This is a genomic window from Avibacterium volantium (assembly GCF_049366555.1).
Classification (GTDB): Bacteria; Pseudomonadota; Gammaproteobacteria; order Enterobacterales; family Pasteurellaceae; genus Avibacterium; species Avibacterium volantium_A.
Map to the genome: position 1 here is coordinate 57,672 of NZ_JBMMGT010000004.1, position 48,994 is coordinate 106,665.

Consider the following 48,994-nt stretch of genomic DNA (forward strand, 5'->3'; position numbering starts at 1 on the left):
TCGTTGATGAAATTTTTAGTGGGCTAGATTATGCCAACTTCCCGAAAATCACTAATATTGAAAATCGAATGAAAGTGAGCGAAATGGTGTTGGTGAATGATGTAACACTCACCAGCACTTGTGAACATCATTTCGTTACCATTGATGGTAAGGTTTCAGTTGCGTATTATCCGAAAAAATGGGTGATCGGGTTATCAAAAATCAATCGCGTAGTGGCATTTTTTGCCCAACGCCCACAGGTGCAAGAGCGTTTAACAGAACAAATTTTGCTCGCGTTCCAAACAATTTTAGAAACAGAAGATGTAGCAGTTTACGTAAAAGCAACCCATTTTTGCGTGAAATGCCGTGGGATTAAGGATACAAATAGTTACACGGTAACCTCTGCTTTTGGAGGCGTGTTTCTTGGTGATCGTGAAACCAGAAAAGAGTTTTTAACACTAATCAATAAATAAATTAAATAATCTATTTTCTGAATAGATAGCCGTTATGCCAGCAATAAAAAAAGAAATCAAAAATCCACCGCACTTTCAAATAGTTACTTTGGATATTGTGCTAGCAGAAGTATGCCAGCGAGCAAGAGAGAAATCTTGCGTGGCATTGGATACGGAGTTTATTCGTACCCGAACCTTTTATCCTAAATTGGGGCTAATTCAGCTTTATGATGGTGAGCAGGTTAGTCTGATTGATCCGTTGGCGATTGATGATTTCTCTCCTTTTATTGATTTACTGGCTGATCAAAATGTGGTGAAAGTGTTGCACGCGTGCAAGGAAGATTTGGAGATTTTTCACCACTATTTCAAACAATTACCAACTCCGTTAATTGACACACAAGTGATGAGCCATTTTTTAGGCTTTGGTCGTTCAATGGGATTTGCCAGTTTGATTTATCATTATTTTGAGCTGGAATTAGACAAAGGCGCTTCACGTACTGATTGGCTAGCTCGTCCGTTGTCGGAAGTGCAGTTACGTTATGCCGCGGCAGATGTGTGGTATTTAATTCCTTTATATGAGGAAATGCAGCAACACTTGGCACAAACACCGTGGCAAAGTGCGGTGCAAAATGAGTGCGAATTTTTATTGGAAAAATGCCAGAAAACTAAATCATCCGATACAGCCTATTTAGATATTCCAAATAGCTGGAAACTGGATGAAAGGGAGTTGATGGCGTTAAAATTATTAGCCAAATGGCGTGTGGAAGAAGGAATAAAACGCGACATTGCCCTGAATTTTATTGTAAAAAGTGAGCATTTATGGCTTGTGGCAAAACATTTTCCTAAACATACTTCGGAGCTGCTTGATTTAGGCTTGTTACCAATGGAAGTGCGGGTGAATGGTAAAAAAATGTTGCAGCTTGTTGAAAAAGCAAAACGCACAGCAAAAGAAGAATATCCGTCACGAATTGTTCGTTTGGTTGATGATCCACGTTATCGTTCTGGGCTAAAAATTTTGCAGCAGAAATTAAAAGAAATTACCCCAGCAGAGCTGCCGATAGAAGTCATTTCGAGCAAACGAGGCTTAGAAAGTTTGATGAAATGGTGCTGGATAAAACAGCAAGATCCGAATGATTTACCCGATTTGTTACAGGGTTGGCGCAAAGAGTTTGGTGAACTTTTGCTCAAATCTTTACAAAGCTTTTAACTATATTGCTTGGCAATTTCTCATTATAGGGATTAGAATAGCGCATTCTCATTGAGAATTATCTTATAGTTTTTAGCTATATTATTTGTCTATTATTGAAAGGAAAATGCAATGAATAAAATCATTAAATTAGGTACAGCGGTTCTTTTTGCTCTTTTTGTTGCAGCGTGCAATAAAGCGGATCCCGCAGCAGATTATCAAAAATTAGTTGAGTGGAGCGTGGCAAATCAACAAAGCCAAGCAGCTTTCCAGCAAGAATATATGCAAAAATTGTCATCAGGCGATGAAACACAAATTGCTGAAGCAATGAATGCGCTAAGCGCAAGAAATGTAGAAGTGCAAAAAAGTTTGAATGCTTTAGATATTAAAAGCCCTGAAATCAAACAGTTAAAAGATAAAATGCAATCGGTATTAACCTTAACTTCAGAGCTTGCAAAAGATGGTTTAGCATTAATGAATAATGCAACACCTGAAGCCACTAAAGCGGTTCAAGAGAAAACAGAAAAAACCACTGCTGCAACTGCGGAGTTACAAAAACTTCAAGCTGAATTAGCAGAAAAATATGGTAAAAAAGCAGAGTAAAATCGCTTCATTATTTGTAAAGGCCGCCGTTAAGGCGGTTTTTTTATGCTTGAATTTATTGCAGCGAAGGGATTTGGCGAAATATCTTCTTAAAGAAGATAAATTTTAAAAGCAATGAGAAAAGGGATTTCCGTATTATTAGGTGTAGCAGAAATGTTTTTCTATGAAGCAAAAAAGTAAGAAATGCAAATTGATTAGAAAAATACTGAAAGTTGTTTATTTAATCAGTTAAAGCGAAATCATAATGAAAGATTTGCAATTCCCTGGGGCTTGGGGCATAATGGGGGTGTTCTGTTGCTAGATTTGGTGGCAGATGTTATGGAAACCTTCTCGGTTCCTCGCAACGAGGTCTGGTTTACCCGGTCAGGTTCGGAAGAAAGCAGCCAAAGTCAGATTTTTCGTGTGCCGAGAGCAAGCTGGGAAGGTTTCCGCCCAGCTTTTCTTTTCTCAATTTTTTCTCTTAAATCAATCTTTCACTTTTTCAATTCAACTAAATTCTTTCCACTAATTGTTTGAAAAAGCCGTTTTCTTTTACCATTAAGGTTTGATAATTGCCTTGTTCGATCAATTTGCCATCATCAATAATGCAAAGGTTATCAAATTGTTCAATCGCGGTAAGGCGGTGCGTTACCATAATTAAGGTTTTGTTTTGGCAATGGGCGAGAATTAAACGCAGAATTTGACGTTCTGTTTCGCGATCTAAACCTTCGGTAGGTTCATCAAGCAGTAAAATGGGCGCTTGATTTAGCAATACGCGCGCTAAACCTAAACGGCGCTGTTCACCGCCTGAAAGCGGGCGGCCGCCATCGCCAAGCCATTGATCTAAGCCCTGTTCTTGGTCTAGCAATTTGCCTAAACCCACTTGGTTTAGCACGTCAATCATTGCCTCATCAGAAATAGGTTGCTGATTTGCCAGCTGTAAATTATTACGCAAGGTATCGCTAAAAATATGCACGCGCTGGGTTAAAAAGCACATTTGGTTACGTAAACTTTTTTCGCTGTAACTTTCAATCGGTTGATTGGCAAGGAAAATTTTCCCTTGAGAAGGATCATAGTTGCGAACTAAAAGCTGTAACAGGGTGGATTTGCCACTGCCAGTTTTGCCTAGAATGGCAACTTTTTGTCCTTGTGGAATTTCAAGGTTGATGTTCTGTAGTGCAACATCTTGGCGTTCAGGATAAGTGAAACTCACTTGCTGAATGGAAAGATCAAGAGCGGTGTTTTTTTCGATAGTTTTTTGTCCGTTAAATTGCACGAGTGGCGTTTGTTCGGTGATTTCGGTAACCCGATCAGCAGAAGCAATCACTTGCCCAATATGCAAAAATGCCGAACCCAAAGGCATTAAAATCTCAAAGGCTGCCAGTGCAGCAAGGGCAAATAGGGCGATAATTGCAGGGCTGTATCGATCACTGCCAAAATCAGCATTGGCGGCAAACCATAAGGTGAGCGCGAGCAAAATGCCATTGGCAAAAAGCACAAGTGCGGTGGAAAATCCGCTTAAATTGGCTTCTTTTTGTTGAAAGTGTTGCCATTGTTGTTCTGTTTCGTCCAGTTTTTGTTTGAGCGGTTTTTCAGCATTAAACAGCAATAATTCTGCTTGAGATTGGATATATTCTACAAATCTCGTGCGGTAAGCCGCGCGCGCTTGGGTGAGTTTATGCCCGAACTTTTGCCCTAGATGATAAAAAATCGTTGGCACAATCAAGACAAGTGCGGTCAACATTGCACCAAAAAAGAGCGCCAGCGGAAGATTAAAAAAGCTCAAGCCTAGGGTGAGAAAGCCAATTACCAACAGCGCGGTGATAAAGGGCGCGAGCAGGCGAAGATAAAGGCTATCGAGCGTATCCACATCGGCCACTAAGCGGTTTAATAAATCACTGTTGCGATAGCGATTTAGCACGGCTGGGCTTAGTGGAATGATTTTTTGGAACACTTGCACACGCAATTTAGCAAGGATTCTAAAGGTGGCATCGTGAGTAACGATTTTTTCAAAATAACGGGCGACGGTGCGTCCAATCGCCAAGCCGCGCACGGTGGCTGAGGGATAGAAAAAATTAAATAACGTGCCAATGCCTGCCAAGGCGGTGGCGGCCAAGAACCAGCCTGAAACCGTTAATAAACCAATGCTGGCGGCAAGTCCTGTGATCATCAGGATTAAGCCTAAAAATAACACGAATTTGGCGTGCTTAAATAAACGTAAAAATGGTAAAAGTGTACGCATTAATTAATATCCTGTTTACGTTGTGCAAGAAGTTCTGCGAAAAATCCGTTATTTTGTAATTCGGCAAAATTGCCTTGTTGAACGATTTGTCCTTGTTGCATCACAAAAATGCAATCGCATTGTTTAAGATCTTCAATGCGGTGCGTGATCATCAAGGTGGTTTGTTCGCGGCTAATTTTTTGCAAGGCGGAAAGCACCAGATTTTCAGACTGTGCATCAAGGCTGGCGGTAGGTTCATCAAGGAGCAATAAATGGCGATGACGCAATAAAGCGCGGGCAATGGCTAAACGCTGTGCTTGCCCTACGGAAAGGCCAATGCCACCTTCTTTGATTTCGGCATCTAGCCCTAATTTATCCGTAAATACAGTAGCCTGTGCTTGTGCCAAGGCGCACTGAATTTCTTCATCGCTAGCTTGGACACCGCCTAAGAGTAGGTTTTCGCGAATCGTGCCTTGTAATAGCAAGGGATTTTGCCCCACCCAAGCAATTGCACTGCGCCATTGAGTTTTATTAATTTGATTGAGTTCAACGCCATTAATTTTCAGGCTACCTTGATAGTCTAAAAAGCCGAGTAGGGTATTGATTAATGAGGTTTTCCCTGCGCCACTTTGCCCGACTAACGCCGTATGACTTTTAGCTGGCAGATGAAAATTAAGGGGGTGGGTGAGCGGTTGGCCCTGTGGCGAGAGTACCACCAGATCTTGCGCGTGGATTTCAACTGTTTCATTTAACGTGAAATCTTGGCTTGCTTTCGCTTCATTTAAAATAGGCTGTTCTAAAAATTCAACAATAGCATCAGCCGCACCAATGGCTGCCGCACGATCGTGATAATAAGTACCAAGATCACGCAAAGGCTGATAAAACTCTGGGGCGAGAATTAAGCAGAAAAAGCCAATAAATAAGGTGATTGGCGTGCCATAAGCGCCGAAATCAAGCTCACCTAAATAGCTAAAACCAAAATAGACGGCCATTAGCGCAATGGAAATCGAGGTGAAAAATTCCAACACCGCAGAAGACAAAAACGCCATTTTCAGCACGTCCATTGTGGTTTCGCGGAAATCTTCCGTGGCTTGTTCAATATGTGCGGTTTGTTCTTCCGTTTTATTGAATAATCGTAAAGTTTCCAGCCCACGTAGACGATCTAAAAATTGGCCACTTAATTTTGCCAAGGTTTGCATATTTTTCTGACTGCTGTCTGCGGCGGCGATCCCAACTAAGATCATAAAAATTGGCACAAGGGGCGCGGTAACGAGCAAAATGAGTCCTGCCGCCCAATTGAGTGGAAAGACGGCAATTAAAATAATAAACGGAACGATCACCGAAAGGGCTTGTTGAGGTAAATAGCGTGCGTAGAAATTATGCAGATTTTCCACTTGTTCTAACATTATGCTTGCCCAACTGCCAGCGGGTTTTTGGTTAATCATTGCTGGGCCAACTTGATGTAATTTGGTGAAAATTTGTTGGCGAATAAAATGTCGTAATTTTTGACCGCACTTGAAACCAAGGCGCTCGCGCCAATACAAAATGATCGCACGCAAGCCAAAGCCGATTACTAAGGCGATAAAATAAGCGATTAAATTTTCCCTTGCGGTTTGCGCCATAATGAGCTGATGTAATAGGGTGGCGAGCAAGTAGGTTTGTGCAACTAAGATCAGAGATGAAAGGCTAGCCAATAAAATATTTAGGCTAAGTAACTTTTTTATGGGTTTTTGTTGGGCGCGTAGCCATTTTTGTAGGTGTCGTTGGCGAGCTTTATCCATAATTCTGCGTAAAAGGGTTAAGTTAGATAATAAGGAAAAAAGAAAAGCGGTGCATTACGGCAATAATGCACCGCTTAGGCTTATTCTTGGCTATCTAAGAAGCGTTCTGCATCTAAGGCTGCCATACAACCTGTGCCAGCAGAGGTAATGGCTTGGCGGTAATTGTGATCCATTACGTCACCTGCGGCAAAGACGCCCTCTACTGATGTGGCAGTGGCGTTGCCCTCTAAACCTGATTTCACCACGATGTAGCCATTATTGAGTTCAAGCTGACCAGCAAAAATCTCTGTATTTGGCGCGTGGCCGATTGCCACGAACATTCCGTCTAATTTGAGTTCTTCCGTTTCGCCTGTTTGGGTGTCTTTTAAACGAATGCCAGTTACGCCCATATTGTCGCCTAGCACTTCATCTAAAGTGCGGTGGGTATGTAGGATAATTTTTCCTTCTTCCACTTTTTTGTATAGACGATCCACTAAGATTTTTTCTGCGCGGAAGCTATCACGGCGATGCACTAAATGCACTTCAGAAGCAATATTGGCTAAGTAAAGGGCTTCTTCCACCGCGGTGTTTCCACCGCCAATCACCGCAACAGGTTTATTGCGATAGAAAAAGCCATCACAAGTGGCGCAAGCAGAAACGCCACGGCCTTTGAAAGCTTCTTCAGATGGCAAGCCGATGTAGCGTGCAGACGCCCCTGTGGCAATAATTAACGCATCGCAGCTAAAACTTTGAACATCACCATAAAGTTTGAATGGACGAGAGGAAAGATCCACGCGGTTAATGTGATCGAAAATAATCTCGGTATCGAATTTCTCCGCGTGTTGCAACATTCTTTGCATTAACTCAGGGCCTGTGGTATCAGCAAAATCCCCTGGCCAGTTTTCGATTTCTGTGGTGGTAGTGAGCTGTCCACCTTGTTGTAAGCCTGTAACGAGAACGGGGCTTAAGTTAGCGCGTGCTGCATAAATGGCAGCGGTGTAGCCCGCAGGGCCTGAACCTAAAATTAACAGTTTGCAATGTTTCATTTCTGACATAAAAATTCCTAGTTGATAAATCGTAAAAAATCTTCGTTATTATAGAGCCTTACGCCGTTAAATTCATTAATAGAGTAGTGAATAGAGCAATCGGCGGTATTTATTGGTAATAGGATCGTTATTGCCAATAGCAGCCAGAATAGATAAAAACTCTTGTTTCACTTCACCATTCAGCACGCCTAAATCTTGTTTTAATAAGCCGAATAATAATTCCAAGGCTTCTTCATTGCGGTGCGCTTGGTGTAACTGTAATGCCAGTTTTAAGGCAATTTCAGGGCTTGGATTGTTGGTGTATTCGGCTTGTAATTGCTGAATTTCTGGCGTGTCTGCCGCTTTAATTAATAATTCAATTTGCGCTTGCAATCCTTGCCAACGGCTATCGCGATCTTGCAATGGAATGCGGTTTAAAATTTCCTGCGCTGGTTCAACGCGTTTCATTGCAATATAGGTTTCTGCATAAAGCAGGGCAATATCGCTGTTTTTGTGATCGGAAAGCTCCCACGCATCTTTTAGCAGTGGCAAGGCTTGCTCATAGTTTTCATTCGCTAGAAAATCTAATGCTTGGGTAAATTTAATCTCTTCTTCTTTTGGCAAGATCAGGCTTAAATGTTGTTCAAGGGTGGCGTCATCTAATGCCCCTTGGAATGCATCAAGGGCTTGCCCATCTTTAAATAAATAGGTGGTTGGCAAGGCTTGAATACGAAACTGCGCCGCGACCATTTGTTCGGTTTCACAGTTAATTTTGCCTAATAAAAATTGCCCTTGGTATTTTTCTGCATAGCGTTCTAGCACGCTTACAAACGTATTAGATTCCTCGTGGCTTGGCGCATAAAACACTAAAGCAACAGGTTTTTGTTGGGTTTGTTGTAAGATCTCGGTGAGATTTTGTTCGGTAACATCAATAATATAAGCTGACATTTTCACTCCAGGTTTCAGGCTAATTTGAGTTACAAAAATTGCCATTGATTGTAACAAAAGTGCGGTGGTTTTTGGAAAAAAAACTTCCCAAAAAACCACCGCACTTAATGATTTAATAAAAATCTTGCTTAGAACAAAATACTTCCCACTAACGCAAAAGCGAATCCGGTAAAGCCGATGAGGGTTTCTAGCACTGTCCAAGTTTTTAATGTGGTTTTGGTGTCCATTTCTAGGAAACGGCTGACTAACCAGAAACCGCTGTCATTAACGTGAGAGAATACCGTTGCACCCGAGGCGATCGCGATCACGATAAAGCAAAGATCGAATTGGCTTAATCCAACCGTTGCCGCCACAGTTGGCGCAATTAAGGCTGATGTAGTGGTGAGTGCCACGGTGGCAGAACCTTGTGCTACACGCAATGCCATTGAAATAATGAAGGCCGCCACAATCACAGGCATTCCTGTATCAGCAAACATTGCGGAGAGCTCATTACCAATGCCGCTTGCACGCAATACGCCACCGAACATACCACCTGCACCCGTTACTAGGACGATAGAACAGATTGGCCCGAGTGCGTTATCACAGATTTTTTCGATTTGTTCATTACTGCGCTGATCTTTTAGTAATAAAATGGTTACGATTAAGGTAATCAATAATGCCACAGGGGTTTTGCCGAGTAAGCGTAGGCCTTGTACCCAAGCCTGTGAGCCATCAACCACGCCTGCGACAGAAAGGGTATTCAAGCCGGTATCACATAAAATTAGCACTAATGGCAATAATAAAATGGTTAACACTTTACCAAAACTTGGTGGATTTAATACTGCAGTTTCATTGATGGCATTTGCGTTTAAGAATGCTTTTGGTAAATCTACCATCACTTTTTTACCTAAGTATTGGCTAAATAAGTAGCTTGCGATGTACCAAGTTGGAATACCACAGACTAAACCAACGATGACTAATAAGCCAATGTTTGCACCTAATAAATCGCCTGAAGCAACAGGACCGGGATGTGGAGGCACAAAAGCGTGCATTACAGCAAATGCGCCTGCTGCTGGGAAGGCATAGCGCAATACTGAACCACCAAAGCGTTTTGCGACACTAAAGATAATTGGCAGCATCACGACTAATCCTGCATCAAAGAAAATTGGGAAGCCGAACAATAAAGAGGCTACCCCTAAAGCGAAAGGTGCATTTTTTTCGCCAAATTTATTGATGAGCGTATCAGCAAGCACTTTCGCGCCGCCAGTGATTTCAAGTAAGCGACCGATCATCGCACCTAAACCGACTAATAACGCCACAGACGCTAATGTGCCGCCGAAGCCTTTGGTTAAGGTTGGCAGAATTTCATTGAATGGCACGCCGGTGGCTAGCGCCGTGAGCAAGCTCACAATAATTAAGGCGACAAAGGCGTGAACTCTGAATTTCATAATTAATAAAAGCAACAGCAATACTGAAGCTATCAAAGTGAAAATCAACATATAAGATCCTTAGTATTTGATGATTAATTTCTTAGCCAACGACCAAGAACGGATTGCTAATTTACCCGTAACATTAAAATTAACTAGCAAGGTAAAATAGATAGGCATATTATTAGGGAAATTCTAACCAAAGTTCAAATTATTAGGGCGAAAATAGCGATTTTTGTTAAAAATTTGTGAGGATGATCACAAAATGAAATGTTACCAGTAACTAAAATCAGCAATTTTTTGTTATGGTTAGTGCAGTAGAAATAAAATTTAGCGGTAAGGAAAAGAAAATGGAAAAAACAAAAGGCAAAAGTTTTATCTTAATGGGCGTTTCTAGCACAGGAAAAACTTCGGTAGGTACGGAGGTTTGTCGCCGTTTAGGGTTAAAATTAATTGATGGGGACGATCTCCACCCGAGAGCTAATATCATTAAAATGGGCAATGGGCAGCCACTTAATGATGAAGATCGCGCCCCTTGGCTTGAGCGTATCCGTGATGCGGCATTCAGTCTAGAACAAAAAAGCGAACAAGGGATTATTGTTTGTTCTGCATTGAAGAAAAAATACCGCGATCAAATTCGCGATGGCAACGAAAGCGTGAAATTCCTGTTTTTAGAAGGTAGCTTTGATTTAGTGCTAGAGCGAATGAAAAATCGCAAAGGGCATTATATGAAAACAGAAATGCTCAAAAGCCAATTCGATACCTTAGAAACCCCACAAGCTGATGAGCCAGATGTTATTCATATTGATATTGATGGGACATTTGACGAGGTGGTAGAACGTTGTGTGGTGGCGTTAAAACCGTTTTTAAACTAGAACACAGAAAAATAGAAAGAAATTTGCTAATCAATAGGGGATTTCTCTTTTTTATCCTTCTATAAACCCTTTCATAAACCTGTTAAAATCTACAAAATTTTTTTGAGATAAGGACAGAGTGTGGCGTTAATTAGTTTAACTGACAGTTATCTTTCTTTTAGTGATCACCCCTTATTAGATCACACGGATTTATACATTGAAGCCGGCGAGCGTGTTTGCTTAGTAGGGCGTAATGGGGTAGGTAAATCTACCTTAATGAAAATTTTGGCGGGCGAAATGGTAATGGACGATGGTCGCCTGCAATTTGAGCGTGATCTGGTGATCTCTCGCCTTGAACAAGATCCCCCACGCAATGCGCAAGGCAATGTGTTTGACTATGTGGCGGAAGGCATTGCCCATTTGGCCGATTTATTGAAAGAATATCACCGCACTTCGGATTTGCTAGAGCAAGAATATAGCGAAAGCACGCTAAATCGTTTGGCGGAAATTCAAGCCCAACTTGAACACGCTGATGGTTGGCGGTTTGAAAATAAAATCCGTGAAACTCTAATGAAATTAGGGCTTGAGCCAAATATGCGGTTAGCGGATTTATCAGGCGGCTGGTTGCGTAAGGCGGCATTGGCGCGCGCTTTGGTGTGCGATCCAGACGTGTTGTTGCTTGATGAACCCACTAACCACCTTGATGTTGATGCCATTGAATGGCTAGAAAATTTCCTGCTGAGTTTTGCAGGTTCGATCATCTTTATTTCTCACGACCGTGCTTTTATCAGCAAAATGGCCACTCGTATCGTCGATCTTGATCGGGGCAAATTGGTGTCTTACCCCGGTGATTATGCGAAATATCTCATTGAAAAAGAAGAAAATTTGCGTGTGGAAGCCCTACAAAACGAGCTGTTCGATAAAAAATTAGCGCAAGAAGAAGTGTGGATTCGCCAAGGGATCAAAGCGCGGAGAACCCGTAATGAAGGGCGAGTGCGTGCCTTGAAAGCCTTGCGTGAAGAACGCCGTCAGCGTAGAGATGTGCAGGGTAGCGCCAAGTTGCAAGTGGATAATTCCACCCGTTCAGGCAAAATCGTCTTTGAAGTGGAAGATGTAAGCTATGAAATTGCAGGGAAAAAACTGATTTCGCATTTTTCAACCACCATTTTGCGTGGTGATAAAATTGCCTTAGTTGGGGCAAATGGGATCGGCAAAACCACCTTGATTAAATTGCTTTTAGGCGAAATTCAGCCTACGTCAGGGCGTATTAAATGCGGTACAAAATTAGAAATTGCTTATTTCGATCAATATCGTGCCGATCTCGATCCTGAAAAAAGCGTGATGGATAACGTGGCGGACGGTAAGCAGGATATTGAAGTCAATGGCGTGAAACGCCACGTTTTAGGCTATTTGCAAGATTTCTTATTTCCACCTAAGCGCGCAATGGTGCCAGTCAAAGCCCTTTCTGGCGGCGAGCGTAACCGCTTATTATTGGCAAAATTATTGCTCAAACCCAATAATTTGTTGATTTTGGACGAACCGACCAATGATCTTGATGTGGAAACCTTAGAATTATTGGAAGAATTGCTGGCAGATTATCAAGGCACGTTGCTGATTGTGAGCCACGATCGTCAATTTATTGATAACACGGCGACTGAATGCTATATCTTCGAAGGCAATGGCGTGATCAATAAATATGTGGGCGGTTTCCACGATGCGAAACAGCAACAAGCCAATGTGTTTGCTTTGAAAGAAGCGGAACAGGCCAAAGAGAAAAAGGCGAAAGAAAAACAAGCGGAAAGTGCGGTGGAAATCAACAAAGTTTCTCACAAACCGGTGAAAAATCGCCCGGTGAAACTTTCTTACAATGAGCAACGAGAGCTAGAGCAATTGCCACAAAAATTGGAAGATTTGGAAGAAAAAATCACCGCACTTCAAGCGGAAGTGTCTGATCCGAATTTCTTTCAGCAAGATCATCAATATACGGCGGACAAACTACAACAGCTTGCCGATGCGGAACAAGCGTTAGAACAAGCTTTTGCCCGTTGGGAAGAATTGGAAGAAAAGAAAAATATGGCAAGTTGATAACTTGCTATAAAGATAAGTGAGGTGGTTTTTTAGCAAATTTTATCCATAAAAAAACCGCCACATTAAAAACAAGTGGCGGAGAGGTCTTAAATAAGAAATTAGTTTGAAAAAGACAACTGCAATTTGCAGTGCACTAGCATTTACTAAGACTAGCGAGGCAGGAAATAGTTCACAAAAATTTTAAATTTTTTTACTTTTTTGCAAAAAAGTAGTGATTTGCTCTTCAATACCCTGTGCGTCTAGTTTTAAATCTGCCAAAATTTCTTGTTGTGTGCCTTGTGGAATGAAGAAATCTGGCAAGCCTAATTGTAAAAGTGCGGTGCTTTTTTGCTGAGAATTTAGCACTTCTGCCACGGCACTGCCAGCACCGCCTTGAATGGCGTTTTCTTCCAGTGTTACCAATAACGAATGGTTTTCTGCAAGTTGTAAAATTAATGCCTCATCAATGGGCTTGACAAATCGCATATCCACTAAGGTGGCATTTAAGTTTTCTGCGACCGTTTTCGCATTGGCTAACAAGGTACCAAAGTTTAAAATAGCAATATTTTTCCCTTGGCGCACGATTTTACCCTTGCCAAGTGGTAATATTGCTAATGGTTCAAGTTTAACACCAATAGCATTGCCACGCGGGTAACGCACTGCCGCAGGTTTACCACATTGGTATCCTGTGTAAAGCATTTGACGGCATTCATTTTCATCACTTGGCGTCATAATCACAAGATTTGGGATACAACGCATAAAGCTAATGTCGAATGCGCCTTGGTGAGTTTGGCCGTCTGCGCCAACAATACCAGCCCGGTCAATAGCAAATAATACAGGCAGATTTTGAATGGCAACATCGTGGATAACTTGATCATAGGCACGCTGTAAAAAAGTGGAATAAATGGCAACCACAGGCTTGAACCCCGCAATGGCTAATCCCGCAGCAAAGGTAACGGCGTGCTGTTCGGCAATGGCAACATCAAAATATTGTTGTGGAAAGCGGTTGGAAAATTCAACCATTCCTGAACCTTCACGCATCGCAGGGGTGATTCCGATTAATTTCGGATCTTGCTCTGCCATTTCACATAGCCAGTTACCAAAAATTTGTGAATATGTTGGGGTGGTGGATTTTGGTAATTTTCCGCTTGTGGGATCGAATTTCGGCACACCGTGGAAGCCGATTGGATCTTGTTCCGCAGGGGCGTAGCCTTTGCCTTTTTTGGTTTTAATATGCAAGAATTGCGGCCCTTTCAGACTGCTCATATTTTTCAACGTGCTAATTAACTCGTCCACATTATGACCATCAATTGGGCCGATATAGTTAAAGCCTAGCTCTTCAAACATTGTGCCAATCGGTGAAACGAAGCCTTTAACGTGTTCTTCTGTCTTTTTCACAAATTCTTTAATCGGTGGCACGCCAGAGAGAATTTTTTTGCCGCCCTCGCGCAAGGTGGAATAGAAAGAACCAGAAAACAAGCGGGCAAGATAGTTGTTCAGCGCGCCCACATTTTCTGAAATGGACATTTCGTTATCATTGAGAATTACCAACATATCGGTGTGCAATGCGCCAGCGTGATTGAGCGCTTCAAAGGCCATTCCCGCGGTAATTGCGCCATCGCCAATGACACAAACCGTTTTGCGCCCTGCGTTCTCTTTTTCTGCTGCTACGGCAATGCCAAGCCCAGCACTAATCGAAGTGGAAGAATGTCCCACACTTAGTACATCAAATTCACTTTCATCACGCCAAGGGAAAGGGTGAAGCCCGTCTTTTTGGCGAATGGTGGACATTTTATCACGGCGTCCAGTGAGAATTTTATGCGGATAGGCTTGATGCCCCACGTCCCAAATGAGCTGATCGAATGGCGTGTTGAACACATAATGCAAGGCAACGGTGAGTTCTACCGTGCCTAAACCAGAAGCCAAATGGCCGCTACTTTGACTAACACTTTCCAACAAATATCCGCGTAATTCATTACAAAGTTGGGGAAGTTGATCTTTATTTAAAAGACGCAAATCGTCCGGTGAATTAATCAGTGATAAAAGAGGATATTTTTCCATTGTTAATCAAATCCAAAAAAGGGTTAAATTTCGACCGCACTTTAATAATACAAGGCTTAGGCGGTGTCCAATATATTAATTTTTTCTTGTTACAATAAACTCGCTCAATGCCTTTAATGGCGAGCTATCAAAAGGTAATTTGGCCAAAGCATCAAGGGCTTGTTGATGAAGTTCTTGCGCTTTTTCTTTCGCCCCTTGCAAGCCGAGTAATTTCGGGTAAGTGCTTTTATCTGCAGCTAAATCCGCCCCCACGGTTTTACCAATCACATCGCTTTCGCCTTCAATATCTAAAATATCATCTTGCACTTGGAACGCCAGCCCAATGGCATCGGCATAGCGTTCAAACTGTTGGCAAAGTTGTTTGTCGGCAAAATGCGGTGAACAAAGAAAGCCCATTTTTAATGCACAGCGTAGCAACGCGCCCGTTTTGTTGCGATGAATTCTTTCTAATTCCGTTAGGCTGACTTGTTGATGCTCAGCTTGCAAATCAAGGCTTTGCCCTAAACACATTCCTTGCACACCAGAGGCTTTTGCCAATTCCGCCACCAAAGCAAGGCGTTGTTCGGCAGATAAATTTGGCGTTTGGCTCAGTAATTCAAACGCAAAGGCTTGTAACGCATCACCTGCCAGAATGGCGGTGGCTTCATCAAAGGCAATATGACAAGTTGGGTGTCCACGGCGCAATGCATCGTTATCCATTGCAGGCAAATCATCGTGAACTAAAGAATAAGCGTGAATTGCTTCAATGCCTGCGGCGGCATAATCCAAATGCACGAGTTCTGCCCCTAACATTCTGCCTGTGGCATAAACCAAAAACGGACGAACACGCTTTCCACCCAATAAAAGCGCATATTTCATCGCTTCCGCAAGGGGAGAGGGTTGCGTGTCAATTTGCTCAAATTGGTGCTTGAGAAATTGATTAATCCGCTGTTGAAATTGTTGTAAATCCTGTGCAAATTGGTACATAGCAGTGGCTTAGTTATTGGGTTGCTTATTCGTTGTTTTGATAGTCGCTTAATTCTGCTTTATCGCTTTTAGAAAGCAAAATTTGAATGCGCTGTTCCGCTTGTTGTAAACGCGCTTGACCTAATTGGGCTAGCTTAATTCCGCTTTCAAAATCCTTTAACGCCTGTTCTAAAGGCAATTCGCCACTTTCTAAACGAGCAACAATGCTTTCTAATTGAGTTAAGGTGGTTTCAAAATCTAAGCTGTTTTCGTCTGTGGTAGGTTTGCGTGCCATTGTTTTTCCTAAATTCAAGCTAAATAAATGCCACATTGTACTGTATTTTTATGGACTTGTTAAAGCCTATAGCAAGATTGTTGCGCAAAAAATCTCAGAAAAAAGCACCGCACTTTTGTTTCCTTTGCTCAGCCCCAAAACAGGCGAGAGCAGCGGACGAGAAAAATTGGGGATTTGTAAAAGATGTTGTACAATACCGCCCAATTTTTTTGCTTAAAACAGAAGTATTCCAATGAAATTTATTATTAAACTTTTCCCTGAAATTATGATTAAAAGTGAAAGCGTGCGTAAACGCTTTATTAAAATTTTGACAGGGAATATTCGCAATATTTTGAATAAATATGATGACACGGTGGCCGTGGTGAAGCACTGGGATTATATCGAAGTGCGGTCAAAAAATGCGGAAAATCGTGCCTTATTAATTGAATTATTAGGACGAATCCCCGGCATTCATCATTTTCTTGAAGTGGAAGAAAAACCGTTCAACAGCGTGCAAGATATTTTCCAGCAAACCTTGCAAGATGTAGCTCATCTCCTTGAAAACAAAACCTTTTGTGTGCGTGTAAAACGCAAAGGCAAGCACGATTTTTCTTCCCTTGATGTGGAACGCTATGTCGGCGGTGGCTTAAATCAACATATCGCCAGTGCGAAAGTGAAGCTCAGCAAACCTGATGTTACTGTTCGCATTGATATTGAAGACGACAAAATGATGCTGGTGAAAGCCCGTCATACAGGACTGGGCGGTTATCCTATTGGCACGCAAGAAGATGTGCTTTCGCTTATCTCGGGCGGCTTTGATTCGGGCGTATCCAGTTATATGCTGATTCGCCGTGGCTCGCGCGTGCATTATTGCTTCTTTAATCTGGGCGGTGCGGCACACGAAATCGGCGTAAAACAAATGGCGTATCATATTTGGAATCGCTTTAGTGGCTCGCATAAAGTACGTTTTGTGGCGATTAATTTTGAGCCTGTGGTGGCAGAGATTTTAGAGAAAATCGACAACGGCCAAATGGGTGTGGTGTTAAAGCGAATGATGGTGCGCGCTGCAAGCAAAGTGGCAGAACGTTTTGGCATTCAAGCCATTGTTACGGGCGAAGCGCTAGGTCAAGTTTCCAGCCAAACCCTCACCAATTTGCGCCTAATTGATGAGGCCGCCGATGCTCTTGTGTTACGTCCGCTTATCACCCACGATAAAGAACAAATTATCGCAATGGCAAAAGAAATTGGCACAGACGATATTGCGAAATCAATGCCGGAATTTTGTGGCGTGATTTCAAAAAATCCAACGGTTAAAGCGGTGCGAGAAAAAATTCTTAGCGAAGAAAATCATTTTGATTTCAGCGTATTAGAAAGTGCGGTGCAAAATGCGCAATATTTAGGTATTCGCCAAATTGCAGAACAAACGGAAAAAGAAGTGGTGGAAGTGGACACCATTTCCGTATTAGGCGAAAACGACATCGTAATCGACATTCGTAGCCCCGAAGAAACAGACGAAAACCCATTAGAACTGGCAGGGCAGGAAGTGCGTTTAATCCCATTCTATAAACTTTCTACTTTATTTCCAGAATTAGACCAAAGCAAAAATTACGTCCTTTACTGCGAACGCGGCGTAATGAGCAAACTCCAAGCCCTTTATTTAAAAGAAAATGGGTTTGGGAATGTGAGAGTATTTAGAAAATAGTTGTCAGTAGATAGGCGATAAATAAGAATGCACCATTGAAGAATGGTGCATTTTTATTTGGAAAACTTTGCGCTACTTCACATTTTTTTATATCCATTCTTGTGTTCAGGTTATATTTGGCTAGGATATAAATGTTAAATATATGTTAAAAATGAAAATAAGGAGGGTATTTATGTTAATAAAAGTAGGGATGTTTCAAACCTTAGCGCTTGCCGTAGTAGCAATTTATGTTGGGGAATTTATTCGTCAGCAATTTCCAATCTGGAAAAAATATTGTATTCCTTCTCCTGTTATTGGTGGTGTGATTTTTGCGTTACTAACAACGTTAAGCCACAGTCTAGATTTAATTTCCTTTCAGTTTGACTATAAAACGATTAATACATTTTTCTATAATGTGTTTTTTGCCGCAATGGGGTTTGCCGCAAGTTTTGCACTATTAAAGAAAGGGGGAAAATTAGTCCTTATTTTCAGTGCATTAGCCGCTGTATTGGCGATTTTGCAAAATGTTTTAGCTCTCGGTGTTGGAACATTGTTGGATATGAACCCATTAACTGCATTAATGGCAGGCTCTATTCCATTAACGGGTGGGCATGGTAATGCTGCTGCGTTCGCGCCGTTAGCAGAGCAGCAAGGTGCGGTTGGCGCAATGGAAGTTGCAATTGCCGCAGCAACCTTTGGTTTGGTGGCGGGCTGTATGCTTGGTGGGCCATTAGGCAGAGGTTTGATAAAAAAATACCATCTAGAACATCAAGTAGAAAATGGGCAGGTTATTGAGCGTGAAGATAATGGTATTCTTGCCAAAATTAGTTACCGCCGTTCAAGCCAAGCCGCATTTTTATTGCTTTTGGCTTGTGGTATTGGGCAAACGCTCTTTTACCTAATGCAAGTTGCCTTTCCTAAAGTGAACATTCCTATTCACGTAATGAGTATGTTGGGTGGGGTAGTTCTACGTTTAATTTTGGATACGAGAAAGCGCGACAACCAAGCCTTGTATGAAACCATTGGCATTATTGGGGAAATTTCCCTTGCCATTTTCGTTTCAGTGGTGATTATTACGATGCAATTATGGAAACTTGCCGATTTGGCGATACCATTAATTATTATCTTGGTTTTGCAAGTCTTATTGTGCTATGTATTTTGCGTTTTCATTACGTTTAGATTATGCGGTAAAAATTATGATTCAGCAGTGATAGCCACTGGACATTCCGGCTTTGGATTAGGGGCTGTTCCTGTTTCAATGGCAACAATGACTGCGGTTTGCGCCCGCTATCGCTATTCGAAGATCGCTTTCTTTGTTGTTCCGTTAATCGGTGGCTTTATTAGTAATATTAGCAATGCCTTAATTATTACTTTTTTCCTTAATATCGCCGCATAGAGGTGATTGGGTATGGTAACTTAAAATTTTTGATCTAGGATAAGTTGTTAGTGCGGTGGAAAAAATAGAAATTTTTCCACCGCACTTATTTTGGAGATAATCAAGAACGATTTAATTCAACCAGTTGTTTTTTGGTTAATGCAAAAACACCTAATCCCCCGTTTTTCAGTTCTAGCCACTGGAATGGGGCGTTAGGGAATTGTTCTATTAGGTGGATCATACTGTTTCCTACTTCGCAGACTAATACCCCATCATCGGCTAAATAATCCGGTGCAGCTTTTAAGATTCGTTTGGTTATTTCGAGTCCATCAACGCCAGAACCTAATGCCATTTCTGGCTCGTGGTGGTATTCTTCTGGCATATCGTCAAGGTCTTCTTTATCCACATAAGGAGGATTGGTCACGATAAGATCGTATTTATCTTGGGGAAGATTGTTAAATAGATCCGATTGAATTGGGAATACACGATCACTTAGGTTGTGGTGCATAATATTGATTTCTGCCACATCTAAAGCATCGGTAGAGAGATCAATGGCATCAACCTCGGCATTTGGGAATTGAGTCGCACAGGCAATTGCAATACAGCCACTGCCTGTACACATATCTAAAATTCGTTGTGGTGCTTTGGTGAGCAGTCCCGCAAAGCGGTCTTCAATTAAGGCACCAATGGGGGAGCGAGGCACGATCACTCGCTCATCGACATAAAACTCCAATCCACAAAACCACGCACGATTGGTTAAATATGCCACGGGAATGCGTTGTTCAATGCGTGCCAAAATGAGTTCCAATAAACTTGCTTTTTCGCTTTGTGTTAAACGGCTATCATAAAGCTCACTGGGTAAATCGGGCGGGAGTTGTAATGCGGTTAATACGAGTTGTTGCGCTTCGTCCCAAGCGTTGTCATAACCGTGTCCGTAATATAAATCAGAGCGATTAAAAGTGCTGTATGTCCAGCGCAAAAAATCTTTTAGGGTGTAAAGCGAATCAGGAACGTTGTCCGCGAGAATTTGCTGAATGAGTTCTTGGTTAAATGTGGTCATAGGTTGTTTCCAGTTTCAAGGATAAAATTGTGGCTATTTATAGCATAATATTATGTTATGATTAAACTTATTTTAAATTTACAGTAATAATAAATATGCTAAACGATGAAGATATGGCATTGTTTCGTGATGCGGTGCGAGGGGCTACGCCTTTAAAGCAAAATGAATTTGTGCCAGGTTATAGAAAAAATAAACAAAAACAAGAGCAGCGTGAACAACGTGAAAGGGAAGATACCTTGTTCTTTTTTTCTGACGAATATGAGCCTTTGTTGAATGAAGAGGGGGCGGTGAAATATTTGCGCGAGGGGGAGGATTCCTATCTGCTTAAGCAATTACGCCGTGGTGATTTTTCTCCAGAGCTATTTTTGGATTTGCACGGTTTAACCCGAGAGAAAGCGAAATTGGAGCTAGCGGCGCTAATTCAAGCTTGTGAAAAAGAGCATATCTATTGTGCAAGCATTATGACAGGCTATGGAACTTATACGTTGAAACGTCAAATCCCTCGTTGGCTTGTGCAGCACCCCCGTGTTCGAGCCTTACACCAAGCGCCAAAAGAATGGGGCGGGGAAGCAGCAATTTTAATTTTGCTTGAGGTGTAGCGTTCTTGTTGTAAGGACGCTGTTTTTTATTTTTCAAGATAATGTCTAAGATTATCCATTTGTTTTTCTGCTTCATTTATCCCTAATACATACATCGCCTGAATTTTTCGCGGATCTTTTTCAATACGTTTGATATGCAGATCTTGCGGTGGGCGAATGACGAAAATTTTTCCTTCCTGTTCTAGCTTAATAATTTTCTCGATTTGTTGATTATAGTCTTCCGCTCGTTGAATAAGCTTTTCGGCAAGGCGGGGATATTTGCGGTAGAACCAATTAATCAGCCATTTTGCTGACGGTTTTTTGCGATAATCTAAAGTGCGGGTCAAAATAACGATAATTTTTTCGTAACCTAAGTGTTGACAAAAATCCAATGGAATACTGTCGGCAATTCCGCCATCTAAATATTTTTTACCATTAATTTCAACATATTGCGAAACAAAAGGCATTGCGGAAGTGGCACGTAAGGTTTCCATCTGGGCAAAAGGATCGGTGATTTTTACATATTCTGCTTCCCCCGTTTCAATATTGGTGAGCGTGGTGTAGAAATCTGTATTGGCTTGTTTGAACGTTTCGTTATCAAAGGGATCAAGGGTGAACGGCACTTGATAAAAAGCGAAATCTTTATTCACAATATTGCCCGTGGTAAATAGGCTAGTAAAGCCGAGATAGCGCTTATCATTCAAGTATTTTAGGTTATAACGAATGACACGCCCTGCTTGTTTAGAAGGATAATTCACACCAAATAGCGCACCAGCCGACACGCTCACAATGCCGTCAATATGCACATTTTCTTTAAGAAATACATCAAGCACGCCAGCGGTGAACATTCCGCGCATTGCGCCACCTTCTAACACTAATCCAACTTTCATCATCACGCCCTTTGAAATTCAAAGGCTAGATGATAACACTTGGTTAGGGTTCATCAAGCAATAAATTTACTTTATAATGCCAGCCCATTAGATGAAATTAGGATAGAAAAATGAAAATTGCCCTAGGTGTTGAATATAACGGCAAGAATTATTTTGGTTGGCAACGGCAGGAGAGTGTTGCCAGCGTGCAAGAGCGGTTGGAAAAAGCCATTTCTTTTGTGGCGAATGAAGACTGTCAAATTTTCTGCGCTGGGCGGACGGATTCTGGCGTACACGCAACAGGGCAGGTGGTGCATTTTGAAACCAGTGCTATTCGTGCAGAAACGGCGTGGAGTTTTGGGGTAAATGCCAATTTGCCCGATGATATTGCAGTATCTTGGGCAAAGCAGGTTGATGAGGATTTTCACGCGCGCTTTAGCGCTACTGCGCGCCGTTACCGCTATGTAATTTATAACAATAAATTGCGCTCGGCGATTTTGCCAGAAGGGGTTACTCATTATCATCAGCCGTTAGATCACGCATTAATGCACCAAGCAGGGCAGGCGTTATTGGGGGAAAATGATTTTTCTTCTTTTCGTGCGGCACAATGTCAATCCAATACACCGTGGCGAAATGTGCATCATTTGAACGTGATTAGACAAGGAAAATACATTATTGTAGATATTAAAGCCAATGCCTTTGTTCATCATATGGTGCGAAATATTGTAGGCAGCTTAATGGAAGTGGGGGCAGGGCGTCAACCTGTGGAGTGGATAAGCTGGCTGCTCGCGCAAAAAGATCGTAAGTTGGCTGCGCCCACCGCCAAACCAGAAGGGCTTTATTTAGTGCAAGTGCATTATCCTGAACAATTTGCCATTCCGCAAAATGCACTTGGGCCACTTTATTTGTCCGATCAGTTATAGCGTTTAAAAGCTAGAATCTTAGTGCAAATTATGGTGTAATAAGCAGAATTTTTTATGAATAAGAAAGGGTTAAAATGAGCTGGATTGATCGAATTTTTAGTAAGAATACGGCATCAAACACACGCAAGGCCAACGTGCCAGAAGGCGTTTGGACAAAATGTACTTCTTGCGGACAAGTATTATATCGTGATGAATTAACGCGTAATTTAGAAGTTTGTCCAAAATGCGGACACCATATGCGTATTGATGCGCGTACACGTTTATTGGCTTTATTAGATAAAGAAAGTGCGGTGGAAATTGCCGCAGATCTTGAGCCAAAAGACATCTTAAAATTCAAAGACTTAAAAAAATATAAAGATCGTTTAACCGCAGCGCAAAAAGAAACGGGCGAAAAAGATGCGTTAATCGCAATGGCAGGTACATTATATGGAATGCCTGTGGTTGCTGCAGCGTCTAACTTTAGTTTTATGGGCGGTTCAATGGGCGCTGTAGTCGGGGCAAAATTTGTTAAAGCAGCGGAAAAAGCCATTGAAGACAATAGTCCTTTTGTCTGTTTTTCAGCCAGTGGTGGCGCGCGTATGCAAGAAGCATTGATTTCGTTAATGCAAATGGCAAAAACCAGTGCAGTTTTGGCAAGAATGCGTGAAAAAGGCATACCCTTTATTTCCGTGCTAACCGATCCAACCCTTGGTGGGGTTTCGGCAAGTTTTGCAATGCTTGGCGATATTAATATTGCTGAACCTAAAGCCTTAATTGGCTTTGCTGGCCCACGCGTGATTGAGCAAACCGTGCGTGAAAAACTGCCAGAAGGTTTCCAACGCAGCGAGTTCTTATTAGAAAAAGGGGCGATTGATATGATCGTAAAACGCGGTGATATGCGTGAAACCCTTGCGAGCTTGTTAAGCAAACTTTCTAATAAGCCTTCTCCTTTTGTGCAAGCTGAATTAGTAGAAAATCTCCCTGAGAATGAGTAATTTTAAATCTTCTTTAACAGCCACTTCGCCTTTGTCGCAGTGGCTTTCTTATTTGGAACAAAGCCATTTTAAAGCCATCGATTTAGGTCTTGAGCGCATTAAATCAGTGGCAGAACAGCTTGACTTGCTCAAGCCCGCGCCTTTTGTGATCACCGTTGGTGGGACAAATGGCAAAGGCACAACCTGTCGTTTGTTGGAACAAATCTTGCTCAATGCGGGTTATCGCGTGGGCGTGTATTCTTCGCCTCATTTAATTCGCTATAACGAACGTGTTCGCATTCAAAATCAAGAATTGCCCGATGCGCAACATAGTGCCTCTTTTGCCTTTATTGAGCAGAATAAAACCCAATCTTTGACCTATTTTGAATACAGCACCTTATCGGCGTTGTATTTGTTTAAACAGGCTAAGCTTGATGTGGTGATTTTGGAAGTGGGGCTAGGCGGCCGCTTAGATGCCACCAATATTGTGGATAGTGATATTGCGGTGATTACCAGCATTGATATTGATCACACGGATTTTCTTGGTGATACCCGCGAGCAAATTGCCTTTGAGAAAGCAGGGATTTTCCGAGCGAATAAACCTGCCATTATTGGTGAGCCTGATGTGCCGAATACAATGCTGGAACAAGCGCAAAAGCTGCATTGTCAGCTCAGTCGCCGTGGGGTAGATTGGACATTCAGCCAAACCGCTCAAGGCTGGCAATGGCAAAGTAAATACAGTCAGAATGGCGAAAATGAAAGCAAAAAAGTGCGGTTGGAAAATCTGCCTTTTCCACATATTCCGCTAGCGAATGCTGCCACCGCTTTAGCGGTGTTGCCTTATTTGCCGTTTAACATTGCAGAACAGCATATTCGTGAAGCGTTGCAAAATGTCCAACTTACAGGGCGTTTCCAACTGCTGGATAGAGTACAGCGACAGCGTTTAAGCGAATTGTTACATTGTAACGAAAAAGCCTTGCCACAAGTGATTATTGATGTAGGGCATAATCCACACGCCGCAAAATATTTGGCAGAAAAACTCACCGCACTTAAACAACCGACACAACGTATTCTGGCGGTTTGTGGTATTTTGAAAGATAAAGATACCCAAGGCGTGCTTTCTCCACTGCTTGATGTGATTGATGAATGGCATTGTATTAGTTTGTCTGGCTATCGTGGACAACGTGGCGAAGAATTGTTAGCCGAACTGCAAGCACTGGCGTTATCACAAAATAAAACGCTGAAAGCAAGCTCATCTTCCTCAATGGAGCAAGCGCTACAAAGTGCGGTGCAAAATTCGCAAGAAAATGATGTCCTGCTAGTTTTTGGTTCATTTTATACCGTAGGGCTGTTGTTGGAATTATTAGCATAAAAAATGCCCGACTAAGGGCATTTTTTGTGGCAATTATAATATCAATGAAGTTGTTATGCTAAAGACGCCACCATTACCGCTTTAATGGTGTGCATACGGTTTTCTGCTTGGTCAAAGGCGATGTTCATTGGTGATTCAAATACGTCTTCTGTGACTTCAATACCGTTTGCTAAGTGCGGGTATTTTTCAGCGATTTTTTTGCCGACTTCGGTTTCGCAATTATGGAAAGCAGGCAGGCAGTGCATAAACTTCACTTTAGGATTGCCGCTGCGTTGCATTAGAGCAGGGGTTACTTGATAAGGCAACAGTAAATCAATGCGTTCGCCCCAGCTTTCAAGCGGTTCGCCCATTGATACCCAAACGTCTGTATGCACGAAATCAACGCCTTTTACAGCAAGATCGACATCTTCTGTAATGGTGATTTTTGCCCCTGTTTGTTGCGCAAATTCTTGACATATTGCCACTAATTCCGCTTCTGGTTGCAAAGCTTTTGGCGCGCAAATGCGAACGTCCATTCCTAATTTTGCCCCGATTAATAATAATGAATTGCCCATATTATTGCGTGCATCACCAATATACACATAGCTAATTTCTGACAACGGTTTGTCGCAATGTTCCATCATTGTAAGCACATCTGCTAGCATTTGAGTTGGGTGGAATTCATCGGTTAAGCCGTTAAAGACTGGCACGCCCGCATATTCAGCTAGCTCATTGACCACCGCTTGTTTAAAGCCGCGATATTCAATGGCGTCATACATTCTTCCGAGTACGCGAGCGGTGTCTTTCATACTTTCTTTATGCCCAATTTGGGAAGAATTTGGATCAATATAGGTCACATTTGCCCCTTGATCATAAGCCGCCACTTCAAAGGCGCAGCGTGTGCGGGTGGAGGTTTTTTCAAAAATTAAGGCGATGTTTTTGCCTTTTAATTTAGGCTGTTCTGTGCCTGCATATTTGGCGCGTTTTAAGTCTTTGGCAAGTTGCAGCAAAAACTTAATTTCTTCTGGCGTGTGGTGCACAAGACTAAGTAAATGACGATTTTTTAAATTGAAAGGCATAATAGTTTCCTCTTATGTTGTGTTTGCAAATTTTGTTGGTATATTACTGATTTCTTTTCGGTGAATAAAGGTAAAAATATGTTAGATCAAGCATTATTAAGTTTAACCCACGAACAACAGCAAGAGGCAGTGGAAAAAATTCAGGCATTAATGGAGCAGGGCGTAAGCAGTGGTGAAGCCATTGCGATGGTAGCAAAAGCATTGCGTGAACAACATCAACAAAATGCAGAAAATCATTCACGTTAAGTAATAATTTCATACCTAAATTAAAAATTTTGGAGTAATTTTTTATTTGCTGAACTGTGTAAGCAACGCATATATAAAGAAATTTTGTGATCTCTGTTTGATTTTAGAAGATTTGTTATTGCGAAAAAGTGAAATTTATTTGAATATTTACTCGAAAAATTAGGGAATAAGGCGAGTGCTTTATTGGTTTTCAAAGTTCTATCTGAGATAGAAAATCCATTTAGAGGTTAAATGTTTATTATGGAAGTTGGTGTTGTTAAATGGTTCAATAACGCAAAAGGGTTTGGATTTATTTCAGCGGAAGGCAATGACGCAGATATTTTTGCGCATTATTCTGTGATTGAAATGGAAGGTTATCGTTCGTTAAAAGCGGGGCAAAAAGTCAATTTTGAAGCTGTACACGGTGACAAAGGCTCTCACGCAACCAAAATTGTCCCAGTAGTAGAATAGACAAAATTATTTCATATCCTTTAAGAATAAGGCAAAGCGAAATACTTTGTCTTTTCTCTTTTCTTCTTTCTAATTTAGTTCTCTTGTGCAATTTTTCTATTATGAAAAATCACATAAATATGCGGGAGAATTTGACTGATCATATTCAATTGTTGAATAGGAATGCCCACTTCAGATTGGTTTAGCCTTTCTCCTTGTTGCTCATTGAGCTGTTGTAAGGATTGATGAATATTTTCTTGTAGCTTGTCAAATACAGGTTGAGATAAGGATTCAATATGCTCTAAGGCGTAAATTAATTTCTTCGCAATGGGATAATATTCTGCCATAAAATCAATATTTTGCTGAATTTGCTTAATGTGTTTGCGATACGCGCCGAGGGCGGAAATGTAGCTTAACAAGGAATAATTCAGTTTTAGCATTTCAAAGCCTTCTTGCAAGTGATCTTTATATTTTTCTGGATCACTGTTCATATTTGACATCGTGGCGCTAAGTGCGGTGGCATATTCGTGCGCTTTTCGCCGTGCGATGCGATATTGCAAGCTATCACATTTGCCAAATTGTAACTGGCTGATGATATACAACAAATATTTGCCGTCACTTTGAATGGCTTGATGAATCACTTTATTGAGCTGTAAATATTTCCAATCAGGCCATAAATAAGACACGGCAACCCACGCAATAAATGAGCCAGCTAAGGTATCAATTAAGCGTGAATAAAGGGCCGAGTGAATATCAATCCCGATAATATTAAAGCTAATTAGCACCTGTAAGGTGATGAAAAAAGTGGAAAAGCTGTAATTATTACTGCGGAAAAAGAAGAACAAGGTGCTAGTGGCAACCACCAAGCCCATTTGTAATTCCAAAGTAGACTGTGCATAAGGCAATAATGAACCAATAATCACCCCTAAAATGGTGCCGATAATACGCTGTTTTAAACGTAATTTAGTGGCGGCATAGTTCGGCTGGCAAACAAAAACCGCGGTGAGCAAAATCCAATAACCACGCGAAAGCTGTAAAAATTCTACGATGGTACAGCAGACAAAAACCACAATAGAAAGCCTTACGGCGTGACGGAAAAGCTGCGAATCAAAACTTAAATGACTGCGAATAGTGAGCCAAATGTTTTTAAAACCTTTCACATCGCTATCATCGTGAATTTTGACCCAGCGGTGATGCGTTTCAGAAGATTCAGGTGTTTGCCCTAAATGGCGTAATTGCCAATCAACCCCTTGCAAATTATTAATTAAGGTTTTGATCGCCGTGTTTTGCGTATCATCTTGATGAGTTTGCGCATAATGTTCAAAGGATTGATTTACCCCAGTGATGGCACGTTCTAAGCGCGCGTTGTAACTGTAATGGGTGTTTTGTTGCAGACTTTGCGCAAAATCGCGACAAGCCTGTGCCTGTAATTCTAAAAGGCGTTGGATACGGAAAATTAAATCGGTATTTTTAAGTTGCTGAGTTAAAACTTGATAATCAAAATAACTGGAATTGGCGCGTTCGTGAATATCTTGCGCGGCAAAATAATAGTTGATCATTTGCGTGGTGCGAGTATGGCGATATTGCCCACGGATACGATAAAACAGGGCAGTACGACACGCGTTAAAGGCATTAATCAGTTGGCTATTTTTCATTGCAAGGGTAATTTGCTTGCTTTCTAGTTGATCAATATCATCAGGATCAAAAAACAAGGATTTTGCTTCTAAATACTCCGCCAATGCCAGAAAAGATTTCGCCACCGCATCTTGCACGGGGCGGTTGGGAAAAAACAGATAAACCACAATTGCGGTAATGCTATATAGCAATGTGCCTAATAAAATTAATAGGGAATTGAGATACCACAGGGTTTCTGGTTGATAGGTGAGGGTGGTGTAAAGGGCAACCACCAACGTGCCAAAAGAAATGGTGTTGTAACGTTGTCCCACTGCGCCAATCATCGTAAAAATAAAGGTGATGACCGTCATTAACAGGGTGAACGCAATGCCATTGCCGAGCGTGAGCTGAACGCTAAGGGTGGATACCGAAAAGGCCAGTAGGGTATAAAAAATATTTTTTAACCGCCCAGTTAAGCGGTTATCTAAATCTGCCAAACCGCCTGCGATAATGCCGAGTACCAACGGCATACTTTGCTGCGAAATATCCAATAACCACACGGAAAAAGCCGCAATATTGACAGCAATAAAAACAGGAATGGTGGCGATAACCTTTGCGTTCAGCCAGTTATTCATTCTTTGTGTAATCCTTAAAAGGCAAAAATTTTCATTATTTTAACCGCTCTTTTAAATAATTGGCATAATCTGGCACGCGAATTTCCACCTTTTGATTAAATAATTGACTTTGCACCAGAAAATCCGCACTGGCCATATTCATCGCCACAGGAATATTCCACACTGTAGCAATACGCATCAAGGCTTTGACATCAGGATCGTGCGGCACAGCATTCATTGGATCCCAAAAGAAAATCAGCACATCAATTTTTTGTTCCGCAATTAATGCACCAAGTTGTTGATCGCCGCCCATTGGGCCACTTAACAATGGGGTGATGGGTAAATCGGTTTCCGCTTGGATTAAATTGCCTGTTGTGCCAGTGCCATAAAGGGTATGTGCAGAAAGCAAAGTGCGGTGCTTTTTACACCAATTTATTAAATCTTGTTTACAGTGATCGTGAGCAACCAAGGCAATGTGTTTGCTTTCTGCAAGCTGGCGAGTGGTATTTTGCATTTTTCCTCCAGATAGCAAAAAGTGAGCCTAAAGCCCACTTTTTCTTAATCAATCATTCGCGATTATTTTTGTTTTTTCGCCCAGTTCAAGAAACGTGCTTGGGTTTCTTTGTCGGCTTGTTGGAACCAATATTGTAATTGTTGTTCCACCACATTTTCACCTTGTACGGTAATTTTGCCTTTTTGTGCTTTTGCTGCCGCTGGAATGGCTGCTGGCATTGCTGTAGTAGCAAAAGAAGATACCGAAGCAACCGCCCCTGACGCGTTGTACTCAGAAAGATTGTCAATGAGATTTAAGCCAGGTAAGAAACCTTCTTGTTTTAAAAGATCTTGCTTAAACGGCACATTTTTTCCTGAAACAGTTTTTACACTAACAACAGGGTTTTTATTATAAGCTGCGGTTTCACGCTCATCTTCAAGGTGTGGTGCAGAAATAACTACATCTTCTGCTGTACCTTGGAAAGTAACGATGATCGGATTTGATTCAAATAATGTACGGTCAGAACCGCCTGATCTCACCACTTCACTTACACGCACCACAACTTGGTGAGTTTGTGCATCATTGGCTTTAAAAGAATTGGTTGATTTTAAAAGAGATTTACTTGCTTTTTGTCCGTCAATGGCTAAAAAATCAACATTAGATGAACTGGTTACCATACCGGCAAAACTTGCAGTGCTGGTTAATAAAGCTGCGGTAGCTAATGCAGCAAAACGAAATTTCATATTCGCTCCTTTCATATAAGGGATAATGTTTTATTTTGATTCACTTTAATCATCTAAAGTGTACTTGGCTATGCTATTCTAATTTGGCAAAAATGAAAATAAAAAATTTTATTTTTGCTTAAAATTTGTGAGATTAAATGGCATTGGAATGATTTGGATCAGTGGGAGGGAAAATGAAAGTCAAAAAATTTGCCGTTTATGGGCGTGTACAAGGGGTGGGTTTTCGCTATTTCACTTGGAGAGAAGCCTGCAAAATTGGGCTAACGGGCTGGGTAAAAAATCTTTCGGACGGAAGCGTTTTAGTGATCGCTAAAGGGTCGGAAGAACAATTAACCCAGCTTTATCAATGGTTGCAGCGCGGCTCACCCAGTGCAGTGGTAAAACAAGTGATTATGGAAGACTATCCTGATAATGAGAGCTTCTACGATTTTTCTGTGCGCCGAACTTAATCTATCGTTTAAGGTTAGGCTTTGCTTCGATTTAACGCAATCAGACAGCCGATTAATACAACACTTGCCCCTAAGGCTTGGGCAAGGTTGATCCGTTCTCCTAAGGTGTAATAACCAATGATGGCGGTAGGAATCGGCACAAGCAATTGGAGCAAATTAAAGGTTACAATGCCTTGTTTTTGCACAATATAAAAAGCAAACAACATTCCTGTTGCCATTCCATAAATCCCTACCAAAGCAAGGGCGCTGAGCATTAGTCTTGGGGTGTGTTGAAGTTCGGCAATTTTGCCAGAATATAGGGCAAGCACTAAGAAAATCAGCCCTGCAATTGTGGCGGTGGACGCGCTAATGACAAAAACGGGCAATTTTTGCACCGCACTTTTCACTAGTAAATTTTGTAGGGATTGAATAAAAATGCCCAAAAATAAAAACACGGCGCCAAGAACAAATTGCTGTTCGCCCCCTTGCTGATTGCCATTCAGGACAAAAATAAACGAGCCAATAATGGCAAGTAACGATCCCAAATAAAAAGCACGCTGTTTCACTTTTTGCCGTTCATCAGCGAAAAAAATCGCTGCGATGGCAATCCCTAAAGGCATTGCCAGAATGCCAAAAATACTGCCAGAAAGGGCGGAAGTAAGCCTTAATCCGTTAATAAAGAAATACATATTCCCCGCCATAAAAACGCCCAGTAAAAGCAAGGTGAGCAACAAGCGTGGCTGTTTGAAAATCTCAAATAAAGTGTTTCTAAATTTGAACACACAGATCAGGATAAACAGAATACCACCCGATAAAAAACGCACAGCATTGTTATTGAAAGTGTCAAAATGCAGGCTCATCACGCGTAAAATCGGGAAACCAAGCCCCATCAGTAAAATATACAGTGCATTGGTGCTGAGCGTTGTTTTCATCGGTGGTCTGCCTTATTTGATGGGGCGAAATTTGCGATAGCCTAAAGCCAGTGCAAAACACAGCGCTTGCAACAAAATAATCGTTGGACCAGTGGCGGCATCAAGATGATAACTCAAAATGATGCCCAAAAAACTGCTGCTTGTGGCAGTTGCAATGGCGATTAAGAGCATTTTGTTGAAATTCTTACTTAGCACATAAGCAGTGATTCCCGGGGAAATCAGCATTGCCGTGACTAAGATAATGCCCACCACTTGCATTGTGCTGATAATGGTTAGAGCGAGCAAAAACAGCAAGCTGTAGTGCAATGTTGTTACCGCAAGCCCGATAACGCGAGCGTGATTGGGATCAAAACAGAAAAGCAGAAAATCTTGTTTTTTCAGCAAGATAACTAGCAAAACAAGGGCGGCGATAATCAGTGTTTGGATTAATTCTTGCGGTGTGATGCCTAATAAATTACCGAATAAAATATGCGTTAAGTGCTGCTCTGTTTCCACTTTGCTGAATAATACAAGCCCTAGCGCGAACATTCCGGAAAACATAATCCCCATTACGGTGTCTTCCTTAATTCGGCTGTGGGACTTTAAATAGCCAATCCCAAAGGCGCACAGCAAGCCTGAAACTAGCGCACCGATGGCTAAAGGAATACTCGCCACATAAGCTAACACGATACCCGGCAAAACCGAATGGGAAATGGCATCGCCCATTAGCGACCAGCCTTTTAAAATCAAGAAACAAGAAAGCACGGCACAAATCACCGCAATGATTAACGCTATAAACAAGGCATTTTGCATAAAGGGATAACTGAGCGGCTCAAACCACCAATTCGCGAAATCAACCCAGCTCATTATGTTGCTCCTTATTAGCGGCACGCTTATGGCGTAAAATACCGTATTTTGGGGAAAGGAAAAAGGCGCTCAAGAAAAGTGCGGTCTGAAAACAGACAATTAATCCGCCTGTTGCGCCGTCTAAATAATAGCTGATGTACACACCGAGTACGCTACTGCTTATGCCGAGGCTCACCGCAATCATAACTAAGGTTTTAAAACGATCCGTAAGCAAATATGCCGTTGCCCCTGGTGTGATAACCATTGCGATCACTAAAATTGCGCCAACGGTTTGCAAAGCTGCCACCACACAAGCGCTTAATAAGGTGAAAAATAATATTTTGTAATGAAGCGGCGGCAGTCCCACGGCGGAGGCTTGCATTTCATCAAAAAAGACTAGTAACAGATCTTTCCAAAAAATCAGCAATAGCACAAAACAAATGCTGATAATGATGGCTACTTGCCAAATATCTTCCGTTGAAATGCCTAACAGGTTGCCTAATACAATATCTTGCACATTAATGGCGGTGGGATTAAGGGAAATGATAAATAACCCGAGAGCAAAAAAGGTGGTAAAAATAAAACCGATCACCGCATCTTGGCGTAAATTGGACAGGGATTTCACCCAGAGAATAGAAAGTGCGGCTAAAATTCCCGAAAAAAATGCGCCAATCACATAAGGAAAAGAAAAGGCATAGGCGATGGCAACACCAGGAACAACCGAATGAGAAAGCGCATCGCCAATCAATGACCAGCCTTTCAGCATTAAATAAGCGGATAAAAAAGCACAAATACCACCAACCATTGCACTTAACACAAAGGCGTTAATCATATAATCATATTGGAAAGGTTCTAATAATAAGGCGATCATTGGCTGTTCTCTTTGTCAGTACGACAGGGGCAATCTTCTAGATTACAATCACGTACGATTGGTGCAGGCGGATCGTTTTTCGTTTGTCCGTAAAATACAGCAGGCAGTTCATCATCGGTAAGCACCGTTACGGTGCGCTCGTCTTCATCATCGTGCAAATCACGCCCACTCAGTTTCACGTTACGCAGCACGCCACCGAATACTTGCTCTAAATTTTGCTGAGTAAAGGTGGTGGCGGTGCTACCCTGAGCAAGCACGGTGCGGTTAATCATAATCACTTGATCACAATAATCTGGCACTGCGCCTAAATTATGGGTAGAAACTAAAATTAAATAACCTTCTTCACGCAAGTTGGCAAGCAAGTCCATAATCGCTGCTTCCGTTTGCACATCAACGCCGGTGAAAGGTTCATCAAGCAGAATAATTTTACTTTTTTGTGCCAGCGCACGAGCCAGAAAAACGCGTTTTTTCTGCCCACCAGAAAGCTCGCCAATTTGACGCTGTGCGAGATGCGCGATATTTAAGCGCTCCATTGCCAGCTGAACTTCTTGTTTATCAAGTGCGGTGGGAATTCTGAGAAAATTCATATAACCATAACGCCCCATCATTACCACATCGTAAACGGATACGGGAAATTGCCAATCCACTTCTTCACTTTGTGGCACATAGGCGATTAAATTTTGCTTTAATGCTTTCTTAATCGGCTGATGGCAAAGCAACACTTGCCCTTGTTGCGGTTTTACCAACCCCATTAAACTTTTGAATAAAGTGGATTTTCCACTGCCATTCACCCCCACCAAAGCACAGGTTGTGCCACCTTGTAGCTGAAAAGACACATTATGAATGGCGGTATGTCCGTTGTTATAACGAACTGTTACGTCCTGTACTTCAATGGTGGGCTGATTATTGGGCATTTTCAAATCCTTCAATAATGGTGGAAATGGTGGTGTTGAGCAAATCTAAATAACTGGGAACTGGCCCTTTGGCGTTGGAAAGGGAATCCACATAAAGCACACCACCATAATGAATTTGGCTTTCTTTCGCCACTTGTTGTGCAGGCTTTGGCGAAATGGTGCTTTCACTGAAAATCACCGGAATCTGATGTTGGCGAATTAAATCAATCAGTTTACGCACTTGTTGTGGCGTGCCTTGCTGTTCTGCATTCACCGCCCAAAGATAAACTTCATTAAAACCATAATCTTGCGCTAAATAACTAAATGCCCCTTCAGAAGTGGCAAGCCAGCGTTGTGCTTGGGGAATTTTGTCCAATTTAGGGCGAAGCGTGCTATCTAAAGTGCGGATCTTTTTTGCGTAATTTTCTGCATTTTGACGGTAAGTTTCGGCATTTTGTGGATCATATTTGATCAGCGCATTTTTGATATTTTCTACATAAATTAATGCGTTGCTTGGCGACATCCACGCGTGGGGATTAGGGAGTTTTTTCTCACCATTTTCCGCAATAAAAATAGGTTGAATGCCTTCTGTAACCACGACCGCGGGTTTATCTTTTACATTCTGGAAAAAACGCTCAAACCAACGTTCTAAGTTTAACCCGTTCCATAGCACAAGATCTGCTGTCTGCGCTTTAACAATATCTTTTGGCGTTGGCTCATAGCCGTGAATTTCTGCGCCTGCCTTGGTGATGGATTCCACGCTGGCGGCATCACCAGCAATATTTTGCGCCATATCTTGAATAATGGTAAAGGTGGTAACCACTTTGAATTTAGCATAGCTTGCGGGGCTAAACAACATTGCGGCAGAAAGCGCGATGGTAGCGAACTGTTTCAACATAAATTCTCCTTTTAATGAATCGTTTTCCGCTATTATAAAGCACAAAGCTCATCAAGTAAATGCGAATGATTCTCAAATTATAGGCATTTTGCTGGTTTTGGTAACCCTGCCAGTTTTGTGGCTTGCTTGGCTGGCCCTTCTGGGAATAAGCGTTGTAAATAACGGCTGTTGCCCTTATCTTCACCTAATTTTTGCGCCATTGCTTTCACCAACATTCTGATCGCCGGTGAAGTGTTATATTCCTGATAAAAATCACGCACAAAATGAATCACTTCCCAATGGGCTTCGGTTAAACTTAGCCCTTCCTTTTCTGCAATGGCTAGTGCTACTTCGGGCGTCCATTGTGTTAAATCCAACAAATAACCTTCGTTATCGGTTTCAATAATCGTATCGTTAATATTGAGCATTTTTGTTTCCCTATTCATTTTTTAATTATACAAAAACGCCCCTAAAAAGGGGCGCTGAATTTACCAATTAAAGCAATAATTAATCATTGCGTAAAATACCAAGTAAGTTTAATAAACTCACAAAGATATTATAAATCGACACATAAAGGCTTACGGTTGCGCGAATATAGTTGGTTTCACCGCCGTGAATGATGCTGCTGGTTTGATATAAAATGCCCATACTAGAGAACACGATAAATAATGAGCTTAATGCCACATAGAATGCCGGCATTTTAAAGAAGAAGCTGGCGATCATTCCTACCACAAGCACGATAAACAAGGTAAACATCATACCAGAAAGGAATGACATATCTTTTTTCGTGCTGAGTACATAGAAAGAACAGGCGAAGAACACCGCTGCAGTGCCACCGAGAGCAAGGGCGATTAAATCACCTAAACCTGCGCCAATATACATATTTAATACTGGCCCTAAAGAATAGCCGATAAAACCAGTTAAAGCGAAAGTGGAAAGAATCCCCCACGCACTGTTTTCTAAGGCGCTATTTAAAAATAATAAGCCATAAAAGCCCACCAATAACACACCAAAATGTAATGGGGCAACATTTAATGTCATTGCCACATAAGCAACAACCGCAGAAAAAGTTAAGGTTAACGCCAATAAGAAATAAGTGTTGCGTAACACCTTGTTGGTAGCCAACACCGATTCTTGACGGCTGTCTTCAACGATTAAACGAGATTGCATAAACGCTCCTGTTATTAATATAAAAATCAAGGTTATAAAGTATAGGCTAGTAGGGGAAAAGTCAATGAATGTCGATGGATTTTTATCAGTTTAACATTGGCTTGCATAGGAAAAAAACGTGAGGATTGTTATAATTCAACACAATTTTGACGAAATCAGCAACAAAACAAATAACAATGCAATTAGAAAAAAACTTTTGGCAGCATAAATCGCTGTTAGAAATGAATGAAGCAGAATGGGAAGCCCTGTGCGATGGTTGCGGCAAATGCTGTTATCGTAAATTTATTGAGGGCCGTGGACGGCGCAAAAAGCTGTATTTCACTCGCATTGCCTGCAATTTGCTTGATTTAGACAGCACGAAGTGCGGTAATTATGTGCAACGTTTTCAACTTGAGCCAGATTGCACCAAACTCACCAAAAAGAATTTGCCTGATTTCCATTGGCTGCCAGCCACCTGCGCTTATCGGTTATTATATGAAAATAAACCGCTGTTTGATTGGCATCCGTTAATTTCTGGCGATCCAAATAGCGTAAAGCTCGCGCATATTCCCATTGAAAACGGCATTCACGAAAAAGACGTGATTGATTGGTTTGAGTTTGTGATTGATGATGAGTAAAGATGAATAAAAAAGTGCGGTAAAAAACTACCGCATTTTTTCTATATAATGAATTTAGCGTGGGGGACTTGCTCATTCACTGGATTTTTAGGATCTTCGCCAAAACGATTTATCCCCCGTGTTCCGTCTAAACAAGCAAAGACGAATAGCACAATAAAACCGATTACTGGAATAAAGGCAATTAATAACCACCAGCCAGAGCGATCGGTATCGTGCAATCGTCTTACTCTCACTGCCAAAGAAGGAATTAAGGTTGCAAGTCCATAAACGCCACTAAATCCGAAATCGTTATTAAGTAAAACAAAATCGAGTAAACCTAAAATTACATACAGTAAAAAATCAACCGCCACAAACCACCAAAATTCTTTACGTCTTGCACGCCCATTAAATTGAGCATAGTTTTTTAGTACATACAAATACCAGTTCATTTTTATCCTTTAATTTTCCTTGAAAAATTTAATTATTCTAGAAATTGGCAATATCTCTGTCAATTAGCAAATTTTTGTCTTTAAAAGAAAAAATCTTTATTTGACGGAGATCACGAATTTAAAGGAAACCGTTTGCTTTTAACTCATTGATTTGTAGAATGAAGTTAATTCTCCAGTATTTATGGTTGTTGGAAAAGCATATGGATATTAGCGCAACACTTCAAGCAAAGGCTGAGAAATTAGGCATAGCCATTTCTCATTATGATATTGATGGCAATTTGATTTATGCCAATCCAGAGAGTTTGGCGTATTTTATTGAGCTGCTTTCCTTACAGCGAGAAAATCCAGAGGACATAGAAAATAAAAGTGCGGTGCAATTTGATGATGTTTTTGTGGCGCGGGAGGGAGAAACCATTGTTTATGATATTGCACGGTTAAATCTCGACAGCCATATTCTTCAAGTTACCTTATTTAATGAACAACATCAGCCTGTAACACCACTTTCCTTTTCTAATCATCAACTTTCTTTTCCTGCGCAGCCTTTTGGCTATTATCTTTTACAGCTTTCCAGCCGCGAAAGAAACTACCACGTTCGCCTTTTCGTTAGCCCGAAAACCGCCTATCAATCTGCGATTTTTCAACAGCAAAAAGCGTGGGGCTTGAATGTTCAGCTTTATAGTTTGCGTTCAGCACGAAATTGGGGGATTGGGGATTTTGCTGATTTGGCTTATTTGGTGGAAAAGGGCGTAATGTATGGGGCGGAATTTATCGGCATTAACCCGTTGCACGCAATGTATTCCGCTGTGCCTGAATGGGCAAGCCCTTATAGTTCGGCGTCAAGACGCTATTTGAATTGGCTTTACCTTGCCATTGACGATCTGCCTGAATATAAATTGTGTAAATCCGTGCAAAATTGGCTGAATCAAGAGAATATTCAACAGCAACTTGCAGCCTTACGACAAGCAGAGCAAGTGAATTATACAGAAATTACGCAGCTAAAATTCACCGCACTTGAGAAACTTTATGCTTATTTCCAACGTAGCCGTGCGGCAAAAATGCAGCAACGACAAAAAGCCTTTGCGGATTTTGTTAAACAACAGGGCAAAGGCTTGTTATATCAAGGCTTATTTGAATGCTTGGATTGCCAAAGTTCCCATCAAGCCATTGAGCAAGAAAATCAAATTGGTTGGCTTGGTTGGAAACAATATCAACAACTTAATGATAAACAACGGGATAAATTAATCCGTCAGCATAAAGACCAAGTGATGTTTTATTGCTGGTTACAATGGCTGGCGCAAGAACAGCTTAATCATCTGCAAACCTTATGCCAAGCGAAAGGAATGCGCTTAGGTATTTATGGCGATTTAGCCGTAAGTAGTTCAAGGGGTAGTGCGGATGTATGGGCTGATCCGCAGCTTTATTGCGTTGATGCTTCTGTGGGCGCGCCGCCTGATCCGCTTGGCCCAGTAGGGCAAAATTGGAATATTCCGCCTTACAATCCGACTGAGTTAAAAACTCGCGGTTTTCAGCCTTTTATTGAATTATTGCGAGCCAATATGCAGCATTTTGGTGTGTTGCGTATTGATCACATTATGGGGTTATTCCGCTTATGGTTTATTCCCCCTGAAAAAACCGCCGCAGATGGGCTTTACGTGCATTATCCTTTTGCTGAATTAATGGCAATTTTAGCCATTGAGAGCCAGCGTAATCAATGCCTTGTGGTGGGCGAGGATTTAGGCACTGTGCCAGATGAAGTGCGGTGGAAATTAAACGAATTTCAGATTTTTTCCTATTTTGTGCTGTATTTTGAACAGCGTAATTTGCAATATCCTGATAAGCACGCTTTCCCAATTAACGCTTTTGCTACTGTTGGCACGCACGATGTTCCGTCTTTAAGTAGCTTTTGGCATTGTCGCGATCTGGAACTTTTCGCCCAACTTGGTGTGTTACAAGGGGACGTGTTGAAACAGAAATATGATCAGCGTGTCATTGACAAACAGGCCTTACTCAATAGTCTGCACCGTGATCAATATTTGCCTGATGATTACTGGGGCGATGCCCTCACAATGGCAATGCACCAAAATTTAATGCGGGTGATCCACCTTTATTTGGCAGAAAGCCAAACCAAGCTCATTGGCGTGCAGTTAGAAAATTTATTGGAGCAAGAAATTTCCTTCAATTTACCAGGGACGTCATTGGAATATCCAAATTGGCGAATGAGATTATCTCGTTCCATTGAAGAAATCTTTTCTGACGAAAAAATCACCGCACTTTTAACCGAAATTAACCAAGCGCGTCTGCGATAAGAGGTTTATATGAATAAATTCCTTCCACAAGAAACCATTAATGCGTTTTTCAACGGCACACATTCCGATCCGTTTTCCGTGTTAGGTATGCACGAAACTGAAAAAGGCATTGAAATCCGCGTGTTATTGCCTGATGCGGATAAAGTCGTAATTGTTAATAAAGAAAATCAACAAAAGGTGTGCGAATTAGATTGCCTTGATGAACGTGGCTTTTTCGCCGGTGTAATGCCTGATACGCGCAGTTTTTTTGCTTATCAGCTTGAAGTTTATTGGGGCAATGAGCCACAAATTATTGAAGATCCTTATCGCTTCCACCCAATGATTCAAGAGCTGGATAATTGGCTGTTGGCGGAAGGCTCGCATTTACGCCCTTATGAAATTTTAGGCGCACACTTTATGCAATGCGAAGGCGTATCAGGCGTGAATTTCCGCTTATGGGCGCCGAATGCGAAGCGGGTTTCGGTGGTGGGGGATTTCAACTACTGGGACGGTCGCCGCCACCCGATGCGTTTTCATTCCTCAAGTGGCATTTGGGAGCTGTTTATCCCTAAAGTGGCACTGGGGCAGTTGTATAAATTTGAATTATTGGATTGTAACGATCAGCTCCGTTTGAAAGCCGATCCTTATGCCTTTAGCTCACAGCTTCGTCCTGATACAGCTTCACAAATTAGCCCATTGCCAGATGTGGTGGAAATGACCGAGAAACGCCGCAAAGCGAACCAGTTCGATCAACCGATTTCTATTTATGAAGTGCATTTAGGCTCTTGGCGGCGTAATCTGGAAAATAATTTCTGGCTAGATTATGACCAAATTGCAGACGAGCTTATTCCTTATGTGAAAGAAATGGGCTTTACCCATATTGAATTTCTGCCTTTATCAGAATTTCCATTTGATGGCTCTTGGGGCTATCAGCCTATTGGACTTTATTCACCAACCAGCCGTTTTGGCACACCAGAAGGCTTTAAACGCTTAGTCGATAAAGCCCACGAAGCAGGCATTAATGTGATTTTAGATTGGGTACCAGGGCATTTTCCAAGTGATACCCACGGCTTGGTGGCCTTTGATGGCACGGCGTTGTATGAACACGCCGATCCAAGAGAGGGCTATCATCAGGATTGGAATACCTTAATTTATAACTACGGTCGCCACGAGGTAAAAAACTTCTTATCAGGCAATGCCTTGTATTGGCTTGAGCGCTTTGGTTTAGACGGCTTGCGTGTTGATGCAGTGGCATCAATGATTTACCGTGATTACAGCCGTGCAGACGGCGAATGGATTCCAAATCAATATGGTGGCCGTGAAAATTTAGAAGCTATTGAGTTTTTAAAACATACCAATTATGTACTTGGCACGGAAAATGCGGGCGCAATCACCATTGCGGAAGAATCTACGTCCTTTGCTGGCGTTACCCACCCACCGCAAGATGGCGGTTTAGGTTTCCATTTCAAATGGAATATGGGCTGGATGAACGACACCCTTGCTTATATGAAAAGAGATCCGATTTATCGCCAACATCATCACGATCAAATGACCTTTGGAATGATGTATCAATATAGCGAAAACTTTGTGTTGCCACTTTCTCACGATGAAGTCGTACACGGCAAAGGCTCACTGATCGGCAAAATGCCGGGTGATGCGTGGCAACAATTTGCTAATTTGCGTGCTTATTATGGCTATATGTGGGGCTATCCGGGTAAAAAATTGCTCTTTATGGGCAACGAATTTGCGCAAGGGCGTGAATGGAACTATCAAGAAAGCCTAGATTGGTTCTTGCTTGATGAAAGTATTGGCGGCGGCTGGCATAAAGGCGTATTAAATTTAGTGCGAGATTTAAACCGCACTTATCAAAATCACCCTGAGTTATACCAGTTAGATTTCGATCCAAAAGGCTTTAATTGGCTTGTTGTGGACGATTATCAAAATTCCGTGTTCGTGTTTGAGCGTTGTAGTCGCGATGATGAGCGCATTATTGTAATCAGTAACTTCACGCCAGTGCCACGTTATGATTATCGCTTTGGCGTGAATGAAGCAGGCGTGTATGAAGAAATTCTTAATACGGATTCTTATTTCTACCAAGGTTCTAACGTAGGCAACCAAGGGGAAGTGGTGAGTGAAGAAATTCCAAGCCACGATAAAGATCATTCTATTTCCGTAACCATTCCGCCATTGGCAACCATTTATTTAAAATGGAAAAAGCCTGCAAAAAGTACAAAAGCAGAAAAAGTAAAAAAAGCTGAAAAAACGGATACAGCGGAAAAAGGGCAAAAGCCGAAAACAGCGAAAGCAGCAAAAACTGAAAAAGCGGCAAATGTAACGAAAGCCAATACAGCTAAAAGCAAAAAAGCCACGAATAAAAAAGCATAAGTAAAACGGATAAATGGATAGCACAATGATCAGCACGGCAGTAGGAAAGCCTTATCCCTTAGGAAGTAGCGTTGAAATTTTGCAATATGATTCAGGTAAGAAAAAAGTGGGGTGGAATTTTGCCTTATTTTGTTCCTGTGCAGAAAATGTCAAATTATGCTTATTTTTTGATGGACAAGAATTGCCACTGGAAATGTACCAAAGCGGTGATATTTGGCATTTGTGGGTAGGCGATCTGCCCTATGGCACAGAATACGGCTTTCGGCTTGAGGGCAAAGCGGGGACATTGTGCAACCCACAAAAATTAATGCTCGATCCTTATGCCAAAGCGGTGATCGGTAAGCCAGATTTAAGTAGTGCCGAAAAACGGCAATGGTTTTTGCTTAGTGATCCGCGAGATAACGCGCATCTTGCCCCAAAAGCCGTATTGGAAAGCGAAGCCTTTGATTGGCAAGGTGATAAACCTTTAGCTACGCCTTGGGCAGAAACCATTATTTATGAATTGCACGTTAAAGGTTTCACGCAGCTGAGAGAAGATTTGCCTGAAGCCATTCGTGGCACTTATGCGAGCTTAGCGCACCCCACAATGATTGCCTATTTAAAAGAACTCGGCATAAGTGCGGTGGAAATTTTGCCAATAAATTATCACCTTGATGAACCGCATTTACAGGAAAAAGGCTTAGCCAATTATTGGGGATATAGCCCTTTAGCAATGTTTGCAGTGGAATCGGAATATTGGTCGGGGCAAGCTGGTACAACACCATTAAGCGAATTTAAAGCAATGGTTCGCGCACTTCACCAAGCGGGCATTGAAGTGATTTTAGATGTGGTATTCAACCACAGTATGGAATCAGAAAAACATTTTCCAACCTTTAGCCAGCGTGGAATTGATGATCGGACTTACTATTGGCAAAACCCACAAGGGGAATATCTAAACGCCACAGGCTGCGGCAATACCTTAAATTTAGCCAATGATATCACTCGCCGTTGGGTGTTGGATTGCTTAATTTATTGGGTGGAAGAATGCCATATTGACGGTTTCCGTTTTGATCTCGCCACAGTGTTAGGCAGAGAAACCCCAGCATTTACCCAACAAGCACAGCTGTTTGCTGAAATTGCGCAAGAGCCACGTTTACAGCACTGCAAATTTATTGCAGAACCTTGGGATATTGGCGAGGGAGGCTATCAAGTGGGCAATTTCCCGAGCTATTTTGCTGAATGGAACGATCGTTTCCGTGATGATATGTGCCGTTTTTGGCTGTGGAAAAGCGGTGAATTAGGTGGTTTTGCGCAACGTTTCGCAGGTTCAAGCGATATTTATCAAAATGGCGATCGCAAGCCGCATAATTCGGTGAATTTTATCACGGCGCACGATGGCTTTACCCTGTGCGATCTCACCAGTTATAACGAAAAACATAATCTTGCCAATGGCGAACAAAACCGTGATGGGCGTAACGAAAATTATAGTTATAACCACGGCATAGAGGGCGTGGAAAATATCCCTGATGACGTGAAACAGCAACGCTTTTTAAGCGCTTGTGGTTTGCTAGGCAGTTTATTGTTAGCCAATGGCACGCCAATGCTGCTAGCTGGCGATGAATTTGGGCATAGCCAACAAGGCAACAATAATGCCTATTGCCAAGATAACGAAATCACTTGGTTAAATTGGCAGAAATTTCAACCGCACTTATTTGAAGCGGTAAAACAATTTATTGCATTGCGTAAAACGATCCCAAGCCTACAACGGGATCAATGGTGGACAGATGAAAACGTGCAATGGCGCAATCCACAAGGGGAATTAATGCGAGTGGAAGATTGGCACAATCCCCACAGCAAAGCAATGCAAATTCAATTAGATGAAGATTGGTTACTTTTAATCAATGCAAAAGCAGAATTACAAACGTTCTTGTTGCCCGAAGGGAAATGGGAAGTTGTATATTGTGGTGCGTCAGTACAAATGCAAGGAAATCGATGGGCTGTAAATGATCTCGCATTCGTATGTTGCACGAGAAAAAAGGAAATGACTATTGAGCAATCAATAAATTAATGCGAGGAAAATGCAATGAGCAACAGTATATCAAAATCACCAAATAAATATGATCTTGTGAAAGATACCTTGGTGTTAATTTTAGCAGGGGGACGTGGCTCAAGACTTTATGAGCTAACAGATAAACGCGCAAAACCGGCACTTTATTTTGGCGGCAACAGACGAATTATTGATTTTGCCTTATCCAACTGTATTAACTCAGGGCTAAACCATATTGGTGTGGTTACCCAATATGCAGCACATTCATTATTACGCCATTTGCAAAAAGGCTGGTCGTTCTTGCCACAAGAGCGTGGTGAGTTTATTGATATGTTGCCAGCACGTCAGCAAATTGATGATTCCACTTGGTATCGTGGCACGGCAGATGCGGTGTATCAAAATATGGCGATTATTCGTGATCATTACTGCCCGAAATATATTTTAATCTTAGCAGGCGACCATATTTATAAACAAGATTATAGCCAAATGTTGCTCGATCACGTTTCAAGCAATGCAAAATGTACCGTAGGCTGTATTGAAGTAGAGCGTGAAAAAGCCTGTGAATTTGGGGTAATGGCGGTAGATGAAAATCTTAAAGTCAAAGCTTTCGTGGAAAAACCAAAAGATCCTCCAGCAATGGCAGGCAAACCAAATGTGTCTTTGGCTTCAATGGGGATTTATGTGTTTAACGCCGATTACCTCTACGATATTTTAGAGCGTGAAGTGAACACTCCTTACACCTCCCACGATTTCGGTAAAGATGTGTTGCCAAAATGTTTAGAAGAAGGCACGCTTTATGCCCACCCATTTAGCCGTTCTTGTATGGGACGTAACACCGATGGCGAAATTTACTGGCGTGATGTGGGAACATTGGACAGCTTCTGGCAATCCAACATTGACTTAGTTTCTGAAAATCCACAGTTGGATATTTACGATCAACGCTGGCCGATTCGCGGTAACCCAACGCAAACTTATCCATCAAAATTCTTTTATAGTAAATCGGACATTAAGCCCGTCGATAACTGCTTGATTTCGGGGGGCTGTGTGATCACCGATGCGTCCATTAGCTATTCGGTGCTGTTTGATCGGGTTACCGTGCAAGAGGGTTCATTGGTGGATCACAGTGTGGTGTTGCCACAAGTTACTATTGGCAAAAATTGCATACTCAAACGTTGTATTGTGGATCGCCATTCGGTGATTCCTGACGGAATGCAAATTGGCGTGGATTTAGAACTGGATAGCAAACGTTTTAGAGTGAGTAGCGGCGGTGTCGTGCTAGTTACTGCATCAATGTTAAAGAAGTTAAATGGTGAAACAGTTGCGTTTGAAGCGCATTTAGATTAATACAACGTAAAGAGAAGTGCGGTGAAATTTTGCGAAATTTTCACCGTATTTCTCTGTTTTAAGGAATAAAAAAGAATGAGAGTTTTACACGTTTGTTCAGAACTTTATCCGTTACTCAAAACCGGCGGATTAGCTGATGTGATGGGCGCATTACCTTTTGCGCAACAGCAAATTGGAATGGACACCCGAATTTTACTGCCTGCTTATCCTGCCATTGCTGCAGGCATTCCTAACACCGTTGTGGTGGCGGAATTTGATAATTTTGCTGGGCATATTGTGCTACGTTATGGCGAATATAACGGACTAGGCGTTTATTTAATTGACGCGCCGCATTTGTATGCCAGAGAGGGTAATCCTTACCACGATCAATGGTATAACGATTATGCTGATAACTATAAACGCTTTGCTTTGCTCGGTTGGGTTGGGGCAGAGCTTGCGGTGGGCTTAGATGCGTGGTGGCAAGCGGAAGTGGTTCACGCGCACGATTGGCACGCTGGATTAACCAGTGCCTACTTGGCGGCGAAAGGTCGCCCCGCAAAATCGGTGTTTACCATTCACAATCTCGCCTATCAAGGGGTATTTTCTTATCATCATTTATTTGAGTTAGGGCTACCTTGGGAAATGTTCAATATTAATGGCTTAGAGCTACACGGGCAAATTTCCTATTTAAAATCAGGGCTTTATTATTCCGATGTGGTTACCGCTGTTAGCCCAACCTATGCTAAAGAAATCACTACGCCAGAATTTGGCTACGGCTTGCAAGGGTTGCTACAAACCTTAGCACATCAAGGGCGATTAATCGGCATTCTGAATGGGGTTGATGAGCAAATTTGGAACCCGAATGTGGATCAGTACATTGAAGATCATTACAAATTAAAAGCAATGACAGGCAAACGCAAAAATAAAGAAAAATTGCAGGCCTATTTCAATCTTCCACAACAATCCGATACCTTGTTATTTGTGATGGTAACCCGTTTAACGGAACAAAAAGGCGTAGATTTACTTATTCAAAGTGCCGAAACCATTGTGCAACAAGGCGGTCAGCTTGCTTTACTTGGCTCAGGCGCACCGCATTTAGAAGAAGGATTACGCCACCTTGCAGAACGTTATCCTGAAAATATCGCAGTAAAAATTGGTTACGATGAAGCCTTATCACACCTAATTATTGCGGGTGGTGATGTGATTTTAGTACCAAGCCGTTTTGAGCCTTGTGGCTTAACCCAGCTTTATGGCTTGAAATACGGCACATTGCCATTAGTGCGCGCCACAGGCGGCTTGGCGGATACAGTGGTGGATAGCTATTCTGAAAACATCAAAGCGCGCAAAGCCACAGGATTTGTGTTTAATGATGCCGATGCGCAAGGGTTAAGTTGGGCGATTAACAACGCCTTTGCACTTTGGCAAAAACAACGCCTATGGCAAAGCGTGCGTGTGGTTGCAATGGAGCAAGATTTCAGCTGGCAAATTGCGGCCAGACATTATCAAGATTTATATCAACGTATTTTATAGCGTCATTATATTTTGCCTAAAATCTAAGTGCGGTGGAAAAATCTGCGATTTTAGGCTAATTTTTGTTGTGTTTTTATGCGAAAAGGATAAAAATACGCCGATTTTAAATTGAAATAGATTAGGAGAGCCATCTATGACAATGGATAATACCGATTTTCCATTTTCTTATAACCAACCTGAACAAACCACAGAATCGCTGAAAAAAGCGATTGTGTATAAATTGATTTTCTTAATTGGACGTTCCCCACAAGAAGCAAGCCAACGTGATTGGCTAAACGCCACCCTTTATGCGGTGCGTGATCTTGTTACAGAGGGCTGGATTTCTACTGCCCGTCAATCCCGTGATGAAAAAACACGCCGTGTTTATTATTTATCAATGGAATATTTAATGGGACGCACCCTCTCTAATGCGTTGATTGCAGAGGGCGTTTATACCCTTGCTAAAGACGCGTTAGCAGAGCTTGATGTGGATTTAGAAGAAATCATCGAAAAAGAAGTTGATCCGGGCTTAGGTAACGGTGGTTTAGGGCGTTTAGCAGCGTGCTTTATGGATTCTATCGCCACCCTTGCAATCCCTGGTATGGGTTATGGTATTCGTTATGAATATGGAATGTTCCAACAGTCTATTGAAGACGGCAAACAGGTAGAAAAACCTGATGCGTGGTTAGAAAAAGGCGCACCTTGGGAATTTATTCGTCCGTCTAAACGTTTTAATATTCAATTTGGCGGACATATCTACTTTGAAGACAAAAAATGTGTTTGGGAAAGCAAAGAAGAAATTATTGCCTTAGCCTACGACCAAATGATCCCGGGCTATGCCAATGACAGTGCGGCGACTTTACGTTTATGGAGCGCCCACGCAGGGGATTCTTTCAATTTGGCAGAATTTAACCGTGGTGATTATTTCCGTGCGATTGAAGATCGTGCTGCCAGTGAAAATGTTTCTCGCGTGTTATACCCTGATGATTCCACTTGGGCAGGACGCGAATTGCGTTTACGCCAAGAGTATTTCTTAGTTTCCGCTTCATTACAAGATATTATCAAACGCCACAAACGCACTCACGGCAGCGTGAAAAATCTTGCCGATAAAGTGGCAATCCACTTAAATGATACCCACCCAGCCTTAGCCATTCCTGAATTAATGTATATTCTAGTGGATAAAGAAGGCTATGATTGGAAAACTGCGTGGGATATGTGCCGCCGTATTTTCTCTTACACTTGCCACACATTAATGTCGGAAGCATTAGAAACTTGGCCAGTGGAAATGATGGCGAAAATCTTACCGCGTCATTTACAAATTATCTTTGAAATCAATGATTATTTCTTAGAATATGTCCGCACTTATGTAACCACAGACGATGATTTCATTCGCCGCGTGTCTTTAATTGAAGAAGGCGATGTACGCAAAGTGCGTATGGGCTGGTTATCCGTTGTGGGATCGCACAAAGTCAATGGGGTAGCGGCAATCCATTCAGATTTGATGGTTACTTCAACCTTTGCGGATTTTGCTCATATTTACCCAGAACGCTTCACTAACGTTACCAATGGTATTACACCACGCCGTTGGATTGCAGTGGCAAACCCAGATTTATCCGCATTATTTGATCGCTATATTGGCACGGAATGGCGCCGTGATCTGAGCTTATTAAATGAGTTCAAAGCACATATTGAGGATCCAGACGTGCAAAAAGCCATTCCTGCGATCAAGCGTGCCAACAAAGTTCGCTTAGCGGATTATGTGAAAAAAGAATTGGGCATTGAACTCAATCCAGATGCTTTATTTGACGTACAGGTAAAACGTATTCACGAATACAAACGTCAAATTCTCAATGTATTACACATCATCGCACGCTATAACGAAATGCTCGAACACCCTGAAAAAGATTGGACGCCACGCGTGTTTATTCTGGCAGGGAAAGCGGCTTCAGCCTATTATGCGGCGAAACAAACCATTAATTTAATCAATGATGTGGCGAAAATCATCAATAACGATGAACGCTTGCAAGGTCGCCTGAAAGTGGTGTTTATTCCAAACTACAGCGTCAGCCTTGCTCAGATCATCATTCCTGCTGCGGATATTTCCGAGCAAATTTCTCTCGCAGGAACGGAAGCATCAGGCACAAGTAATATGAAGTTCGCTCTTAATGGCGCATTAACCCTTGGCACATTAGACGGGGCAAACGTAGAAATCTTGGAAAACGTGGGCGAAGATAACATTTTCATTTTTGGTCATACCGTTGAGGAAGTGGAGGCGTTACGTCGTAACGGATACCGCCCTTACGATATTTACCAAAGTAATGAACAATTACGCCGTGTGATTGACCAAATCACGTCAGGATTATTCTCGCCGAATGATCCGCACCGTTATCAAGATTTGCTTAATGGCTTGTGCTATCACGATTATTATCAATCCTTTGCCGACTTCCAAAGCTATGTGGAAGCCCAAAAACGGGTTGATGAAAAATACCGTGATCAAAAGGCTTGGACAAACAGTGCGTTACAAAATATCGTCAATATGAGCTTCTTCTCCTCAGACCGAACGATTAAAGAATACGCAGAAAAAATCTGGAAAATCCAACCGCTCAAATTAAACTAAGTTTTTGAACAAACACCTTAACAAAAGTGGGCAAATCGCA

General features: G+C 41.8%; 43 protein-coding genes and 1 other RNA gene (1 of these 44 running past the window's edge). 22 read left to right on the forward strand and 22 right to left on the reverse strand.

Going from position 1 to position 48,994, the window contains the following annotated elements; all coding sequences use genetic code 11:
• From folE to ffs, 4 genes are all read left to right on the forward strand, one after another.
• Window positions 1-452 carry the 3' portion of a GTP cyclohydrolase I FolE gene (gene folE, locus ACLS0A_RS01830; protein WP_416082175.1) on the forward strand. The gene continues 205 nt to the left of window position 1, outside the view, so 452 of the gene's 657 nt are visible here — the last part of the coding sequence; its start codon lies beyond the left edge, outside the window; its stop codon occupies window positions 450-452.
• 34 nt (window positions 453-486) lie between these two features.
• Window positions 487-1,638 (forward strand): ribonuclease D, encoded by a 1,152-nt coding sequence (rnd, locus tag ACLS0A_RS01835; protein WP_416082176.1) that lies wholly within the window; start codon window positions 487-489, stop codon window positions 1,636-1,638.
• Between the two features lie 111 nt (window positions 1,639-1,749).
• Window positions 1,750-2,220 carry a hypothetical protein gene (locus tag ACLS0A_RS01840; protein ID WP_416082177.1) on the forward strand — a complete coding sequence of 157 codons (471 nt, stop codon included), beginning with the start codon at window positions 1,750-1,752 and terminating at the stop codon, window positions 2,218-2,220.
• A gap of 327 nt (window positions 2,221-2,547) precedes the next feature.
• Window positions 2,548-2,646, forward strand: an RNA gene (ffs, locus tag ACLS0A_RS01845) — signal recognition particle sRNA small type.
• A 64-nt stretch (window positions 2,647-2,710) separates the two neighbouring features.
• On the opposite strand, the gene cydC is transcribed toward ffs, so the two are convergent.
• From cydC to ACLS0A_RS01870, 5 genes are all read right to left on the reverse strand, one after another.
• Window positions 2,711-4,441 carry a heme ABC transporter ATP-binding protein/permease CydC gene (gene cydC, locus ACLS0A_RS01850; protein WP_416082178.1) on the reverse strand — a complete coding sequence of 577 codons (1,731 nt, stop codon included), beginning with the start codon at window positions 4,439-4,441 and terminating at the stop codon, window positions 2,711-2,713.
• Window positions 4,441-6,201 carry a heme ABC transporter permease/ATP-binding protein CydD gene (cydD, locus tag ACLS0A_RS01855; protein WP_416082179.1) on the reverse strand — a complete coding sequence of 587 codons (1,761 nt, stop codon included), beginning with the start codon at window positions 6,199-6,201 and terminating at the stop codon, window positions 4,441-4,443. The genes cydC and cydD overlap by 1 nt, the downstream gene beginning before the upstream one ends.
• 80 nt (window positions 6,202-6,281) lie before the next feature.
• Window positions 6,282-7,235, reverse strand: a complete 954-nt coding sequence (trxB, locus tag ACLS0A_RS01860; protein ID WP_126372311.1) for a thioredoxin-disulfide reductase — start codon at window positions 7,233-7,235, stop codon at window positions 6,282-6,284.
• Window positions 7,236-7,301: 66 nt separating this feature from the next.
• Window positions 7,302-8,153, reverse strand: coding sequence for a co-chaperone YbbN (locus tag ACLS0A_RS01865; protein ID WP_416082180.1), 852 nt, complete (start codon window positions 8,151-8,153; stop codon window positions 7,302-7,304).
• 128 nt (window positions 8,154-8,281) lie between these two features.
• Window positions 8,282-9,631, reverse strand: coding sequence for a GntP family permease (locus tag ACLS0A_RS01870; protein ID WP_416082181.1), 1,350 nt, complete (start codon window positions 9,629-9,631; stop codon window positions 8,282-8,284).
• 278 nt (window positions 9,632-9,909) lie between these two features.
• Between ACLS0A_RS01870 and ACLS0A_RS01875 the strand changes: the two genes are divergently transcribed.
• Both ACLS0A_RS01875 and ACLS0A_RS01880 read left to right on the forward strand, forming a co-directional pair.
• Window positions 9,910-10,434: a gluconokinase gene (locus ACLS0A_RS01875; RefSeq protein WP_416082182.1), complete on the forward strand. Its 525-nt coding sequence runs from the start codon at window positions 9,910-9,912 to the stop codon at window positions 10,432-10,434.
• A gap of 120 nt (window positions 10,435-10,554) precedes the next feature.
• Complete coding sequence (locus tag ACLS0A_RS01880) at window positions 10,555-12,498, forward strand: ABC transporter ATP-binding protein (protein ID WP_416082183.1); 1,944 nt, start codon at window positions 10,555-10,557, stop codon at window positions 12,496-12,498.
• 183 nt (window positions 12,499-12,681) lie between these two features.
• Here ACLS0A_RS01880 and dxs read toward each other — a convergent pair whose 3' ends face one another.
• The 3 genes from dxs to xseB form a co-directional block, all read right to left on the reverse strand.
• Window positions 12,682-14,541 carry a 1-deoxy-D-xylulose-5-phosphate synthase gene (dxs, locus tag ACLS0A_RS01885; RefSeq protein ID WP_416082184.1) on the reverse strand — a complete coding sequence of 620 codons (1,860 nt, stop codon included), beginning with the start codon at window positions 14,539-14,541 and terminating at the stop codon, window positions 12,682-12,684.
• 75 nt (window positions 14,542-14,616) lie between these two features.
• Complete coding sequence (ispA, locus tag ACLS0A_RS01890; protein ID WP_416082185.1) at window positions 14,617-15,507, reverse strand: (2E,6E)-farnesyl diphosphate synthase; 891 nt, start codon at window positions 15,505-15,507, stop codon at window positions 14,617-14,619.
• Between the two features lie 25 nt (window positions 15,508-15,532).
• Window positions 15,533-15,781 carry an exodeoxyribonuclease VII small subunit gene (gene xseB / locus ACLS0A_RS01895; RefSeq protein ID WP_103852912.1) on the reverse strand — a complete coding sequence of 83 codons (249 nt, stop codon included), beginning with the start codon at window positions 15,779-15,781 and terminating at the stop codon, window positions 15,533-15,535.
• Between the two features lie 232 nt (window positions 15,782-16,013).
• Here xseB and thiI point away from each other — a divergent pair, with 232 nt between their 5' ends.
• Both thiI and ACLS0A_RS01905 read left to right on the forward strand, forming a co-directional pair.
• The gene (gene thiI, locus ACLS0A_RS01900) at window positions 16,014-17,462 is read left to right on the forward strand and encodes a tRNA uracil 4-sulfurtransferase ThiI (protein WP_416082186.1); all 1,449 of its coding nucleotides are present in this window, start codon (window positions 16,014-16,016) and stop codon (window positions 17,460-17,462) included.
• A 172-nt stretch (window positions 17,463-17,634) separates the two neighbouring features.
• Window positions 17,635-18,837, forward strand: a complete 1,203-nt coding sequence (locus tag ACLS0A_RS01905) for a sodium/glutamate symporter (protein ID WP_416082187.1) — start codon at window positions 17,635-17,637, stop codon at window positions 18,835-18,837.
• Window positions 18,838-18,937: 100 nt separating this feature from the next.
• Here ACLS0A_RS01905 and prmB read toward each other — a convergent pair whose 3' ends face one another.
• A complete protein-coding gene (gene prmB / locus ACLS0A_RS01910; protein ID WP_416082188.1) occupies window positions 18,938-19,876 on the reverse strand; it encodes a 50S ribosomal protein L3 N(5)-glutamine methyltransferase in 939 nt (312 codons plus the stop codon).
• Window positions 19,877-19,971: 95 nt separating this feature from the next.
• Here prmB and smrB point away from each other — a divergent pair, with 95 nt between their 5' ends.
• Entirely contained in the window at window positions 19,972-20,475 is a 504-nt protein-coding gene (gene smrB / locus ACLS0A_RS01915) for an endonuclease SmrB (protein WP_416082189.1), read from the forward strand.
• Window positions 20,476-20,501: 26 nt separating this feature from the next.
• Here the strand turns inward: smrB and ACLS0A_RS01920 are convergent, their stop codons facing one another.
• Window positions 20,502-21,344 (reverse strand): patatin-like phospholipase family protein, encoded by an 843-nt coding sequence (locus tag ACLS0A_RS01920; RefSeq protein ID WP_416082209.1) that lies wholly within the window; start codon window positions 21,342-21,344, stop codon window positions 20,502-20,504.
• A 110-nt stretch (window positions 21,345-21,454) separates the two neighbouring features.
• On the opposite strand from ACLS0A_RS01920, the gene truA reads away from it, so the two are divergent.
• The 3 genes from truA to folC all read left to right on the forward strand — a co-directional run bounded on the left by truA (window position 21,455) and on the right by folC (window position 24,571).
• Entirely contained in the window at window positions 21,455-22,246 is a 792-nt protein-coding gene (gene truA / locus ACLS0A_RS01925) for a tRNA pseudouridine(38-40) synthase TruA (RefSeq protein ID WP_416082190.1), read from the forward strand.
• Between the two features lie 74 nt (window positions 22,247-22,320).
• Entirely contained in the window at window positions 22,321-23,220 is a 900-nt protein-coding gene (gene accD, locus ACLS0A_RS01930) for an acetyl-CoA carboxylase, carboxyltransferase subunit beta (protein ID WP_416082191.1), read from the forward strand.
• Entirely contained in the window at window positions 23,213-24,571 is a 1,359-nt protein-coding gene (gene folC / locus ACLS0A_RS01935) for a bifunctional tetrahydrofolate synthase/dihydrofolate synthase (protein ID WP_416082192.1), read from the forward strand. Before accD ends, folC begins: the two co-directional genes overlap by 8 nt.
• Before the next feature lie 53 nt (window positions 24,572-24,624).
• Here the strand turns inward: folC and ACLS0A_RS01940 are convergent, their stop codons facing one another.
• A complete protein-coding gene (locus ACLS0A_RS01940) occupies window positions 24,625-25,629 on the reverse strand; it encodes an ornithine carbamoyltransferase (protein ID WP_416082193.1) in 1,005 nt (334 codons plus the stop codon).
• 78 nt (window positions 25,630-25,707) lie between these two features.
• On the opposite strand from ACLS0A_RS01940, the gene ACLS0A_RS01945 reads away from it, so the two are divergent.
• Together ACLS0A_RS01945 and cspD are read left to right on the forward strand one after the other, a co-directional pair.
• Complete coding sequence (locus ACLS0A_RS01945) at window positions 25,708-25,875, forward strand: YoaH family protein (protein WP_103852880.1); 168 nt, start codon at window positions 25,708-25,710, stop codon at window positions 25,873-25,875.
• Window positions 25,876-26,115: 240 nt separating this feature from the next.
• On the forward strand, window positions 26,116-26,325 hold the full coding sequence (gene cspD, locus ACLS0A_RS01950; RefSeq protein WP_103852945.1) for a cold shock domain-containing protein CspD: 210 nt from the start codon (window positions 26,116-26,118) through the stop codon (window positions 26,323-26,325).
• Between the two features lie 74 nt (window positions 26,326-26,399).
• Here the strand turns inward: cspD and yccS are convergent, their stop codons facing one another.
• From yccS to ACLS0A_RS01965, 3 genes are all read right to left on the reverse strand, one after another.
• Entirely contained in the window at window positions 26,400-28,553 is a 2,154-nt protein-coding gene (gene yccS / locus ACLS0A_RS01955) for a YccS family putative transporter (RefSeq protein WP_416082194.1), read from the reverse strand.
• 34 nt (window positions 28,554-28,587) lie between these two features.
• Window positions 28,588-29,046, reverse strand: coding sequence for a methylglyoxal synthase (gene mgsA, locus ACLS0A_RS01960; protein WP_115249610.1), 459 nt, complete (start codon window positions 29,044-29,046; stop codon window positions 28,588-28,590).
• 62 nt (window positions 29,047-29,108) lie between these two features.
• Window positions 29,109-29,768 carry a curli polymerization inhibitor CsgI-related protein gene (locus tag ACLS0A_RS01965; protein WP_416082195.1) on the reverse strand — a complete coding sequence of 220 codons (660 nt, stop codon included), beginning with the start codon at window positions 29,766-29,768 and terminating at the stop codon, window positions 29,109-29,111.
• A gap of 173 nt (window positions 29,769-29,941) precedes the next feature.
• On the opposite strand from ACLS0A_RS01965, the gene ACLS0A_RS01970 reads away from it, so the two are divergent.
• Window positions 29,942-30,217 (forward strand): acylphosphatase, encoded by a 276-nt coding sequence (locus ACLS0A_RS01970; protein ID WP_416082196.1) that lies wholly within the window; start codon window positions 29,942-29,944, stop codon window positions 30,215-30,217.
• Between the two features lie 14 nt (window positions 30,218-30,231).
• On the opposite strand, the gene ACLS0A_RS01975 is transcribed toward ACLS0A_RS01970, so the two are convergent.
• The 7 genes from ACLS0A_RS01975 to ACLS0A_RS02005 form a co-directional block, all read right to left on the reverse strand.
• Window positions 30,232-31,128, reverse strand: coding sequence for a DMT family transporter (locus ACLS0A_RS01975; RefSeq protein ID WP_416082197.1), 897 nt, complete (start codon window positions 31,126-31,128; stop codon window positions 30,232-30,234).
• Between the two features lie 12 nt (window positions 31,129-31,140).
• Window positions 31,141-31,974 (reverse strand): metal ABC transporter permease, encoded by an 834-nt coding sequence (locus tag ACLS0A_RS01980; protein WP_416082198.1) that lies wholly within the window; start codon window positions 31,972-31,974, stop codon window positions 31,141-31,143.
• Window positions 31,961-32,824, reverse strand: a complete 864-nt coding sequence (locus tag ACLS0A_RS01985; RefSeq protein ID WP_416082199.1) for a metal ABC transporter permease — start codon at window positions 32,822-32,824, stop codon at window positions 31,961-31,963. Before ACLS0A_RS01985 ends, ACLS0A_RS01980 begins: the two co-directional genes overlap by 14 nt.
• A complete protein-coding gene (locus ACLS0A_RS01990) occupies window positions 32,821-33,738 on the reverse strand; it encodes an ATP-binding cassette domain-containing protein (protein WP_416082200.1) in 918 nt (305 codons plus the stop codon). The genes ACLS0A_RS01985 and ACLS0A_RS01990 overlap by 4 nt, the downstream gene beginning before the upstream one ends.
• A complete protein-coding gene (locus ACLS0A_RS01995; RefSeq protein ID WP_416082201.1) occupies window positions 33,728-34,615 on the reverse strand; it encodes a metal ABC transporter substrate-binding protein in 888 nt (295 codons plus the stop codon). The genes ACLS0A_RS01990 and ACLS0A_RS01995 overlap by 11 nt, the downstream gene beginning before the upstream one ends.
• A gap of 77 nt (window positions 34,616-34,692) precedes the next feature.
• Window positions 34,693-35,022: a TusE/DsrC/DsvC family sulfur relay protein gene (locus ACLS0A_RS02000; RefSeq protein WP_103852870.1), complete on the reverse strand. Its 330-nt coding sequence runs from the start codon at window positions 35,020-35,022 to the stop codon at window positions 34,693-34,695.
• A gap of 79 nt (window positions 35,023-35,101) precedes the next feature.
• Window positions 35,102-35,764 (reverse strand): Bax inhibitor-1/YccA family protein, encoded by a 663-nt coding sequence (locus tag ACLS0A_RS02005; RefSeq protein WP_103852869.1) that lies wholly within the window; start codon window positions 35,762-35,764, stop codon window positions 35,102-35,104.
• A 176-nt stretch (window positions 35,765-35,940) separates the two neighbouring features.
• Between ACLS0A_RS02005 and ACLS0A_RS02010 the strand changes: the two genes are divergently transcribed.
• Complete coding sequence (locus ACLS0A_RS02010; RefSeq protein ID WP_416082202.1) at window positions 35,941-36,381, forward strand: YcgN family cysteine cluster protein; 441 nt, start codon at window positions 35,941-35,943, stop codon at window positions 36,379-36,381.
• Window positions 36,382-36,422: 41 nt separating this feature from the next.
• Here the strand turns inward: ACLS0A_RS02010 and ACLS0A_RS02015 are convergent, their stop codons facing one another.
• Window positions 36,423-36,809, reverse strand: coding sequence for a DUF805 domain-containing protein (locus ACLS0A_RS02015; RefSeq protein ID WP_416082203.1), 387 nt, complete (start codon window positions 36,807-36,809; stop codon window positions 36,423-36,425).
• 200 nt (window positions 36,810-37,009) lie between these two features.
• On the opposite strand from ACLS0A_RS02015, the gene malQ reads away from it, so the two are divergent.
• The 6 genes from malQ to ACLS0A_RS02045 all read left to right on the forward strand — a co-directional run bounded on the left by malQ (window position 37,010) and on the right by ACLS0A_RS02045 (window position 48,954).
• Window positions 37,010-39,115 (forward strand): 4-alpha-glucanotransferase, encoded by a 2,106-nt coding sequence (gene malQ, locus ACLS0A_RS02020; protein ID WP_416082210.1) that lies wholly within the window; start codon window positions 37,010-37,012, stop codon window positions 39,113-39,115.
• Between the two features lie 9 nt (window positions 39,116-39,124).
• Window positions 39,125-41,479: a 1,4-alpha-glucan branching protein GlgB gene (gene glgB, locus ACLS0A_RS02025; RefSeq protein ID WP_416082204.1), complete on the forward strand. Its 2,355-nt coding sequence runs from the start codon at window positions 39,125-39,127 to the stop codon at window positions 41,477-41,479.
• 25 nt (window positions 41,480-41,504) lie between these two features.
• Window positions 41,505-43,526 carry a glycogen debranching protein GlgX gene (gene glgX / locus ACLS0A_RS02030; RefSeq protein ID WP_416082211.1) on the forward strand — a complete coding sequence of 674 codons (2,022 nt, stop codon included), beginning with the start codon at window positions 41,505-41,507 and terminating at the stop codon, window positions 43,524-43,526.
• A gap of 15 nt (window positions 43,527-43,541) precedes the next feature.
• The gene (gene glgC / locus ACLS0A_RS02035) at window positions 43,542-44,849 is read left to right on the forward strand and encodes a glucose-1-phosphate adenylyltransferase (RefSeq protein WP_416082205.1); all 1,308 of its coding nucleotides are present in this window, start codon (window positions 43,542-43,544) and stop codon (window positions 44,847-44,849) included.
• A gap of 75 nt (window positions 44,850-44,924) precedes the next feature.
• On the forward strand, window positions 44,925-46,358 hold the full coding sequence (gene glgA / locus ACLS0A_RS02040; protein WP_416082206.1) for a glycogen synthase GlgA: 1,434 nt from the start codon (window positions 44,925-44,927) through the stop codon (window positions 46,356-46,358).
• A gap of 133 nt (window positions 46,359-46,491) precedes the next feature.
• A complete protein-coding gene (locus tag ACLS0A_RS02045; RefSeq protein ID WP_416082207.1) occupies window positions 46,492-48,954 on the forward strand; it encodes a glycogen/starch/alpha-glucan phosphorylase in 2,463 nt (820 codons plus the stop codon).
• The last annotated feature ends 40 nt before the right edge of the window (window positions 48,955-48,994 follow it).

What these genes read in the sequence shown, in the direction of transcription:
- rnd (WP_416082176.1), top strand. Translation starts at nt 487, where the DNA reads ATGCCAGCAATAAAAAAAGAAATCAAAAATCCACCGCACTTTCAAATA.
- ACLS0A_RS01840 (WP_416082177.1), top strand. Translation starts at nt 1,750, where the DNA reads ATGAATAAAATCATTAAATTAGGTACAGCGGTTCTTTTTGCTCTTTTT.
- cydC (WP_416082178.1), bottom strand. Translation starts at nt 4,441, where the DNA reads ATGCGTACACTTTTACCATTTTTACGTTTATTTAAGCACGCCAAATTC.
- cydD (WP_416082179.1), bottom strand. Translation starts at nt 6,201, where the DNA reads ATGGATAAAGCTCGCCAACGACACCTACAAAAATGGCTACGCGCCCAA.
- trxB (WP_126372311.1), bottom strand. Translation starts at nt 7,235, where the DNA reads ATGTCAGAAATGAAACATTGCAAACTGTTAATTTTAGGTTCAGGCCCT.
- ACLS0A_RS01865 (WP_416082180.1), bottom strand. Translation starts at nt 8,153, where the DNA reads ATGTCAGCTTATATTATTGATGTTACCGAACAAAATCTCACCGAGATC.
- ACLS0A_RS01870 (WP_416082181.1), bottom strand. Translation starts at nt 9,631, where the DNA reads ATGTTGATTTTCACTTTGATAGCTTCAGTATTGCTGTTGCTTTTATTA.
- ACLS0A_RS01875 (WP_416082182.1), top strand. Translation starts at nt 9,910, where the DNA reads ATGGAAAAAACAAAAGGCAAAAGTTTTATCTTAATGGGCGTTTCTAGC.
- dxs (WP_416082184.1), bottom strand. Translation starts at nt 14,541, where the DNA reads ATGGAAAAATATCCTCTTTTATCACTGATTAATTCACCGGACGATTTG.
- ispA (WP_416082185.1), bottom strand. Translation starts at nt 15,507, where the DNA reads ATGTACCAATTTGCACAGGATTTACAACAATTTCAACAGCGGATTAAT.
- xseB (WP_103852912.1), bottom strand. Translation starts at nt 15,781, where the DNA reads ATGGCACGCAAACCTACCACAGACGAAAACAGCTTAGATTTTGAAACC.
- thiI (WP_416082186.1), top strand. Translation starts at nt 16,014, where the DNA reads ATGAAATTTATTATTAAACTTTTCCCTGAAATTATGATTAAAAGTGAA.
- ACLS0A_RS01905 (WP_416082187.1), top strand. Translation starts at nt 17,635, where the DNA reads ATGTTAATAAAAGTAGGGATGTTTCAAACCTTAGCGCTTGCCGTAGTA.
- prmB (WP_416082188.1), bottom strand. Translation starts at nt 19,876, where the DNA reads ATGACCACATTTAACCAAGAACTCATTCAGCAAATTCTCGCGGACAAC.
- smrB (WP_416082189.1), top strand. Translation starts at nt 19,972, where the DNA reads ATGCTAAACGATGAAGATATGGCATTGTTTCGTGATGCGGTGCGAGGG.
- ACLS0A_RS01920 (WP_416082209.1), bottom strand. Translation starts at nt 21,344, where the DNA reads ATGAAAGTTGGATTAGTGTTAGAAGGTGGCGCAATGCGCGGAATGTTC.
- truA (WP_416082190.1), top strand. Translation starts at nt 21,455, where the DNA reads ATGAAAATTGCCCTAGGTGTTGAATATAACGGCAAGAATTATTTTGGT.
- accD (WP_416082191.1), top strand. Translation starts at nt 22,321, where the DNA reads ATGAGCTGGATTGATCGAATTTTTAGTAAGAATACGGCATCAAACACA.
- folC (WP_416082192.1), top strand. Translation starts at nt 23,213, where the DNA reads ATGAGTAATTTTAAATCTTCTTTAACAGCCACTTCGCCTTTGTCGCAG.
- ACLS0A_RS01940 (WP_416082193.1), bottom strand. Translation starts at nt 25,629, where the DNA reads ATGCCTTTCAATTTAAAAAATCGTCATTTACTTAGTCTTGTGCACCAC.
- ACLS0A_RS01945 (WP_103852880.1), top strand. Translation starts at nt 25,708, where the DNA reads ATGTTAGATCAAGCATTATTAAGTTTAACCCACGAACAACAGCAAGAG.
- cspD (WP_103852945.1), top strand. Translation starts at nt 26,116, where the DNA reads ATGGAAGTTGGTGTTGTTAAATGGTTCAATAACGCAAAAGGGTTTGGA.
- yccS (WP_416082194.1), bottom strand. Translation starts at nt 28,553, where the DNA reads ATGAATAACTGGCTGAACGCAAAGGTTATCGCCACCATTCCTGTTTTT.
- mgsA (WP_115249610.1), bottom strand. Translation starts at nt 29,046, where the DNA reads ATGCAAAATACCACTCGCCAGCTTGCAGAAAGCAAACACATTGCCTTG.
- ACLS0A_RS01965 (WP_416082195.1), bottom strand. Translation starts at nt 29,768, where the DNA reads ATGAAATTTCGTTTTGCTGCATTAGCTACCGCAGCTTTATTAACCAGC.
- ACLS0A_RS01970 (WP_416082196.1), top strand. Translation starts at nt 29,942, where the DNA reads ATGAAAGTCAAAAAATTTGCCGTTTATGGGCGTGTACAAGGGGTGGGT.
- ACLS0A_RS01975 (WP_416082197.1), bottom strand. Translation starts at nt 31,128, where the DNA reads ATGAAAACAACGCTCAGCACCAATGCACTGTATATTTTACTGATGGGG.
- ACLS0A_RS01980 (WP_416082198.1), bottom strand. Translation starts at nt 31,974, where the DNA reads ATGAGCTGGGTTGATTTCGCGAATTGGTGGTTTGAGCCGCTCAGTTAT.
- ACLS0A_RS01985 (WP_416082199.1), bottom strand. Translation starts at nt 32,824, where the DNA reads ATGATCGCCTTATTATTAGAACCTTTCCAATATGATTATATGATTAAC.
- ACLS0A_RS01990 (WP_416082200.1), bottom strand. Translation starts at nt 33,738, where the DNA reads ATGCCCAATAATCAGCCCACCATTGAAGTACAGGACGTAACAGTTCGT.
- ACLS0A_RS01995 (WP_416082201.1), bottom strand. Translation starts at nt 34,615, where the DNA reads ATGTTGAAACAGTTCGCTACCATCGCGCTTTCTGCCGCAATGTTGTTT.
- ACLS0A_RS02000 (WP_103852870.1), bottom strand. Translation starts at nt 35,022, where the DNA reads ATGCTCAATATTAACGATACGATTATTGAAACCGATAACGAAGGTTAT.
- ACLS0A_RS02005 (WP_103852869.1), bottom strand. Translation starts at nt 35,764, where the DNA reads ATGCAATCTCGTTTAATCGTTGAAGACAGCCGTCAAGAATCGGTGTTG.
- ACLS0A_RS02010 (WP_416082202.1), top strand. Translation starts at nt 35,941, where the DNA reads ATGCAATTAGAAAAAAACTTTTGGCAGCATAAATCGCTGTTAGAAATG.
- ACLS0A_RS02015 (WP_416082203.1), bottom strand. Translation starts at nt 36,809, where the DNA reads ATGAACTGGTATTTGTATGTACTAAAAAACTATGCTCAATTTAATGGG.
- malQ (WP_416082210.1), top strand. Translation starts at nt 37,010, where the DNA reads ATGGATATTAGCGCAACACTTCAAGCAAAGGCTGAGAAATTAGGCATA.
- glgB (WP_416082204.1), top strand. Translation starts at nt 39,125, where the DNA reads ATGAATAAATTCCTTCCACAAGAAACCATTAATGCGTTTTTCAACGGC.
- glgX (WP_416082211.1), top strand. Translation starts at nt 41,505, where the DNA reads ATGATCAGCACGGCAGTAGGAAAGCCTTATCCCTTAGGAAGTAGCGTT.
- glgC (WP_416082205.1), top strand. Translation starts at nt 43,542, where the DNA reads ATGAGCAACAGTATATCAAAATCACCAAATAAATATGATCTTGTGAAA.
- glgA (WP_416082206.1), top strand. Translation starts at nt 44,925, where the DNA reads ATGAGAGTTTTACACGTTTGTTCAGAACTTTATCCGTTACTCAAAACC.
- ACLS0A_RS02045 (WP_416082207.1), top strand. Translation starts at nt 46,492, where the DNA reads ATGACAATGGATAATACCGATTTTCCATTTTCTTATAACCAACCTGAA.